General features: G+C 68.2%; 47 protein-coding genes and 1 pseudogene (1 of these 48 only partly in view). 15 read left to right on the top strand and 33 right to left on the bottom strand.

The window, feature by feature from the left end; all coding sequences use genetic code 11:
* A protein-coding gene (locus ABD767_RS11015) for a TIGR01841 family phasin (RefSeq protein ID WP_103045262.1) crosses the window boundary here: on the bottom strand, positions 1-241 show its 5' end (the start). 317 nt of this gene lie to the left of the window's left edge; 241 of the gene's 558 nt are visible here — the first part of the coding sequence; it begins with the start codon at positions 239-241; its stop codon lies beyond the left edge, outside the window.
* 195 nt (positions 242-436) lie between these two features.
* Here ABD767_RS11015 and ABD767_RS11010 point away from each other — a divergent pair, with 195 nt between their 5' ends.
* From ABD767_RS11010 to ABD767_RS10985, 6 genes and pseudogenes are all read left to right on the top strand, one after another.
* Complete coding sequence (locus tag ABD767_RS11010; protein ID WP_103045277.1) at positions 437-919, top strand: thioesterase family protein; 483 nt, start codon at positions 437-439, stop codon at positions 917-919.
* Between the two features lie 150 nt (positions 920-1,069).
* The gene (gene pncB, locus ABD767_RS11005) at positions 1,070-2,254 is read left to right on the top strand and encodes a nicotinate phosphoribosyltransferase (RefSeq protein ID WP_103045261.1); all 1,185 of its coding nucleotides are present in this window, start codon (positions 1,070-1,072) and stop codon (positions 2,252-2,254) included.
* Between the two features lie 35 nt (positions 2,255-2,289).
* Complete coding sequence (locus ABD767_RS11000) at positions 2,290-3,705, top strand: sodium:proton antiporter (protein WP_103045276.1); 1,416 nt, start codon at positions 2,290-2,292, stop codon at positions 3,703-3,705.
* Between the two features lies 1 nt (position 3,706).
* Entirely contained in the window at positions 3,707-4,690 is a 984-nt protein-coding gene (locus tag ABD767_RS10995; RefSeq protein WP_103045260.1) for an NAD(P)-dependent oxidoreductase, read from the top strand.
* Between the two features lies 1 nt (position 4,691).
* Positions 4,692-6,350, top strand: a complete 1,659-nt coding sequence (locus ABD767_RS10990) for a DNA recombination protein RmuC (protein WP_103045259.1) — start codon at positions 4,692-4,694, stop codon at positions 6,348-6,350.
* Between the two features lie 72 nt (positions 6,351-6,422).
* Positions 6,423-6,563, top strand: a pseudogene (locus ABD767_RS10985) (MFS transporter); the annotation flags it as partial.
* A 93-nt stretch (positions 6,564-6,656) separates the two neighbouring features.
* Here ABD767_RS10985 and ABD767_RS10980 read toward each other — a convergent pair.
* Complete coding sequence (locus ABD767_RS10980; protein ID WP_103045258.1) at positions 6,657-7,532, bottom strand: TIGR00730 family Rossman fold protein; 876 nt, start codon at positions 7,530-7,532, stop codon at positions 6,657-6,659.
* Between the two features lie 419 nt (positions 7,533-7,951).
* On the opposite strand from ABD767_RS10980, the gene ABD767_RS10975 reads away from it, so the two are divergent.
* The 4 genes from ABD767_RS10975 to ABD767_RS10960 all read left to right on the top strand — a co-directional run bounded on the left by ABD767_RS10975 (position 7,952) and on the right by ABD767_RS10960 (position 12,148).
* Positions 7,952-8,977, top strand: a complete 1,026-nt coding sequence (locus tag ABD767_RS10975; protein WP_103045275.1) for a transporter substrate-binding domain-containing protein — start codon at positions 7,952-7,954, stop codon at positions 8,975-8,977.
* A gap of 111 nt (positions 8,978-9,088) precedes the next feature.
* The gene (locus tag ABD767_RS10970) at positions 9,089-10,279 is read left to right on the top strand and encodes an ABC transporter permease subunit (protein WP_103045257.1); all 1,191 of its coding nucleotides are present in this window, start codon (positions 9,089-9,091) and stop codon (positions 10,277-10,279) included.
* A gap of 3 nt (positions 10,280-10,282) precedes the next feature.
* Complete coding sequence (locus ABD767_RS10965) at positions 10,283-11,380, top strand: ABC transporter permease subunit (protein WP_103045256.1); 1,098 nt, start codon at positions 10,283-10,285, stop codon at positions 11,378-11,380.
* A gap of 27 nt (positions 11,381-11,407) precedes the next feature.
* Positions 11,408-12,148: an ATP-binding cassette domain-containing protein gene (locus ABD767_RS10960; RefSeq protein ID WP_103045255.1), complete on the top strand. Its 741-nt coding sequence runs from the start codon at positions 11,408-11,410 to the stop codon at positions 12,146-12,148.
* Between the two features lie 131 nt (positions 12,149-12,279).
* Here the strand turns inward: ABD767_RS10960 and ABD767_RS10955 are convergent, their stop codons facing one another.
* Positions 12,280-14,112, bottom strand: coding sequence for a peptidase M14 (locus tag ABD767_RS10955; protein WP_344869675.1), 1,833 nt, complete (start codon positions 14,110-14,112; stop codon positions 12,280-12,282).
* A 238-nt stretch (positions 14,113-14,350) separates the two neighbouring features.
* On the opposite strand from ABD767_RS10955, the gene ABD767_RS10950 reads away from it, so the two are divergent.
* On the top strand, positions 14,351-18,001 hold the full coding sequence (locus ABD767_RS10950; RefSeq protein ID WP_103044521.1) for a hydantoinase B/oxoprolinase family protein: 3,651 nt from the start codon (positions 14,351-14,353) through the stop codon (positions 17,999-18,001).
* Positions 18,002-18,038: 37 nt separating this feature from the next.
* Here the strand turns inward: ABD767_RS10950 and ABD767_RS10945 are convergent, their stop codons facing one another.
* The 15 genes from ABD767_RS10945 to gyrA all read right to left on the bottom strand — a co-directional run bounded on the left by ABD767_RS10945 (position 18,039) and on the right by gyrA (position 36,016).
* Positions 18,039-18,407, bottom strand: a complete 369-nt coding sequence (locus ABD767_RS10945) for a monovalent cation/H(+) antiporter subunit G (protein WP_103044517.1) — start codon at positions 18,405-18,407, stop codon at positions 18,039-18,041.
* Positions 18,404-18,685: a K+/H+ antiporter subunit F gene (locus tag ABD767_RS10940; RefSeq protein WP_103044516.1), complete on the bottom strand. Its 282-nt coding sequence runs from the start codon at positions 18,683-18,685 to the stop codon at positions 18,404-18,406. Before ABD767_RS10940 ends, ABD767_RS10945 begins: the two co-directional genes overlap by 4 nt.
* Positions 18,682-19,170, bottom strand: a complete 489-nt coding sequence (locus tag ABD767_RS10935) for a Na+/H+ antiporter subunit E (protein ID WP_103044515.1) — start codon at positions 19,168-19,170, stop codon at positions 18,682-18,684. The genes ABD767_RS10940 and ABD767_RS10935 overlap by 4 nt, the downstream gene beginning before the upstream one ends.
* Entirely contained in the window at positions 19,167-20,882 is a 1,716-nt protein-coding gene (locus tag ABD767_RS10930) for a monovalent cation/H+ antiporter subunit D (protein WP_103044514.1), read from the bottom strand. The genes ABD767_RS10935 and ABD767_RS10930 overlap by 4 nt, the downstream gene beginning before the upstream one ends.
* Entirely contained in the window at positions 20,879-21,244 is a 366-nt protein-coding gene (locus ABD767_RS10925; RefSeq protein WP_103044513.1) for a Na+/H+ antiporter subunit C, read from the bottom strand. The genes ABD767_RS10930 and ABD767_RS10925 overlap by 4 nt, the downstream gene beginning before the upstream one ends.
* Entirely contained in the window at positions 21,244-24,213 is a 2,970-nt protein-coding gene (locus ABD767_RS10920; RefSeq protein ID WP_103044512.1) for a monovalent cation/H+ antiporter subunit A, read from the bottom strand. Before ABD767_RS10920 ends, ABD767_RS10925 begins: the two co-directional genes overlap by 1 nt.
* Before the next feature lie 89 nt (positions 24,214-24,302).
* On the bottom strand, positions 24,303-25,460 hold the full coding sequence (gene lapB / locus ABD767_RS10915; RefSeq protein ID WP_103044511.1) for a lipopolysaccharide assembly protein LapB: 1,158 nt from the start codon (positions 25,458-25,460) through the stop codon (positions 24,303-24,305).
* Positions 25,450-25,746 carry a lipopolysaccharide assembly protein LapA domain-containing protein gene (locus tag ABD767_RS10910; protein WP_103044510.1) on the bottom strand — a complete coding sequence of 99 codons (297 nt, stop codon included), beginning with the start codon at positions 25,744-25,746 and terminating at the stop codon, positions 25,450-25,452. The genes lapB and ABD767_RS10910 overlap by 11 nt, the downstream gene beginning before the upstream one ends.
* Positions 25,747-25,789: 43 nt before the next feature.
* Positions 25,790-26,083 carry an integration host factor subunit beta gene (locus ABD767_RS10905; protein ID WP_103044509.1) on the bottom strand — a complete coding sequence of 98 codons (294 nt, stop codon included), beginning with the start codon at positions 26,081-26,083 and terminating at the stop codon, positions 25,790-25,792.
* Positions 26,084-26,208: 125 nt separating this feature from the next.
* On the bottom strand, positions 26,209-27,894 hold the full coding sequence (gene rpsA, locus ABD767_RS10900) for a 30S ribosomal protein S1 (protein WP_103044508.1): 1,686 nt from the start codon (positions 27,892-27,894) through the stop codon (positions 26,209-26,211).
* Positions 27,895-28,064: 170 nt separating this feature from the next.
* Positions 28,065-30,083: a bifunctional 3-phosphoshikimate 1-carboxyvinyltransferase/cytidylate kinase gene (locus ABD767_RS10895; RefSeq protein ID WP_344869672.1), complete on the bottom strand. Its 2,019-nt coding sequence runs from the start codon at positions 30,081-30,083 to the stop codon at positions 28,065-28,067.
* Positions 30,084-30,091: 8 nt separating this feature from the next.
* On the bottom strand, positions 30,092-30,973 hold the full coding sequence (locus tag ABD767_RS10890; RefSeq protein WP_103044520.1) for a prephenate dehydrogenase/arogenate dehydrogenase family protein: 882 nt from the start codon (positions 30,971-30,973) through the stop codon (positions 30,092-30,094).
* A 14-nt stretch (positions 30,974-30,987) separates the two neighbouring features.
* Positions 30,988-32,085 (bottom strand): prephenate dehydratase, encoded by a 1,098-nt coding sequence (gene pheA, locus ABD767_RS10885; protein WP_103044506.1) that lies wholly within the window; start codon positions 32,083-32,085, stop codon positions 30,988-30,990.
* Between the two features lie 53 nt (positions 32,086-32,138).
* On the bottom strand, positions 32,139-33,248 hold the full coding sequence (gene serC / locus ABD767_RS10880) for a 3-phosphoserine/phosphohydroxythreonine transaminase (RefSeq protein WP_103044505.1): 1,110 nt from the start codon (positions 33,246-33,248) through the stop codon (positions 32,139-32,141).
* A 116-nt stretch (positions 33,249-33,364) separates the two neighbouring features.
* Positions 33,365-36,016 carry a DNA gyrase subunit A gene (gyrA, locus tag ABD767_RS10875; RefSeq protein WP_344869671.1) on the bottom strand — a complete coding sequence of 884 codons (2,652 nt, stop codon included), beginning with the start codon at positions 36,014-36,016 and terminating at the stop codon, positions 33,365-33,367.
* 231 nt (positions 36,017-36,247) lie between these two features.
* Here gyrA and ompA point away from each other — a divergent pair, with 231 nt between their 5' ends.
* The gene (gene ompA / locus ABD767_RS10870; protein WP_103044503.1) at positions 36,248-36,883 is read left to right on the top strand and encodes an outer membrane protein OmpA; all 636 of its coding nucleotides are present in this window, start codon (positions 36,248-36,250) and stop codon (positions 36,881-36,883) included.
* Between the two features lie 159 nt (positions 36,884-37,042).
* On the opposite strand, the gene ABD767_RS10865 is transcribed toward ompA, so the two are convergent.
* Positions 37,043-37,507, bottom strand: a complete 465-nt coding sequence (locus ABD767_RS10865; RefSeq protein WP_344869670.1) for a DUF192 domain-containing protein — start codon at positions 37,505-37,507, stop codon at positions 37,043-37,045.
* A gap of 110 nt (positions 37,508-37,617) precedes the next feature.
* Between ABD767_RS10865 and icd the strand changes: the two genes are divergently transcribed.
* Positions 37,618-38,892: an NADP-dependent isocitrate dehydrogenase gene (icd, locus tag ABD767_RS10860; RefSeq protein ID WP_103044501.1), complete on the top strand. Its 1,275-nt coding sequence runs from the start codon at positions 37,618-37,620 to the stop codon at positions 38,890-38,892.
* A 22-nt stretch (positions 38,893-38,914) separates the two neighbouring features.
* Here icd and ABD767_RS10855 read toward each other — a convergent pair whose 3' ends face one another.
* From ABD767_RS10855 to ABD767_RS10835, 5 genes are read right to left on the bottom strand one after another with little or no spacing between them, the layout of a single operon-like run.
* Positions 38,915-39,583, bottom strand: coding sequence for an FCD domain-containing protein (locus tag ABD767_RS10855; protein WP_103044500.1), 669 nt, complete (start codon positions 39,581-39,583; stop codon positions 38,915-38,917).
* A 14-nt stretch (positions 39,584-39,597) separates the two neighbouring features.
* Positions 39,598-40,626 (bottom strand): Ldh family oxidoreductase, encoded by a 1,029-nt coding sequence (locus ABD767_RS10850; RefSeq protein ID WP_103044499.1) that lies wholly within the window; start codon positions 40,624-40,626, stop codon positions 39,598-39,600.
* The gene (locus ABD767_RS10845) at positions 40,623-42,218 is read right to left on the bottom strand and encodes an FAD-dependent oxidoreductase (protein ID WP_344869669.1); all 1,596 of its coding nucleotides are present in this window, start codon (positions 42,216-42,218) and stop codon (positions 40,623-40,625) included. The genes ABD767_RS10850 and ABD767_RS10845 overlap by 4 nt, the downstream gene beginning before the upstream one ends.
* Entirely contained in the window at positions 42,215-43,327 is a 1,113-nt protein-coding gene (locus ABD767_RS10840; protein WP_344869668.1) for an NAD(P)/FAD-dependent oxidoreductase, read from the bottom strand. Before ABD767_RS10840 ends, ABD767_RS10845 begins: the two co-directional genes overlap by 4 nt.
* Positions 43,324-44,271 (bottom strand): 4-hydroxyproline epimerase, encoded by a 948-nt coding sequence (locus tag ABD767_RS10835; RefSeq protein WP_344869667.1) that lies wholly within the window; start codon positions 44,269-44,271, stop codon positions 43,324-43,326. Before ABD767_RS10835 ends, ABD767_RS10840 begins: the two co-directional genes overlap by 4 nt.
* Before the next feature lie 200 nt (positions 44,272-44,471).
* Between ABD767_RS10835 and ABD767_RS10830 the strand changes: the two genes are divergently transcribed.
* A complete protein-coding gene (locus tag ABD767_RS10830) occupies positions 44,472-44,819 on the top strand; it encodes a hypothetical protein (protein WP_344869666.1) in 348 nt (115 codons plus the stop codon).
* Positions 44,820-44,843: 24 nt separating this feature from the next.
* On the opposite strand, the gene ABD767_RS10825 is transcribed toward ABD767_RS10830, so the two are convergent.
* The 6 genes from ABD767_RS10825 to ABD767_RS10800 all read right to left on the bottom strand — a co-directional run bounded on the left by ABD767_RS10825 (position 44,844) and on the right by ABD767_RS10800 (position 51,364).
* Positions 44,844-46,466, bottom strand: a complete 1,623-nt coding sequence (locus ABD767_RS10825) for a DHA2 family efflux MFS transporter permease subunit (protein ID WP_103044495.1) — start codon at positions 46,464-46,466, stop codon at positions 44,844-44,846.
* Between the two features lie 3 nt (positions 46,467-46,469).
* A complete protein-coding gene (locus tag ABD767_RS10820; RefSeq protein WP_103044494.1) occupies positions 46,470-47,711 on the bottom strand; it encodes an HlyD family secretion protein in 1,242 nt (413 codons plus the stop codon).
* Between the two features lie 16 nt (positions 47,712-47,727).
* Positions 47,728-49,233, bottom strand: a complete 1,506-nt coding sequence (locus tag ABD767_RS10815) for an efflux transporter outer membrane subunit (RefSeq protein ID WP_103044493.1) — start codon at positions 49,231-49,233, stop codon at positions 47,728-47,730.
* 25 nt (positions 49,234-49,258) lie between these two features.
* Complete coding sequence (locus tag ABD767_RS10810; RefSeq protein ID WP_103044492.1) at positions 49,259-49,750, bottom strand: MarR family transcriptional regulator; 492 nt, start codon at positions 49,748-49,750, stop codon at positions 49,259-49,261.
* 105 nt (positions 49,751-49,855) lie between these two features.
* Positions 49,856-50,827 (bottom strand): diguanylate cyclase, encoded by a 972-nt coding sequence (locus ABD767_RS10805; protein WP_103044491.1) that lies wholly within the window; start codon positions 50,825-50,827, stop codon positions 49,856-49,858.
* Between the two features lie 75 nt (positions 50,828-50,902).
* Complete coding sequence (locus ABD767_RS10800) at positions 50,903-51,364, bottom strand: RNA-binding S4 domain-containing protein (protein WP_425549916.1); 462 nt, start codon at positions 51,362-51,364, stop codon at positions 50,903-50,905.
* A 140-nt stretch (positions 51,365-51,504) separates the two neighbouring features.
* On the opposite strand from ABD767_RS10800, the gene ABD767_RS10795 reads away from it, so the two are divergent.
* Positions 51,505-52,752 (top strand): PQQ-dependent sugar dehydrogenase, encoded by a 1,248-nt coding sequence (locus ABD767_RS10795; RefSeq protein ID WP_344869665.1) that lies wholly within the window; start codon positions 51,505-51,507, stop codon positions 52,750-52,752.
* A gap of 141 nt (positions 52,753-52,893) precedes the next feature.
* Here the strand turns inward: ABD767_RS10795 and ABD767_RS10790 are convergent, their stop codons facing one another.
* From ABD767_RS10790 to ABD767_RS10780, 3 genes are read right to left on the bottom strand one after another with little or no spacing between them, the layout of a single operon-like run.
* Positions 52,894-53,691, bottom strand: a complete 798-nt coding sequence (locus ABD767_RS10790) for an ABC transporter ATP-binding protein (protein WP_344869664.1) — start codon at positions 53,689-53,691, stop codon at positions 52,894-52,896.
* Positions 53,684-54,886: an ABC transporter permease gene (locus ABD767_RS10785; protein ID WP_344869663.1), complete on the bottom strand. Its 1,203-nt coding sequence runs from the start codon at positions 54,884-54,886 to the stop codon at positions 53,684-53,686. Before ABD767_RS10785 ends, ABD767_RS10790 begins: the two co-directional genes overlap by 8 nt.
* A gap of 10 nt (positions 54,887-54,896) precedes the next feature.
* Positions 54,897-56,045 carry an efflux RND transporter periplasmic adaptor subunit gene (locus tag ABD767_RS10780; protein WP_344869662.1) on the bottom strand — a complete coding sequence of 383 codons (1,149 nt, stop codon included), beginning with the start codon at positions 56,043-56,045 and terminating at the stop codon, positions 54,897-54,899.
* Between the last annotated feature and the right edge of the window lie 358 nt (positions 56,046-56,403).

Here is a 56,403-nt window from a genome sequence, read left to right as displayed (position 1 = left end):
CGACGGTCTTTTCAGCCAGCGGCTGGAACAGGCCGGCTTGCAGCGTCAGCAGTTCCTGGGCGTCCTTGGCCGACAGCATGGCCTGGGCGTGCGAGGAGGCTTCGGTCAACGAGGCGCGCGAGGCGGCAACATTGAGTTCGACGATTTTCTCGACGCCTTCAAAGGCCTTGTTGGTCAGGCTGAACAGGGTTTCGATGTTGGCCTTGTGAGCGGCCAGCAGTTGGTCAGGAGACAGAGACATGGCGATTTCCTTTCAGAAGCACCCCAAGGGGGTGGGTTGAGGGAGCTGCTCTGAACCCATGTATATGTTGCAGTGCAGCATGGATTCAATTGTAGGGGCAGATGGTGCGATTGCAAGCTTTTTTGTTGCACTGCAGCATTTTCATTGTTTCCGAGTGTTGCGGCGCCGCAGCAGCAAGCGGGCACAATCGGCGGCATGCACAGCCAATCTCCTGCTTCTTCGCCTTCACTGTCGCCGCAGCGCCCGACAGCACAAGTACGCAGCGCTTACAAGGCGTTTCGCACGCTGACCACGCGCTGGATGGACAACGACGTCTACGGGCATGTCAACAACGTTGTTTACTACAGCTGGTTCGATACCGCGGTGAATGCGTATTTGATCGAGCAGGGCGTGCTGGACATCCATCGGGGGGAGACGATCGGGCTGGTGGTTGAGACGCAATGCCATTATTTCGCGCCGCTGGCGTTTCCGCAGGTGATCGAGGCGGGGCTGCGGGTGGCGCGCCTGGGCAGCTCCAGCGTGCGCTACGAGGTGGGCCTGTTTGCGCAGGGCGAGGCCTTGAGCGCCGCGTGCGGGCATTTCGTCCATGTCTATGTCGGGCGCGAGGATCGCAGGCCGCGGCCACTGCCGCGGCCGCTGCGCGAGGTGTTGCAGGCGCTGTGCATGCCGGCGGCGTGACGCAGCGCCTGCCGCAGCGGCGGGCGCACGGCCCGTTGGGGTTTGGCGTCGCAGACGGCGCAACTGCTGCCAGAATGAAACACACGGCCCGGTCAAGGCGACCTGGGTGTTTTCTGCCTCTCGCGGGAGGTGTCTCGGGTTTTTCCATTCATGATCATCCACAGTCTGCTGGACACCGACCTGTACAAGTTCACGATGATGCAGGTGGTGCTGCACCATTTTCCGGGCGCGCAGGTCGAGTACCGCTTCAAATGCCGCAACCCGGGCTTTGCGCTGGCGCCGCTGGTCGATGAAATCCGCCAGGAGGTGCGTGCGCTGTGCAGCTTGCGCTTCAGCGACGAGGAATTGAACTACCTGTCGGCGCGGCGTTTCATCAAGAGCGATTTCGTCGACTTTCTGGCGCTGTTTCGCCTGAACGAGAAATACATCCGGATCACGCCGCTGGCCAATGGCGAGATCGACATCACGATCAAGGGCCCGTGGCTGCACACCATCCTGTTCGAGATTCCGGTGCTGGCCATCGTCAACGAGGTGTATTTCCGCAACGCCTACCCTCAGCCCGATGTCGCCGAGGGACGCAGGCGTCTGCTGGCCAAGGTCGACCAATTGCACGAGTGTGGGCTGGAGAGCCTGAAGATTGCCGACTACGGCACGCGCCGGCGATTTTCGCGCGTCTGGCACGATGAGGTGCTGCGCACGCTGTGCGATCGCCTGGGGGCGGATGCCGATGGGCAACTGGCCGGCACCAGCAACGTGCTGTACGCGATGAAGCTGGGACTGACGCCGCTGGGCACGATGGCGCATGAATACCTGCAGGCCTGTCAGTCGCTGGGGCCGCGCCTGCGCGACACCCAGGTGTTCGGCTTCGAGGTCTGGGCCAAGGAGTACCGCGGCGATCTGGGGATAGCGCTGTCGGACGTCTATGGCATGAACGCCTTTCTGCGCGACTTCGACCTGTATTTCTGCAAGCTCTTTGACGGTGCGCGCCACGACAGCGGCGACCCGTTCGCCTGGGGCGAGCGCATGCTGCAGCATTACCGCGACAACCGGGTCGACCCGCGCACCAAGACGCTGATCTTCAGCGACGCGCTCACGGTGCCGCGCATCATCGCGCTGCACCGCCAGTTCCACGGGCGCTGCCAGCTGGCGTTCGGTATCGGCACCAACCTGACCAACGACCTGGGTTACGAGCCGCTGCAGATCGTGATCAAGATGACGCGCTGCAACGGCCAGCCGGTGGCCAAGCTGTCGGACGCGCCGGGAAAGAACATGTGCGACGACGAGAAATACCTGGCCTATCTGCGCCAGGTGTTCGACATACCCAACCCTGCATGACGGAGGAGGAAACGGCAATGCAAGAAAAAATGACGATGAAACAGATGCGTGCGCCGGTTTTGGCGCTGCTGTGCCTGGCGCCCCTGTGGGCGGGCGCGGCAACCATCGATGGCGCCCAGCTGGCGGTGTGGTGGGGCGTGCCGTTTGCTGGTGTGCTGCTGTCCATTGCGGTGCTGCCGCTGCTGGCGCCGCTGCTGTGGCACCACCATTTCGGCAAGATCACCGCGGCCTGGTCGCTGGCGTTTCTGCTTCCGTTTGCCGTGGTGTTCGGCATGGATCAGGCGTGGGCCGGGCTGGTGCATGCGCTGGTCGACGAATACCTGCCCTTCGTCATCCTGCTGGCGGCGCTGTTCACGGTGGCTGGCGGCATCTACATCCGCGGCAACCTCAAGGGCAGTCCGGTACTCAATACCGCGCTGCTGGCCATCGGTGCGGTGCTGGCCAGTTTCATGGGGACGACCGGCGCATCCATGCTGCTGATCCGGCCCTTGATCCGCGCCAACGACAACCGCAAACACATGGTGCACGTGGTGGTGTTCTTCATCTTCATCGTCTCCAACGCCGGCGGCTCGCTCACGCCGCTGGGCGACCCGCCACTGTTCCTGGGCTTTCTGAAGGGTGTGGACTTCTTCTGGACCGTCAGCCATATCTTCCCCGAAACGCTGTTCCTGGTCGGCGTGCTGCTGGTGCTGTTCTTTGCCGTGGACAGCTGGTATTTCCGCCAGGCGGGCGAACTCCGGCACAGCGACCCGACGCCCGACTCTCCCGCCCCGGCGCTGGGCATCGACGGCAAGGTCAATCTGCTGCTGCTGCTGGCCGTCGTCGCGCTGGTGCTGATGAGCGGCATCTGGAAGACCGACGTGCAGTGGGACGTTTTCGGCACGGGCGTCGGCCTGCCCGGCCTGACTCGCGACCTGGGGCTGATCGTGGTCATGGCCGTCTCGCTGTGGCTCACGCCAGCGCAGGTGCACGAGGACAACCAGTTCTCCTGGGGCCCGATGCAGGAGGTGGCCAAGCTGTTTGCCGGTATCTTCCTGACCATCATCCCGGTGATCGCGATGCTCAAGGCCGGTGTGGATGGACCGTTCGGCCCCATCGTGCGAGCCGTGACCGGTTCGGACGGCGAGCCGATTCCGGCGATGTACTTCTGGGCTACCGGCATCCTGTCCTCGTTCCTGGACAACGCGCCGACCTACCTGGTGTTCTTCAACACCGCCGGCGGCGACGCGGCGACCCTGATGACCACGCATGCGGCGACGCTGGCGGCGATTTCCGCAGGGTCGGTGTTCATGGGCGCCAATACCTACATCGGCAACGCACCCAACCTGATGGTCAAGGCGATTGCCGAGGATCGCGGCGTCAAAATGCCCAGCTTCTTCGGTTACATGCTGTGGTCGTTCGGCATTCTGATGCCGCTGTTCTTCGTGATTACCTATCTGTGGATGCCCTGAAATGTCCCGTCCCCGTATCTTGATTGCCCGCCGCCTGTTCCCCGAGGTCGAGCAGCGCCTGGCCCGGCACTTCGACGTACAGACCAACCCCGACGACGTCGCCTGGAACCCTCAGGAGCTGGCACGGCAGCTGGCCGACAAGGACGGCGCGCTGACCACCGGAGGCCAGCGCATCGACGCCGCGCTGCTGGCCGCCTGCCCGCGGCTCAAGGTGGTGGCCAACATGGCCGTGGGCTACAACAACTTTGACGTGGACGCGATGAACGCCGCTGGTGTGCAGGGGACGAACACGCCCGACGTGCTGACCGAGACGACCGCCGACTTCGGCTTTGCGCTGATGATGGCCGCCGCGCGGCGCATGACCGAGAGCGAGCATTTCCTGCGCGCCGGGCGCTGGCAGCGCTGGAGCTACGACATGTTCGCCGGCGGCGAGGTGCACGGCAGCACGCTGGCCATTCTGGGCATGGGGCGCATCGGCCAGGGTATTGCCCGGCGCGGCGCCCACGGCTTCGGCATGCGCGTGATCTACCACAACCGCTCGCGCCTGGCGCCGCAGGCCGAGGCCGAGTGCAAGGCGCAGTACGTTGGCATGGACGAGCTGCTGGCGCAGGCCGACCACCTGGTGCTGGTGCTGCCCTACACGAGCGCGACGCACCACATCGTCGGAGCGGCGCAGCTGGCGCGCATGAAGCCTACCGCCACGCTCACCAACATCGGGCGCGGCGGCTTGGTCGACGAGGCGGCGCTGGCCGCCGCGCTGCAGACGGGCCGGCTGGCGGCGGCTGGCCTGGACGTGTTCGAGGGCGAACCCGTGGTCAACCCCGCGCTGCTGGCGTGCACCAACGTGGTGCTGACGCCGCACATCGCCAGCGCCACCGTGCCCACGCGCCTGGCCATGGCCAACCTGGCTGCCGACAACCTGATTGCCTTCTTCGACGGGCGCGGCCCGCTGACGCCGGTCAACCAGCCCGCGACCCGTGCCTGAAATGAGCGCCGGCTGGCAGGTTTACGCAGCCCTTGCGCTGCTGGTACTGGCGTTGGTGCTGCTGCTTGCGCTGCTGCTGCGCCGCCCGCGTGTGCAGTTGCCGCCCGAATGGCCGCAGCGCCTGCAATCGCTCGAAGCGCTGGTGCAGGGCACGCAGCTGGCCGTGGTGCGCAGCGACGGCGCGCTGCACGCGCTGGGTGAGCAGATCAACACCTTTGCCCAGGCCACGCAGCAGCGCATTGACGCGCGGCTGGCGCAGGCCGCGCAGGAGGCCCGCGAAAGCCGTGCCGAGTTGCAGGCCGCGTTTGCCGCGTTGCAGGCGCGGCTGGAACAGCACCTGGTGCAGGCGCGCAGCGACGCGGTGGCCGGGCGGCGCGAGCAGGGCGAGGCGCTGGCCGCGTTTCGCGCCGAGCTGGCGCAGGCGGCGCAGCAGTTGGCCGGCGACAGCCTGCGCACGCGCGACGCGGTCACCGAGGGCGCGCAGCAGCAGGGCCAGCGCATCCAGGAGCGCTTTGACGCGCTGTCGCTGGCCATGCGCGCGACGCTCGACTCGCTCAAGGGCGACCTGCACGGCCAGCTGGGCGCGATGTCGGGCGCGCTCAAGACCCAGCTTGAGACCGACACCCAGCAGCTCACCCAGCAGCTGGCGCAGCTCATCCACAGCCACCAGCAGGGCGGCGAGGCGCTGCGCAACGCGCTCAACGAGCGCCTGGCTGCGATCCAGAGCGACAACGCGGCCAAGCTCGAAGAGATGCGCCGCACGGTCGACGAGAAGCTGCACGCGACGCTGGAGCAGCGCCTGGGCGAGTCGTTCAAGCTGGTCAGCGACCGGCTGGAGCAGGTGCACAAGGGCCTGGGAGAGATGCAGACGCTGGCGGGCAGCGTGGGCGACTTGAAGCGCGTGATGACCAACGTGAAGTCGCGCGGCACCTGGGGCGAGATGCAGCTGGGCGCGATCATCGACAACGTGCTGACGAGCGAGCAGTACGCGAAGAACGTCAAGACCGTGCCCGGCAGCGACGAGCTGGTCGAGTTCGCCATCCGCCTGCCAGGGCGCGGTGACGATGAGCCGGTGTGGCTGCCGATCGACTCCAAATACCCGGTCGAGCATTACCAGCGCCTGCTGGACGCGCAGGACGCGGCCGACAAGGCGGCGATTGTGGCGGCGGGCAATGCATTCGAGAGCTCGATCCGGCTGGAGGCCAAGAAGATCTACGGCAAATACGTTGCGCCGCCGCACACCACCGACTTCGCCGTGCTCTACCTGCCGACCGAAGGGCTGTTTGCCGAGGTCATGCGCCGCCCGGGGCTGGTCGAGGCGGTACAGAATGACTGCCGCGTGATGCTGACCGGGCCGGCCAACTTCGCCGCCATGCTGTCGAGCCTGCAGATGGGCTTCAAGACGCTGGCGATCGAGAAGCGCTCATCCGAGGTCTGGAGCGTGCTTGGCCAGGTCAAGACCGAGTTCGGAAAGTTCGGCGACATCGTCGAGGCCACGCGCAAGTCCATCGACGCGGCCGCGCGCAGGTTCGAGCAGGTGGACGTGCGCACCCGTGCCATCCAGCGCCGGCTGCGCGGCGTGCAGGAGCTGCCCGCGCCCGAGGCGGCGCAGACGCCGCTGCAGCCCGCGCAGGATCTGCTGATCGGGGACGAGGAGTGAGGGGAACCGTGCCCTGTTGCGCCTGATCGCCGGCCAGACCTGCATTCACGCGGCGATGACCAGCATGCGCATGGCGGCGCCACCGGATCGGCGCAGATTGCGCTGCAACGCCACGCGGGGCGCAGCGCGCGCGATCCGGCTCACCTGCGCCAGTTGTCCAGCTGGCTGGCCATCGGGCCGGCCGTCTCCAACTTCATCGGGCCGTTTGCTTCATGGGCGCGGCCGTGGGTAGCCGGCACACGCGTGGCGCTGCGGCTGCAGCAGAGCGGCCCGGCTGCGCCGTGAGGCAGGCATGCCGTCCGCGCATCAGTTGCCGTTGCGCAGCCGGTAGAAGGCCTTGATGTAGGCCCAGGCGTCGGCCGCGTCGTCGCTGTAGTGAAACAGCTTGAGGTCATCGGCCGAGATCGTGCCTTGCTCGACCAGCGCATCGAAGTTGATCAGGCGCTGCCAGAAGTCCTTGCCGAACAGCACGATGGGCACCGGCCGGGCCTTGCCGGTCTGCACCAGCGTGAGCACCTCGAACAGCTCGTCGAGCGTGCCGAAGCCGCCAGGGAAGACGACGAGCGCCTTGGCGCGCATCATGAAATGCATTTTGCGCAGCGCGAAGTAGTGGAACTTGAACGACAGCTGCGGCGTGATGTAGGGGTTGCAGTGCTGCTCGTGCGGCAGCGTGATGTTCAGGCCGATGTTGGGCTCGCCCTCGTCGTGCGCGCCGCGGTTGGCCGCCTCCATGATGCCGGGGCCGCCGCCGGTGCAGATGTACAGGCGCTCGCAGGCGTCGCAGTGCTTGTTGCGCCGCGCGATCACGCGGGCGAACTCGCGCGCCAGCTGGTAGTAGCGGGCGTTGCGTACCGCGCGCTCGGCCAGCGCGGTGGCGCTGGCGTCGCAGCTGGCACGTGCCTGGTCGAGTTCCTGCTGTGCTTGCTCGGGATCGACGAAACGGGCGCTGCCATAGACGACGATGGTGTGCTCTATGCCTTGCTCGGCCAGCGACAGCTCGGGCTTGAGCAGCTCCAGCTGAAAGCGGATGCCGCGCGTCTCGGGGCGCTGCAGGAACTCGGGGTCGGTGAAGGCCAGGCGGTAGGCGTCGGGCGTCAGCGGCAGGCCGCTGGCATTGGCCTCGTACAGCTCCTGCCAGGAGTGGGCCAGCCGGGTGTCGCGCAGGTCGGTGTTCGATTCCATGGTGTGTTGTTCTTGTCAGATAGAGGCTTCGCCTGCCGCGTGCGGCAGGGCGCCTGGGCTGTTGATCCATACACCCGGCCGCCAGCGTGCCAGCGCACCCATGCTGGCACCCAGGCAGATTGCAAGCATTTGTTGGGGCATCGGTCGATTGTATGCAGGCCGCTGCCGCGGTTTTCCTCCGCTTGCCACCCATCTGGTCCAGTGGCCGCTGCATGCCCAAAAGATGCGGTGCGAACGGCTCCAGTGCCTGTTGCGTGCGGCCGCGCAGGCGCCCGGCGGGCGCCCTGCGAAGTCCGTCCGGGCATACCCGCATCACGATGACCAAAGTGCGTGACTATGATCGAAACCAGCCATGTACGGCCCTGCAGCCGATGCTGGAGCAGCCTGCCGCTGGCATTGAAACAATCAAAGGAGACACCATGCAAGTGCTGAAGATAACCGCGGTTGCGGCCGCCCTGACGCTGGGGGCTGCGGTGGCCACCACCGCGCACGCGGGCGATACCTATAACGCGGTCAAGAAGAAAGGTTTCGTGCAGTGCGGCATCAATCCGGGCCTGCCGGGCTTTTCGCTGGCCGACAGCAAGGGTGTGTGGAAGGGGCTGGACGTCGACATGTGCCGGGCCGTTGCCGCGGCCGTTTTTGGCGATGCATCCAAGTTCAAGGCCACGCCGCTGACGACGCAACAGCGCTTCACGGCGCTGCAGTCGGGCGAGGTGGACGTGCTCACGCGCAACTCGACGGCCACGCTGGCGCGCGATACGACGCTGGGCCTGATGAGCGCGGGCATCAACTACTACGACAGCCAGGGCATCATCGTGAAGAAGAGCCTGGGCGTGAAAAGCGCCAAGGAACTCGACGGCGCCTCGGTCTGCGTGCTGCAGGGCACGACCACCGAGCTGAACCTGGCCGACTGGTTCCGCGCCAACAAACTCAACTACAAGCCGGTGGTGATCGAGACCTCCGAAGGGGGATTCCGCACCTTCGAGGCGGGGCGCTGCGACGCCACGACCAGCGACAAGTCGCAGCTGGCCAGCCTGCGGGCGTCGTCCTCGTCGCCCGATGATTTCGTGATCCTGCCCGAGAACTTCTCCAAGGAGCCGCTGGGCCCGATGGTGCGCCAAGGTGACGACGAGTGGTTCATGGTCGTGCGCTGGGCGCTCAATGCCTGGCTGGAGGCAGAGGAATACGGCATCACGTCCAAGAACGTCGACGAGATGCTCAAGAGCAACAACCCCAACATCCAGCGCATTCTTGGCGTCAATGGCGACATGGGCAAGGGTCTGGCAGTCAACAACCGCTGGGCCTACAACATCGTCAAGCAAGTGGGCAACTACGGCGAGTCGTTCGACCGCAATGTGGGAGCAGGCTCGCCACTCAAGCTCGACCGTGGCCTGAACGCGCAGTGGACCAACGGCGGCGTGATGTACGCCTGGCCCATCCGCTGAGGCGTCTTTCCCACCATCGCGCCCAAGGCGCGCCATGGCGCAGGTCTCATCGGCCTGAACGCTGCGGCGCCGCCGCCGGGCGCCACCCCTGCCACCCCTGCAAGCTGACCCATGGCAACGACTGAACGTGAGACGCTCCCGGCGCCGCGTCCCCGGCGCTGGTCCTGGAACGACCCAGCCACCCGCGCGCTGATCTACCAGGTGAGCCTGGTCGCGCTGGTGGTCTTGTTGATCTGGTACCTGGCCAGCAACACGCTGCACAACCTGGCGGCGCGCAACATCACGACCGGCTTCGGCTTTCTGTCGCAGCAGGCTGGTTTTGCGATTGGCGAGTCCACGATTGCCTATGACGCGACCGACGCTTATGGGCGGGCGGTGATCGTCGGCCTGCTCAATACGCTGATGGTGTCGGTGATCGGCATCGTGGCGGCCACGTTGTGGGGAACGGTGCTGGGCATCGGGCGGCTGTCGCACAACTGGCTGGTGGCGCGGCTGTGCGGGCTGTACGTGGAGGTCATGCGCAACGTGCCGCTGCTGCTGCAGCTGTTTTTTTGGTACGCGGTAGTCACCGAAGTCATGCCCGGGCCGCGCCAGGCCTGGCAGCCGCTGCCCCATGTCTTCATCTCCAACCGGGGCTTGCGCCTGCCTTGGTTGCAGGACCATGCAATGGAGTGGCTGATCGGCGGGCTGGCGCTGGCCATCGTGCTGTGCCTGGTGCTGGCGCACTGGGCACGTAGGCGCCAGGAGGCGACCAGCCGCGCGTTCCCGCTGCTGCCGGCCTGCGCCGCGCTGCTGGTGGCGTTGCCGCTTGTGCTGTGGTGGCTGGGCGGCGCGTCCTGGCAGCTCGACCGGCCCGAGCTCAAGGGCTTCAACTTCCAGGGCGGCCTGGTGCTGACACCCGAGTTCTTCGCGCTGATCGCCGGCCTGGTGTCCTATACCGCGGCCTACATCGCCGAGGTGGTTCGCGCCGGCATCCAGGCGGTCGACAAGGGGCAGTGGGAGGCGGCCGCCTCGATCGGGCTCAAGCGCTCGCGCGTGCTGCGCCTGGTCATCCTGCCGCAGACGCTGCGCGTCGTGATCCCGCCGATGACCAGCCAGTACCTGAACCTGGTCAAGAACAGTTCGCTGGCGGTGGCCATTGGCTACCCCGACATCGTGGCCGTGGCCAACACCATCATGAACCAGACCGGGCAGGCGATCGAGGGCATCGCCATCATCATGCTGGCGTATCTCAGCGTGAGCCTGTCGATCTCGGCGTTCATGAACTGGTACAACCGGCGCGTGGCGCTGACGGAGCGTTGAACCATGAGCACCGCGCCCACGTTGATCGAATCACGGCCTCCGCCCCGGCGCAGCACGGGCGCTGTCGGCTGGCTGCGCCAGCACCTGTTTTCCTCGCCGCTCAATGCGTTGCTCACGGTGCTGGCGCTGTGGGTGCTGCTGCTGGCGCTGCCCGCACTGCTGGATTACTTCTGGCTCAAGCCCGACCTGGCCGCGACCACGGCCGCGGGCTGCCGCGAAAACGGTGGCTACTGCTGGGCGCTGGTGCGCGAGAAGCACCGATTGATCCTGTTTGGCCTGTACCCGTATGACGAGCAGTGGCGCCCGCTGCTTGCCGCGGCCATCCTGGTCGGCATCATCGCCGCCAGCTGCGTGCGCCGTTTCTGGCGCCCCTGGCTGGCGCTGGCCTGGCCACTGGCGCTCACGGCCGTGGGCGTGCTGATGTGGGGCGGCGTCGCTGGCCTGACCTATGTCGAGGACAGCAACTGGGGCGGCCTGCCGCTGACGCTGATCCTGGCGACCTTCGGCATCGGGCTGGCGTTTCCGTTCGGCGTGCTGCTGGCGCTGGGGCGGCGCTCCAACATGCCGGCGGTCAAGGCGGTGTGCGTGATCTACATCGAGCTGATCCGCGGCGTGCCGCTGATCAGTCTGTTGTTCATGTCCTCGGTCATGCTGCCGCTGTTTCTGCCCGAGGGGTTTTCGATCGACAAGCTGCTGCGCGCGCAGATCGCGCTGATCCTGTTCACCGCCGCCTACATTGCCGAGGTAGTGCGCGGCGGCCTGCAGGCGATACCGAAGGGGCAATACGAGGGCGCCGACTCTCTGGGCCTGACCTACTGGCAGCAGATGCGCATGGTCATCCTGCCGCAGGCGCTGAAGGTGTCGATACCGACGCTGGTGAGCACCTTCATTTCGCTGTTCAAGGATACGTCGCTGGTGGTCATCATCGGCATCTTCGACCTGATGCAGGCCGCGCGCGCGGCGGTGCTCGACTCGGCCTGGCAGGGCTTCAGCATCGACTCCTACATCTTCATCGCGGTCATTTACTTTGTTTTCTGTTTTTCCATGTCGCGCTACAGCCTGTCGCTGGAGCACCACCTCAACCAGGGGCAGCAGCGCTGACGCGTGCTGCCGCGCAGGTGTTTGAAGATGCCAGAACCGATCATCGATCTCAAGAACGTCAACAAGTGGTACGGCCAGTTCCACGTACTGCGCGACATCAATCTGAGCGTGGCGCAGGGCGAGCGCATCGTCATCTGCGGGCCGTCGGGCTCGGGCAAGTCGACGATGATTCGCTGCATCAACCGGCTGGAGGAGCATCAGCAGGGACAGATCGTCGTCAACGGCACCGAGCTGAGCAACGATCTCAAGCAGATCGAGGTAATCCGCCGCGAGGTGGGCATGGTGTTCCAGCATTTCAACCTGTTCCCGCACATGACGGTGCTGGAGAATCTGACGCTGGGGCCGATCTGGGTGCTGAAGAAGCCCAAGGCCGAGGCCGTTGCCACCGCGATGAAATACCTGGAGCGCGTGCGCATTCCCGATCAGGCGGGCAAGTATCCGGGCCAGCTGTCGGGCGGGCAGCAGCAGCGCGTGGCCATTGCCCGCTCGCTGTGCATGGCGCCCAAGATCATGCTGTTCGACGAGCCCACCTCGGCGCTGGACCCGGAGATGGTCAAGGAGGTGCTGCAGGTGATGATCGAGCTGGCCACCGAGAGCGGCATGACCATGCTGTGCGTGACGCACGAAATGGGCTTTGCCCGCCAGGTGGCCGACCGGGTGATCTTCATGGACCAGGGCCAGATCATCGAGCAGAACACGCCCGACGCCTTCTTCGACAACCCGCAAAGCGACCGCACCAAGCTGTTTCTGCAGCAGATCATTCACTGATTCCATTTCTATATCGATCGAGTACGCGAAGGTGAAGCGCAGACAGTGCTGTAGCACGACAAGCGAAGCCGACAAAGTAATCGGTTGGTATGGAAATGAAATGACGGGTGCGCCACTGCGCCCATGCGTCCTCAGGCCGACGATGGGTTGGCGGCCATGACCTTCTGCCACACCTGCACCGCCGCCAGCACGGTGTGCATCTGCACCGTGTGGGCGAACACGAAGTCCTCGCCATCGACGGTCTCGTCAGGAAACTCGCTGATCAGCGTCACCGGCGCGTCGTGGGCAGTCTGTACCTGCATACAGGCGATGCCGGCTATCACCTCGAACGGCAGCGGCCCGGCGTGGCGCTCGTACAGCGCGCGCTGGCGGGCGTTGAAGTCCTGCAGCGCGGGCAGCAGGGCATGCAGGCGCTCGCAGACCTGTAGCAGCAGCGAGCGGCCGCGCGCCTGCCAGCCGCCGTGGCAGCGCAGGATCAGAAAGAAGCCCTTGGGCAGCATCCAGGCCTCGAAGCCGCGCGGCACGTAGCCCGACAGCGGCCGCGTCCATTCGTGCGCCGGATAGCCGTGCAGGTTGACGTGCAACTGCGCGCCCGACAGCGCCAGCGCCTGCTGGCGCGCCAGGCGTTCAAGCAGCGGCGGCGTCTCGCGGTACTCGATGTCGTCGCCCAGTGCGCTGTAGCGCGCGGCGTGGTGCATGTGGTGCGGATGCTTGCGGCACAGCTGGTGGTGCAGGGCATAGCCGTCGGGGTTCTCCAGCGGCATCAGTGCAAAGTGCGCGCCGCTCGTGCTGCGCAGCGCTTGCGCTGCACGCAGCGCGCCGACCACGCCCGAGGTCTCGTTGGCGTGCTGCCCGCCGCTGATCAGCACTGGGTGGTCGCTGCCCGCGTGATACAGGCCCGCCACGCGCCGACCCTGGCGCGTCGGTGCGCCGAAGTGCATCCCACCCCAGGACTGCAGTAGCGCTGCGATGCGCTGCGGCGACGGGGGGCGATCCAGCGTGTCCAGCGGCTGGCCGTCGGTGGCAGCGTGCCAGCTGGAGTGGTTTTGCGCGTCCTGGGCAGGCGCGTCGAAGCGCACGGTCTGCACGCGCATATGCGGCTGCGCGGCGCCGCCGTGCACCTGCGGCACGATCTGGCCCGGTTGCAGCCGCCGATCACCAGGTGCGCGGCCGCTGCGCTTCTGGAAGTGTTCGAGCAGCGAGAAGTACAGCTCTTCGTGCATGGCCTCCAGCAGGCTGACGGTCTCGCCCGCCCAGGGCAGCGCCAGTTCGCCGGCGGGCAGGTGCAGGTCGATTTGCAATTGCTCGAAATAAGGCTCCTGCGCCGGCCAGGCGTGCGCTGCGATGCAGTGCACCGCGTGCTCGAAAGCCTGCTCGCAGTCGGTGGCCTCGCGCGCATCGACCAAGTCGGCCGCGCCCGCGCGCGTGCCGATGCGCAGCCAGCCGGTGGGCGACAGCGTGGGCGCACCGGTTGCATCGGAGTGGACGCGGTTGGGTGCAAAGATGCGCTCGCGGTGCGCTCGTCCGTCCTGCCATTGCAGTTGCAGCTCGTACCAGGGGTCGTTGTCTGCGCGCGTGGCCAGCGTCACCGCGCCTTCGGGCAGCAGGCGCGCCAGTGGGTAGGCCTCCAGCGCAAAACGCCGCGCCGGGCCATGCCGCGGCGTGGGGCAGGTGATGTGCATGTGCGCCAGGCCCTGTGTGTCGACCTGCTCGATCACGTGGTGCAGCAGCGGCTTGTACGCGCTGTGTAGCCGCGCGTGCACGCCAGCGCGCGCCAGCTGCCGTTCGGCGTTGCGGCGCGCGGGGGCGGACTCGAACAGCCAGCCCTCGACGAAGGTGCCGCGCCAGCGCGGGTCGCAAAAGCGTGCGACCCAGTCGTCCAGCGTGCGCGCGAAGCGGGCGTCGCACAGCACGGCGACTGGCACCGGATGGCCTGCAACGGTATGGGGTGGTGCCGTGTTCATGCCTGGCCTTCCTGTTCCTGAGCTGGTTCCTGGGTTAGATTGCAAATCTAGGAGTCTGTCGGACTTGGAAATCGTCGGCTGCAAATCGACCGCAGCGGCTCATTTTTTACCGTCTTTTTGCCCAATAGCTCGGCTATTGGGCTGCAAATCCGGCAAAAACTGTGCTCGCTGGGGCCGATTCTCGCTTTCGACGCTCCAAGTCCGACAGCCTCCTAGCAAAACGCAAATGGAGACGACGATGGCCGATCAGCGCTGGCAGTTCTGGGTGGATCGCGGGGGCACGTTCACCGACATCGTCGGGCGCCGGCCCGACGGTCGGCTGCTGGCGTACAAGCTGCTGTCGGACAACCCCGAGCAATACCGCGACGCGGCGGTGGCCGGCATCCGCCACCTGCTGGGGCTGGCTGCGGGCGCGCCGATCACGCCGGCGCAGGTGCAATGCGTGAAGATGGGGACGACGGTGGCCACCAACGCGCTGCTCGAACGAAAGGGCGAGCCCACGCTGCTGGTGACCACGCAGGGCTTTCGCGACGCGCTGCGCATTGCCTACCAGAACCGGCCGCGCATTTTCGACCGCCACATCGTGTTGCCCGAGATGCTGTACAGCCGCGTGGTCGAGGCGCGCGAGCGCGTTGGCGCGCACGGCGAGGTGGTGCAGCCGCTCGACGAGGTGCAACTGCGCGCGGCGCTGCAGGGCGCGTACGACGCCGGGCTGCGCAGCGTGGCGATCTGCTTCATGCATGGCTGGCGCTACACCGCGCACGAACAGGCGGCGGCGCGCCTGGCGCGCGAGGTGGGCTTTGCCCAGGTCAGCACATCGCACGCCACCAGTGCGTTGATGCGGTTCGTCAGCCGCGGCGACACCACGGTGGTGGACGCCTATCTCTCGCCCATCCTGCGCCGCTACGTCGATCAGGTGCAGCAGGAGATGCCGGGCGTGCCGCTGTACTTCATGCAGTCCTCGGGCGGGCTGACCGACGCCCACCTGTTCCAGGGCAAGGACGCCATTCTGTCGGGGCCGGCCGGCGGCATCGTCGGCATGGCGCGCACCGCGCAGCTGGCGGGGCGCGCGCGGGTGATCGGCTTCGACATGGGCGGCACCAGCACCGACGTGAGCCACTTTGCCGGCCAGTTCGAGCGCGAGTTCGAGACCCAGGTGGCCGGCGTGCGCATGCGCGCGCCGATGATGAGCATCCACACCGTCGCGGCCGGCGGCGGCTCCATCCTGAACTTCGACGGCGCGCGCTTTCGCGTCGGCCCCGAGAGCGCCGGCGCCAACCCCGGCCCGGCAAGCTACCGCCGCGGCGGCCCGCTGGCGGTGACCGACGCCAACGTGATGGTCGGCAAGTTGCAGCCGCGCTGGTTCCCCAGCGTGTTCGGCCACGGCGCCGACGCGCCGCTGGACGCGGACGTGGTGCGCCAGCGCTTTGCCGACTGGGCCGCGCAGACCGGCCGCGCGCCCGAGGCCGTCGCGCATGGCTGCATCCAGATTGCGGTGCAGCAGATGGCCGGGGCGATCAAGAAGATCTCGGTCGCGCGCGGCTATGACGTGACGCGCTACACGCTGCAGTGCTTTGGCGGCGCCGGCGGCCAGCACGCCTGCCTGGTGGCCGACGCGCTGGGCATGGGCCAGGTGCTGGTGCATCCGCTGGCGGGCGTGCTGTCGGCCTACGGCATGGGGCTGGCCGACCAGAACGCGATGCGCGAGCAGGCGCTGGAGCTGCCGCTGCAGCAGACGTCGATGGCGCGGATTGCCGAGGTGCTGCAGTCGCTGGCCGACGACGCGCTGGCCGAGCTGCACGATGCGCTGCAGTCCGCCCCCGCGCCCGCCACGGTGCACCGGCGCGTGCATCTGCGCTACGAGGGCACGGACTCGGTGCTGGTCGTGCCGTTTGGCAGTGTGGCGCAGATCACCGCGGCGTTCGAGCAGGCCTACCGCCAGCGCTTCGCCTTCGTGATGCAAGGCAAGGCGCTGGTCGTCGAGGCAGTCTCGGCCGAGGCCGTCATTGCCGGCGCGCCTGCCAATGAAGCCGTGCAGCCGCTGCACCCGCCGCGTGACGTGCCGCGGCGCGACACGGTGGGCGTCTTCACCACTGCCATCGACGGCATGCCCGCCTGGCACGACGCGGCGCTGGTGGTGCGCGAGGATCTGCGCCCGGGCGACCGGATCGAGGGGCCGGCCATCATCGCCGAGCAGAACGCCACCACGGTGGTCGAGCCCGGCTGGAGCGCGCGGCTCACGCAGCTGGATCACCTGCTGCTCACGCGCCACGCGCCGCGCGCCGTGGTGCACGCGGCGGGCACCACGGCCGACCCGGTGCTGCTGGAGGTGTTCAACCACCTGTTCATGAACATTGCCGAGCAGATGGGGCTGCAGCTGCAGAACACCGCCTACTCGGTCAACATCAAGGAGCGCGTCGATTTCAGCTGCGCGCTGTTCGATGCGGCCGGCCAGCTGATTGCCAACGCGCCGCACATGCCGGTGCACCTGGGCAGCATGGGCGAGAGCATCCAGACCGTGATCGCGCGCAACCGCGCCAGCATGCGCCGCGGGGACGTGTTCGTGCTCAACGACCCCTATCACGGCGGAACCCACCTGCCCGACATCACGGTCATCACGCCGGTCTACATCGGCGACGCTGCCGAGCCCACCTTCTACGTCGGCAGCCGCGGCCACCATGCCGACATCGGCGGCACCACGCCGGGGTCGATGCCGCCGTTCTCCACGCGCATCGAGGAAGAGGGCGTGCAAATCGACAACGTCAAGCTGGTCGACGCCGGCGTGCTGCAGGAGGCGAAAATCCTTGCGCTGCTGGCCAGCGGCAAATACCCCAGCCGCAACCCGCAGCAGAACCTGGCCGACCTGAAGGCGCAGATCGCCGCGAATGAGAAGGGCGTGCAGGAGCTGGTGCACATGGTGCAGCAGTTCAGCCTGCCCGTCGTGCAGGCCTATATGCAGCACGTGCAGGACAACGCCGAGGAGTCGGTGCGCAGTGCGATTACGCGCCTGGCCGCGCGCCTGGGCGAGGGCGGCAGCTATACGTTGGAGCTGGACAACGGCGCGCGCATCTGCGTCGCCGTGCGCATCGACGCGGCCACGCGCAGCACCGTCGTCGACTTCGCCGGTACATCAGAGCAGCTGACGAACAACTTCAACGCGCCGACGGCTGTCACCATGGCCGCCGTGCTCTACAGCTTTCGCCTGCTGGTGGACGACGACATTCCGCTCAATGCCGGCTGCCTCAAACCCATCGAGGTGCGCATCCCCGAGGGCTGCATGCTCAACCCGCGCCCGCCGGCGTCGGTCGTCGCCGGCAACGTCGAGACGTCGAGCTGCATCACCAACGCGCTGATCGGCGCGCTCGGCGTGTCGGCGGCCAGCCAGTGCACGATGAACAACTTCACCTTCGGCAACGCCCGCCACCAGTACTACGAGACGATCTCGGGCGGCAGCGGCGCCGGCGGCCTGTTCGACGACGCGGGCCAACTCGTCGGCGGCTTCGACGGCACGGCCGTGGTGCAGACGCACATGACCAACTCGCGCCTGACCGACCCCGAGGTGCTGGAGTGGCGCTTTCCGGTGCGCCTGGACAGCTATGCCATCCGGGCCGGATCGGGCGGCGCCGGGCGCTGGCATGGCGGCGACGGCGGCGTGCGCCGCGTGCGCTTCCTCGAACCGATGACCGCCAGCATTTTGTCCAACGGCCGCGTGCAAGGGTCGTTTGGCATGGCAGGCGGCAGTGCCGGCGCGCTTGGCATCAACCGCGTGCTGCGCGCGGACGGCCGCGTCGAGGAGCTTGGCCACATCGGCCAGGTGCAGATGCAGCCGGGCGACGTGTTCGAGATCCAGACGCCGGGCGGTGGCGGGTTTGGCGTGGCCGAAGGGTAGGGCGGCTGGCGGCGCGCGGGCGCAAGCCCTGCGCTACTCACATGCCGGTGCGCCCCGTGATCGAGCGGCTGATGCTGGCCGGAACGTTCTTGCCCATGCGCCGCGCGCGAAACAGCGCGGCGCGCATCAGAAAGATGCCGGTGACCGGCACGGTGATCGCGATGAACAGCGCGATCAGCAGCACGTGCAGCGCCAGCACGCCTTCCTGTACCGAGAAGTACACCAGCGAGGCATGCATTACGCACCAGCAGCCCATCGTCGCGATGATGGCCGGCGCGTGTACGCGCTCGAAATAGGTCTTCAGGCGCAGCAGCCCCCAGGAGCCCAGCAGCGCGATGACCGCGCCGGCCAGCACGAAGACCGACACCATGATGTCCAGCCACAGCGGCAGGGCCTGGGCGTTCATTCGATCACCTCGCCGCGCAGCAGAAACTTGGCCAGCGCCGTGGAGCTGACGAAGCCCAGCAGCGCGATCAGCATGGCAGCCTCGAAGTAGTGCGCGCTGCCTTCCTGGATGGCCAGCACCAGCATCAGCAGCATGCCGTTGAGGTACATGCAGTCGAGCGCCAGCACGCGGTCTTGCGCCGCCGGGCCGCGCAGCATGCGCACCAGGCACAGCACCATGGCCAGTGCCAGCAGCACCAGGGCGATCGGCAGAACCCAGGACAGAATGGGACTGTTCATTCAAAAATCTCCATCAACGGACGTTCGTAGCACGCCTTGACGTGGTCGATGATGGCCTGCGCGTCGGCCACTTCCAGCACGTGCAGCATCAGCACCGAGCGATCCAGCGACAGCTCGGCCCAGACCGTTCCGGGGGTGATGCAGACGATCATGGCCAGCACCGCCAGCGCGTTCGGGTCGCGCAGCTGCAGCGGTATCTTGACGAAGTCGGGCGGGCCGCGGCGGCTGGCCGGGGCGAGCAGCAGGCGCAGCACGCCGATGTTGGAGTTGGTGGTGTCCACCATCACGGTCCAGCACAGGCGCAGTACCGTGATCCAGTGGCGTACGCGCACCCGCTGCGGGCGCAGGCCGCGCAGCAGCACCGGCAGGCCCAGCGCCAGCAGCGCGCCCAGCAGCATGTGGCCGGCGCTGGCGCTGTGGTTGAGCACCAGCCACACCAGGAACAGGCCAATCGAGACCAGCGGGGCAGGAAAAAACCGCTTCATCGCGCGGCCTCCTGCGTCGCGTCGGTGCCGTGGGCCACGCCCGGGCGTGGCGTGGCCGACATGACGGCGTGCACATAAGTGGTGGGTGCGTGCAGCGCGTTGGCCGCGGCGCGGGTGAAGCCAATGGCCGGCTCGGCCAGCACCGTGAGCGCCATGCAGGCGAGCAGCAGCGTGGCAATGGGCAGACCCTCGAGCACGCGCAACTCAGGCGCCATGCGGTCGAAGCTGCCCCAGAAGTGGCGGATGCCGGCGCGCGTCAGCGCCATCAGCGCGGCAAAGCCGGTGATCAGCATCAGCGCCAGCAGCAGCCAGCCGGCAACGCCCGGGCGCATGCCGGCCGACGAGCCCAGGCCCAGCGGGTTGAGCATCGCGGTCAGCATGGTCAGCTTGCCGACGAAGCCCGACAGCGGCGGCAGGCCGGCAATGACCAGCGTGCTGACCAGAAAGGACAGGCCGATGAAGGCCGCCGCCGCCTGGATGACGCGCCCGACCAGCACCTCCTCGTCGTCGTCCAGGTTGACGCCACCGGCCGTCGGCAGCAGGTCGGCGGTGAGAAACGGCGTGTCGTCCCTCTCGTAGGGCGCGAGCGAGGCTCCGCCGTTGCGCCAGCGGTCGATCAGGTCGTCGATCAGGAACAGCGCGGCCACGGCTAGCGTGGAGCTGGGCAGGTAGTACAGCAGGCCGGCCGTCAGGTCGTTCTCGGCAAAGCCGGCCGCCGCCAGCAGCGTGCCCGAGGACAGCACCGCCGCGTGCCCTGCCAGGTGCGACAGACGCTGCGAGCCCATCATGCCGACGGCGCCAAATACCATGGTGACCATGCCCGCGCCGGTCAGCCACAGGTTGCCGAACAGCGCAGAGGCACCCGCTTCTGCTCCGAACATCAGCGTCCACAGGCGCAGGATGGCGTACACGCCCACCTTGGTCATGATGGCGAACAGCGCGCCCACCGGTGCGGTGGCGCTGCTGTAGGCCGGCACCAGCCAGAAGTTCAGCGGCCAGACCGCGGCCTTGATCAGGAAGGCGGTGGCCAGGATGGCCGCGCCGGCGTGCAGCAGGCCGCGGTCGCCGTCCGAGACCTGGGCCACGGCCAGCGCCAGGTCGGCCATGTTCAGCGTGCCGGTGATGCCGTAGAGCACGGCCGCGCCGATCAGAAACAGCGACGAGGCCGCCAGGTTGATCGCGATGTAGTGCAGCCCCGAGCCGACGCGCGCCGGCCCCGAGCCGTGCAGCAGCAGGCCGTAGGAGGCCGCGAGCATGATCTCGAAGAACACGAACAGGTTGAACAGGTCGGCCGTCAGGAAGGCGCCGGCCAGCCCCATGAGCTGGAACTGGAACAGGCTCTGGAAATGCACGCCCGCACGGTACCAGCGCGCGCCGGAGAAGACCACCGCGCACAGCGCGACGACGCTGGTGAGCACCAGCATCAGCGCGGTGAGGCGATCGAGCGCCAGTACGATGCCGAATGGCGCAGGCCAGTTGCCCGGCAGGTACACGCCCAGCGTGCTGGTGGCGCCGGCCTGGTGGCTCCAGGCCAGCAGCGCCACGGACGCGACCAGCCCCAGCAGCGTGGACAGCACGCTGAAGAACAGCTTCAGGTGCTGCTGCTCCTCGCGCAGCAGCAGCAACGCCGCGGCGGTGAACATAGGTAGCGCAATCGGCGCCAGCATCAGGTGGGGCATCAGGGGCGCTGCCAGTTGTGCCAGCGTGCTCATGGCATCTCCTGCGCGTCGTGGGCGTGGCGGCCGTCCACGTGGTCGGTGCCCGAGGTGCCGCGCGAGGCCAGCAGCACGACCAGGAACAGCGCCGTCATGGCAAAGCCGATGACGATGGCGGTGAGCACCAGCGCCTGCGGCAGCGGGTCGGTGTAGTGATGCAGATCCTGCGCCACGCCGTCGACCAGCACCGGCGCCTGGTTGATGACCAGGCCCAGCCGGCCCATGCTGAAGATGAACAGGTTGACCGCATACGACAGCAGCGACAGCCCCATGATGACCTGGAAGGTGCGCGGGCGCAGGATGAGCCAAACGCCCGAGCCGGTGAGCACGCCGATGGCGATGGCCAGCACGATTTCCATCAGGGCGCCCCCTTCATGCCTGCCGGCGCAGGGGGATCGGGCGGGTCGCCCACCAGCAGCGAGATCGCCTGCATCTCCTCTTCGACCAGGCGAGCGTGGTAGCGGTGGCTGCGCACCGACTGGTGGGCGATTGCCGTGAGGATGAGCAGCGTGGCGCCGACGACGAGGGCGAACACGCCCAGGTCGAAGAAGGTGGCGCTGGCAAAGTGCAGCTCGCCGACCAGCGGCAGCTGCAGCACCGCGGTGTGGCTGGTCAGGAAGGGGTAGCCCAGCGCGACTGCGCCCAGACCGGTGGCCAGCGCCAGCAGCAGGCCGGTGGCGATCCAGCGCCGGGGCACCAGCGGCAGATGGGCTTCGACCCAGGTGGTGCCCGAGACCATGTACTGCAGCACCAGCGCCACCGAGAACACCAGCCCGGCGACGAAGCCGCCGCCCGGCTGGTTGTGCCCGCGCAGGAACAGGTAGATGGCCACCAGCGCGATGAAGGGCAGCAGCAGGCGCGCCAGCACGGCCGGCACCATCAGGTAGCCAATGGCGGTGTCGCTGGCGTGACGCGGGTTGAGCAGGTCGGTCTGCAGGTCGGCGGGCACGGCGCGCTGCTGCTCGGGCAGGTCCATGCTCTCGCCGGCGGGGCGAAAGCGCCGCAGCAGTGCGTAGACGGTGACTGCAACGATGCCCAGCACGACGATCTCGCCGAAGGTGTCGAAGCCGCGGAAGTCGACCAGCATGACGTTGACCACGTTGGTGCCGCCGCCGCCGCTGAGTGCATGCTCCAGGAAGAAGGTCGAGGTGCTCTCGGGGAAGTCGCGGCTCATCATCGCAAAGGCCAGCCAGGCCATGCCGCCGCCGGTCAACAGCGCCAGCACCAGGTCGCGCAGTCGCCGGGCGCGTGCGCGCAGCGGATCGGCCTCGCGCAGCGCGGCGTCGCGCCGGGGCAGCCAGCGCAGGCCCAGCAGAATCAGGATGGTGGTGACCAGCTCCACCGCCAGCTGGGTCAGCGCCAGGTCGGGCGCGGAGAACCACAGAAAGGTGACGCAGGTAGCCAGGCCCGCGCCGCCCATCAGCACCAGCGCGGCCAGCCGGTGGTATTTGGCCTGCCAGGCGGTGGCAATGGCGCACAGGCCGCCGACGATCCACAGCAGCACGAAGGCGATGGACAGCGGCAGCGCCGGGCGCGCGCCCAGGTGCACGCCCTGCAGCCACAGCGGCAGCACGCCGGCCACCAGTGTTGCCAGCACCAGCCACAGCATCTGCCACTGCAGGCGCTGGGTGGACAGCAGGCGCCGGCCGCTGCGTCCCCAGCGGGTGAATTGGGTCAGGCCCGCCTCGAACATCCGGCGCCCGCTCAGGTGGTGCATCACGAGCGGCGCCTGGGCGCTGCCGCGTGCGCGCAGCCAGTGCAGAGTCAGGTGCAGCGCAATGCCGCCGGCCAGCGCGATCAGGCTCATCACCAGCGGGGCGTTGACGCCGTGCCACAGCACCAGGCTGTAGGCGGGAAGCTGGCCGCCAACCACCGGCAGCGCCGCGGTGGCCAGGAACTGGCCCACGGCCCAAGCCGGGAAGATGCCGACAACCAGGCAGGCCAGCACCAGCAGCTCGACCGGCACGCGCATCCAGTGCGGCGGCTCGTGCGGGGTGCGCGGCAGGTCGGTGGCCGGCGGGCCCCAGAACACGTCGGCGATGAAGCGCAGCGAGTAGGCCACGCTGAACATGCCGGCGATGGTGGCGGCAATCGGCAGCGCCGTGGCCACCAGCGGCGAGGCGTCGAGGAAGACGGTCTCGGCGAAGAACATCTCCTTGGACAGAAAGCCGTTGAGCAGCGGCACGCCGGCCATCGCTGCGCCGGCAACGGTGGCCAGCGTCGCGGTAATCGGCATCATGCGGCGCAGGCCCGACAGGCGGCGAATGTCGCGCGTGCCGCTTTCATGGTCGACGATGCCCGCCGCCATGAACAGTGAGGCCTTGAAGGTCGCGTGGTTCATGATGTGAAAGACCGCGGCGACGGCGGCCAGCGGGCTGTTCAGGCCCAGCAGCAACACGATCAGGCCCAGATGCGAGATGGTGGAGTAGGCCAGCAGGCTCTTGAGGTCGTTCTGGAATATTGCCGCGTAGCCGCCGACGAGCAGCGTCACCAGGCCGGTGGCGCCAACCAGCCAGAACCAGGGCTCGGTGCCGCTCATCACCGGCCACAGGCGCGCCAGCAAAAAGACGCCGGCCTTGACCATGGTGGCCGAGTGCAGGTAGCTTGAGACCGGCGTGGGCGCGGCCATGGCGTTGGGCAGCCAGAAGTGGAAGGGAAACTGCGCGCTCTTGGTGAACGCGCCCAGCAGCACCAGCACCAGCGTGACCAGGTACAGCGGGTGGTGGCGCACCAGCTCGGCGGACGCCAGCACATGATCCAGATCGTAGCTGCCGACGATGTGGCCCAGCAGCAGCATGCCCGCCAGCAGGCACAGGCCGCCGCCGGCGGTCACGGTGAGCGCCATGCGCGCGCCGCGGCGCGCGTCCTCGCGGTGGTGCCAGTAGCCGATCAGCAGGAAGGAGAACAGGCTGGTCAGCTCCCAGAAGAACACCAGCTGGATCAGGTGGCCCGACAGCACCACGCCGGCCATCGCGCCCATGAAGGCCAGGAAGAACGAGAAGAAGCGCGGCACCGGGTCGGCCGGCGACATGTAGTAGCGCGCGTACAGCACGACCAGTGCGCCGATGCAGTAGACCAGCATGGAGAACATCCAGGCAAAGCCGTCCATGCGGATGACCATGGGCATGCCCAGTGAGGGCAGCCAGGCGATCTCCTGGCGCAGCACGGTGCCGGCGGCTACCTCGGGGAAATGCAGCGCAACCGCGACGGCGCAAAATACCGCCACCAGCCCCGCCAGGGTCGATTCGAGGTTGCGCGCATTGGCTGGCATGAGTGCCGCCAGCAGGCTGGCGGCAAAAGGCAGGACGATGAGGGTCAGCAGAGGCATTGCCGCGGGATTTTACGGGTAGAGCGCAGACGCCCGCGCTATGGAATTTGCAGCCCCAGGCGATCCGGGGGATGTGATGCGCGCACGCGCTACAGCTCTTCGACGCGCCGCGCTGGGTAGCTGTCCCAGGTCTGGCAGCCCGGACATTGCCAGAAGTGCTGGCGCGCCTCGAATCCGCATGCCGCGCAGCGGTAGCGCGTCAGCGGCTTGGCCGCGTTGTCCAGTGCGCGCTGGATCTGCGGGTGGTATTCCTCGTGTGCCAGCCGCTCCTGTGCCAGCCAGCGCGTGGCGGCCACCAGCGAGGGCTCGTGCTGCAGGTGGCGCACATACCATTGCGGCGCCTGCGCGGCCTGCTCCGCGTCCTGTTTTTCCAGCGCGACGATGGCGTCCAGCAAGTCCAGCGACGGCGCGGCCTCGTACAGCGTGCGCAGCTGCGCCAGCACCTGGGGCTGCTGGCCAGTGGCGCTGGCGCAGTCGGCCAGCAGCGCCGCCGCCAGCGGCGCGGCCGCCGGCGCGCTGGCGACCAGCTGCTGCAGCTGCTGCAGCGCTGCCCGGGGCTGGCCCTGGCGCTGGTGCTGGCGCGCCAGCTCCAGCAGTGGACGCGGCGCCTGGGGCGCGCTGGCATGCGCCTGCTCGAACAGCGCGCGCGCGCCGCCGTGGTCGCCGCGCTGCACGAGCGCGAGTGCCTGCTCGCACAGGTAGTGCGCAATGCGGGTGCTGAAGTCGCCCTGCTGCGCCTGCTGCATGCGCTTGGCGACGGCCATGGCCTGCGGCCAGTCGTGGGCGCGTTCGTAGATGGACAGCAGCGCCAGGCGCGCCTGGGCCTCGAAGGGCGTGGCGTCCAGGCGGCGCAGCGCGTCCTCGGCGCGGTCGAGCAGGCCGGCCTTGAGAAAGTCCAGCGCCAGCGCGTGCTGGGCGCGGTCGCGGTCGGCGCGCGTGAGGTCGGCGCGCGAGAGCAGGTGCTCGTGCACGCGCACCGCGCGGTTGTATTCGCCGCGGCGGCGAAACAGGTTGCCCAGCGCAAAGTGCAGCTCGGTGGTGTCGGGATCGTTCTGCACCGCCTCGATGAAGGCGTCGATGGCCTGATCCTGCTGCTCGTTGAGCAGATAGTTCAGCCCCTTGAAATAGGCCTTGGGCGAGCGGCGGCTGTCGGCGCGCCATTGGCGCAGGTCCAGGCGCGATGCCAGCCAGCCCAGGCCAAAGGCCAGGGGCAGGCCCATCAGCAGCCAGCTGAGTTCAAATTCCATGGATGGAGGCGGGCAGGTCGACAGTGGGTGGCGGGGCGCTTGGCTCGGAAGCCGGCGCGGGGACGCTGCTGCGCTGTTTGCGGCGCTTGCGCCAGCCGTACTGCACCATGCCCAGCACGCCGACCGCGACGCCCAGCGTGAAGGCGGCCAGCACGATGAGTACCAGCGCGGCCGACCACTGGGTGCCGAAGAAGAAGTGCACCGTCACGTCCTGCTGGTTGTTCAGCGCAAACGCCAGCAGCGCGAAAAAAATGACTGCCCTGAGCAGCCACAGAAAGAATTTCATGTGAGCGTCCCGTGTTCCGGGCGATTCTAAGACGGGAGCTCTCTCAATCGGCCGTGGTGCCGCGGTCGACGCCCTCGCGCAGCGCCTTGCCCGGCTTGAAGTGCGGCACGCGCTTGGCCGGGATGTGCACCGCTTCGCCGCTGCGCGGGTTGCGGCCCAGGCGGGCAGGGCGGTGGGTGACGCTGAAGCTGCCAAAGCCGCGGATTTCGATGCGGTGGCCGCGCACCAGCGAATCCGTGACCGCGTCCAGAATGGTCTTGACCGCGTATTCGGCGTCGCGCTGCGTGAGCTGGGTGAAGCGGGCTGCGAGTTCTTCGACGAGATTGGATCGGATCATGGCGGGTTCTGGGTAGTGGGAACGTAGGCACGTTCTGAAAAATGAAAACGGGCGCTCGCGGGCGCCCGTTCATGCGAGGAGCCTGGTGCGCCAACCCGGGGTGTGACCGGGTTGGCGTGGCCAGATTACCGCTCGGAGTTGTCCAGCTTGGCGCGCAGCAGGGCGCCCAGGCTGGTCGTACCGGCGTTCTCCTTGGACGACTGGGCCGACAGGTGGGCCATGGCTTCCTGCTGGTCGACCTGATCCTTGGCCTTGATCGACAGCTGGATGTTGCGGCTCTTGCGGTCGATGTTGGTCACGACGGCGGACACCTCGTCGCCTTCCTTGAGCACGTTGCGCGCGTCTTCGACGCGGTCGCGCGAGATCTCGGAGGCGCGCAGGTAGCCCAGAATGTCCTCGCCCAGGTCGATTTCGGCGCCGCGGGCGTCGACGGTCTTGACCTTGCCGGAGACGATCGAGCCCTTGTCATTGATGGTGACGAAGGTGGTGAACGGGTCTCCGTCCAGCTGCTTGATGCCCAGCGAGATGCGCTCGCGCTCGACGTCGACGGCCAGCACGATGGCGTCGACTTCCTGGCCCTTCTTGTAGTTGCGCACTGCAGACTCGCCCGGCTCGTTCCACGACAGGTCGGACAGGTGCACCAGGCCGTCGATGCCGGCAGCCAGGCCGACGAACACGCCGAAGTCGGTGATCGACTTGATCGGGCCCTTGACGCGGTCGCCGCGCTTGGTGTTCTGCGCAAACTCTTGCCACGGGTTGGCCTTGCACTGCTTCATGCCCAGGCTGATGCGGCGCTTGTCCTCGTCGATGTCCAGCACCATGACCTCGACCTCGTCGCCCAGCGACACCAGCTTGGTGGGGGCCACGTTCTTGTTGGTCCAGTCCATCTCGGAGACGTGCACCAGGCCTTCGATGCCGGGCTCGAGCTCGACGAAGGCGCCGTAGTCGGCAATGTTGGTGACCTTGCCGAACAGGCGGGTGCCCGAGGGGTAGCGGCGCGAGACGCCCATCCACGGGTCGTCGCCCAGCTGCTTGAGGCCGAGCGAGACGCGTTGCTTCTCTTGGTCGAACTTGAGGATCTTGGCCGTGATTTCCTGGCCGGGTTGCACCACTTCGCTCGGGTGGCGCACGCGGCGCCAGGCCATGTCGGTGATGTGCAGCAGGCCGTCGATGCCACCCAGGTCGACGAAGGCGCCGTACTCGGTGATGTTCTTGACCACGCCGTTGACGATGGCGCCTTCCTTGAGCGTTGCCAGCAGCTTCTCGCGCTCTTCGCCCATCGAGGCTTCGACGACGGCGCGGCGGCTCAGCACCACGTTGTTGCGCTTGCGGTCGAGCTTGATGACCTTGAATTCCAGGGTCTTGTTCTCGTAGGGCGTCAGGTCCTTGACCGGGCGCGTGTCGATCAGCGAGCCGGGCAGGAAGGCGCGGATGCCGTTGACCATGACGGTGAGGCCGCCCTTGACCTTGCCGCTGGTCGTGCCGTTGACGAACTCGCCGGATTCGAGCGCTTGCTCCAGCGCCAGCCAGGAGGCCAGGCGCTTGGCGGTGTCGCGCGAGAGAATGGTGTCGCCGTAGCCGTTCTCGGGCGTCACGACGGCGACGGACACGAAGTCGCCCACCTGGACTTCGATCTCGCCCTGGTCGTTCTTGAATTCGTCGATCGGCACGTACGCTTCGGACTTCAGGCCAGCGTTCACGACGACGAAGTTGTGCTCGACGGCGACGACTTCGGCGGTGATGACCTCGCCGGGGCGCATTTCGGTGCGTTGCAGCGACTCTTCAAACAGGGCGGCAAAAGATTCGGACATGTGTTTCCTTGCGCGCACCACAGGTTTCCGGAGGCATGATTGCGACCGTTTTTATGACTGTGAGCGCAGGCTGGTGTGTGGGGTGAACCACGGGTTTGCAGTGAACAAACCACGCCGTCAATGCGCCTGGGTGCAGCGCGACAGGGACGGCGTGGGCCGGTTTCAGCCCTTCAGCCAACGGGGGCGAAGGGCTGGCGCTCCTGCCACCAGGCGAGAACCTGGGCGACGGTCTCTTCGATCGTCAGCGTGGAATTGTCCAGCAGCAGGGCGTCTTGCGCGGGCTTGAGCGGTGCGACGGCGCGACTCTGATCGCGTGCGTCGCGCGCCTCCAGATCTGCGCGAAGACTGTCGATTTTAGCGTCGATTCCCTTCGAAATCAACTGTTTGTGGCGCCGCTCGGCGCGGCAGGCGGCGCTGGCGGTCATGAAAACCTTCAGCGGCGCCGTTGGGAAGATCACCGTGCCCATGTCGCGCCCGTCGGCCACCAGGCCGGGCAGGCGGGCAAAGCCGTGCTGCAGATCGAGCAGCGCGGTGCGCACCGTGGCCATGGCCGAGATGCGCGAGGCGTCGGCGCCGGTCGCCTCCAGGCGCAGCGCCTCGCTCACGTCCTCGTCGGCCAGCCAGATGCGTTCGCCGTCAAAGCGTATCGGCAGCTGGCGGGCGATGACTGCAATCGCGGCCTCGTTGCCGGGTTCCATGACCAGGCCGGCCCTGGCTGCGGCCAAGGCTGTTGCGCGATACAGCGCGCCCGAGTCGAGAAAGGCGTAGCCCAGCCGTTGCGCCACGAGCGAGGCCACCGTGCCCTTGCCCGAGGCGGTGGGCCCGTCGATGCAGATCACCGGGACGGCGCCGGACTGGGCCTGCGCGACGCTGAACAACGCCTCGAAGTAGTCGGGGAAGGTCTTGGCGACGCAGCGCGGGTCTTCGATGCGCACCGGCAGCCGTGCCGGGTTGAACGCGGCCAGCGAGAAGCACATCGCGATGCGGTGGTCGTCGTAGGTGTGGATGCGCGCGGCGCGCCAGTCGGCCGCCGCGGGCAGCGGGTCGACGCGCAGAAAGTCGGCGCCTTCCTCGACGGTGGCGCCGAGCTTGCGCAGCTCGCAGGCCATCGCGGCCAGGCGGTCGGTTTCCTTGACGCGCCAGCTGGCGATGTTGGTGAGCAGGCTGGGGCCGTCGGCGTACAGCGCCATGACGGCCAGCGTCATTGCGGCGTCGGGAATGTGGTTGCAGTCCAGGGCGATGGCCTTGAGCGGCCAGCTGCCGCGGCGCACTTGCAGCCAGTTGTCGCCGCCGTCCACCTGCGCGCCCATGGCACGCGCGGCGTCGACGAAGCGGATGTCGCCCTGGATCGAGTCCAGGCCCACGCCCTCGATGCGCACGCCGTCGCCGCTGCCGGCAAGCGCCCCCAGTGCAATGAAATAGCTGGCCGAGGAGGCGTCCGCCTCGACATGGATGCTGCCGGGCGAGCGGTAGCGGCTGCCGGCGGCGATGGTGAAGCGCTGCCAGCCCTGGCGCTGCACCGCAATGCCAAAGCGCGCCAGCAGCGCCAGCGTGATCTCGATGTAGGGCTTGGAGATCAGCTCGCCGACCACCTCGATCACCACGTCCTGCTCACGGGCAGCCAGCGGCAGCGCCATCAGCAGTGCGGTGAGAAACTGGCTGGAGACGTCGCCGCGCACCTGAATGGGTGCGGCCAGCTGCAGCGGAGGAACGCCGCCGCCCTGGGCGATGGACAGCGGCGGGTAGCCGGGCTGGCCCAGATAGTCGATGGCGCAGCCGAGCTGGCGCAGTGCGTCGACCAGGTCGCCGATCGGGCGCTCGTGCATGCGCGGCACGCCCGAGAGCGTGAAGTCGCCCAGCATCAGCGCCAGCGCCGCGGTGAGCGGGCGCATGGCGGTGCCGGCGTTGCCCAGAAACAGCTTTGCGGGCGAGCGCGGCGCGCGCGCGCCCAGGCCGGTGATGCGCACCGTGCGCGCGTCCACATGTTCAACGGTGCAACCAATGGCGGCCAGCGCGTCCAGCATCACCGCGGTGTCGTCGCTGGCCAGCAGGTCGTGCACCTCGGTCGTGCCTTCGCTGAGCGCGGCCAGCAGCAGCACGCGGTTGGAAATGCTCTTGGAGCCGGGCAGGCGCACGCTGCCGCCGGCCAAGCGCAGCGCGGGCAGGTCAAGAAAGTCGGTGGTGTACATCGGCCTCGTCAATCCTCGTGGCTGTGCGACTGGCCCATGCGCCAGTGCGCACGGGTGGAGCTGGCCAGCGTCAGCAGGTCTTCCAGGTGCTGGGTGTCGTCCTCCTGCATCGCGGCCTGCAACTGCTGCAGAGCCTGCTCGAACAGGCGCGACTGCGCCAGCACTTCGGTGCGGTTGGCGCGCAGGATGTCGCGCCAGATTTTTGGGTCGCCCGCGGCAATGCGCGTGAAATCGCGAAAACCCGGGCCGGCCAGTTGCAGCAGCGTGTTGCTGCGCTCCTGGCCAATGATGCTGTTGAGCAGCGCGAACGCCAGCAGGTGGGGCAGGTGGCTGACCGCGGCGAATGCGGTGTCGTGGTGCTCCGGCGCCATGGTGCTGACCTGGCAGCCCAGCGCGCTCCACAACTGCTCGGCACGGCGCAGCTGGGCCGTGAGCGTGCGCTCGGTGGGCGTCAGGATGACCTGGCAGCCGCGGTACAGGTCAGCCTGGGCGTGCTCGACGCCGGCGACCTCGCGTCCGGTGATCGGGTGGGCGGGAACGAACGAGCCCACGCTGTTGCCCAGCGCGCTGCGCGCGGCCTGCACCACGTCCTGCTTGGTCGAGCCCACGTCCATCACCAGCGTCTGCGGCGTGACCAGGTGGCGAATCGCCTTGAGCGTAACCTCGGTGGCGGCCACGGGCACGGCCAGCAGCACGATGTCGGCGCCTGCGGCGGCCAGCAGTGCCGACGGCGCCTCGACGTCGATCACGCCCAGCTCGCGGGCGCGCTCGGTGGTCGACGGTGACTTGCTGTAGCCGACGACGCGCTTGACCAGGCCCGCTTGTTTCAGCGCCAGCGCGAACGAGCCGCCCATCAGGCCGCAGCCGATCAACCCCAATTGTTCGAACATCGTCTCTGGCTCCTTCACGCCGCGGTGGGGTAGGAGCCCAGCAGCTTGTAGAAGGCGCACATGTGCTGCAGCTCGTCGAGCGCCTGGGCCACGTGGGGCTGGCTGGGGTGGCCGGCGATGTCGATGTAGAAGTAGTACTCCCACTGGCCGGTGCGCGCCGGGCGCGACTCGAAGCGCGTCATGGATACGCCGTGCTTTTTGAGCGGCACCAGCAGGTCGTGCACCGCGCCGGGGCGGTTGGGCACCGAGATGATCAGGCTGGTGCAGTCGCGCCCGGTGGGCGCGGGCGTGGCCAGCGTATGCGGCAGGCAGATGATGGCAAAGCGCGTGCGGTTGTAGGCCTCGTCCTGGATGGCGTGCGCCACTACGTGCAGGCCGAACTGCTGGCCGGCGCGCTCGCTGGCAATGCCGGCCCAGGCCGGGTTGGTTGCGGCCATCCGCGCGCCTTCGGCATTGCTGTTGACCGGGCGGCGCTCGGCGTGCGGCAGGTGCTTGGACAGCCAGGCGTGGCACTGTGCCAGCGCCTGTGGGTGGGCCAGCACGGCTTCGATGTTCTCGGCGTCGCTGGTCAGGCGCAGCAGGTTGTGGCGCACCAGAAGGCTCACCTCGCCCACGACATGGCAGGGCGTGTGCAAGAACATGTCCAGCGAGCGTGTGACCACGCCCTCGTTGGAGTTTTCCACGCCGACGACGCCATATTGCGCGCTGCCCGCAGCCGTGGCGTGGAAGACCTCGTCAAAGCTGTTGCAGTACATGAGGTCGGCCGCGCCGCCGAAGTATTCGAGCGCAGCTTGTTCGCAGAACGTGCCCTCGGGGCCGAGTACCGCGACGCGCTGGGGCGACTCCAGCGCCAGGCAGGCAGACATGATCTCGCGCCAAATGGCCGAGACATGCACGTCCTTGAGCGGTCCGGGGTTGGCGCGGGTGATCTTCTCGATCACCTGGGCCACGCGGTCGGGGCGGAAAAACGGCGATCCTTCGCGTTTCTTGATCTCGCCGACCTGCTCGGCCACGTGGGCGCGCGCGTTCAGCAACTGCAGCAGTTGCTGGTCGATGGAGTCGATCTGCACGCGCAGCTGCGCCAGGTCGGGGGAGGCTTGGGGTTCGGACATGAGCAGATGGCTCCGGGCGGGGGAGGGAGGGCGCTGGCGGATCGGGGCGTCTCTCAGGCGTGCTGGCGCTCGAAGTCGTGCATGTAGTCGATCAGCGCCTGCACGCCGGCCAGCGGCATGGCGTTGTAGATGCTGGCGCGCATGCCGCCCACGCTCTTGTGGCCCTTGAGCTGCAGCAGGCCGCGCTCGCGCGCGCCGGCCAGGAACGCGTCGTTGCGCGCATCGTCCTGCAGCAGGAAGGGAATGTTCATGCGCGAGCGGCAGTGGTGGGCGACCTTGTTGACGTAGAACGACGACTGGTCGATGAAGTCGTACAGCAGTTGCGCCTTGGCGATGTTGCGCAGCTCCATCGCGGCCACGCCGGTGGCGTCGCCTTCGCGCTGGGCTTTCAACCACTGGAAGGTCAGCCCCGCCATGTAGATGCCCCAGGTGGGCGGCGTGTTGTAGGCCGAGTGGTTGTCGGCGACGATTTTGTAATCGAAGGCGCTGGGGCAGATCGGCAGCGCATGGCCCAGCAGGTCGCCCCGCACGATGACGATGGTCAGCCCAGCCGGGCCGATGTTCTTTTGCGCGCCGCCAAAGGCCAGGCCCACGCGGCTCCAGTCGACCGGGCGCGATGCGACGTGCGACGAAAAGTCGATGACCAGCGGCGCGTCGCTGCCCAGGGCCTTGAGGTCGGGCAGCTCCTGGAACTCGGTGCCGTGGATGGTCTCATTGCTGCAGATGTGCACATAGCTGGCGCCGCGCGACAGCTGCCAGCTCGCCGGGGTCGGAATGGTCGTGAAGCCGCCGTCCTCGCTGGAGGCTGCGGTGTGCACCTCGGCCGCGTATTTGTGCGCTTCCTTGCGCGACTTCTGGCTCCAGCTGCCGGTGACGACGAAGTCCACCGTGCCTGCGCGCGAGAGATTCAGCGGGACGATGGCGTTCTCGGCAATGCCGCCGCCCTGCATGAACAGGATCTTGAATTCGGGCGGCACCGCCAGCAGGTCGCGCAGGTCGGCCTCCGCCTGCTCGTAGATGGCGACGAATTCCTTGCCGCGGTGGCTCATCTCCATCACGCCCAGGCCGCTGCCGTGCCAGTCGAGCATTTCGGCCGCGGCGCGCTGGAGCACCTCTTCGGGGATGGCGGCCGGGCCGGCCGAGAAGTTGTAGGGACGCTGCATGGTCTGGGTTCCTGCAAGAGACGACGCCGCGCGGCGGCCGGCGTGTCGGGGATGCACAAAAGCCTGAGGTGTTGGGCGTGGTCCGCCGGCGCGCTGCCGGCGGGCCACGCGGGGGGTCAGTCCTGGTCGGCGGCGGGCGGCGTGGGCGTATCGCCTGCGTCGTCGCTGTCCTGGGGTTGTTCGTTGGCGTCGTTCTCGACGATGCGCTGCAGGCCCGAGAGCTTGGCGCCCTCGTCGAGCGAAATCAGCGTGACGCCCTGGGTGGCGCGGCCAAGCTCGCGGATCTCGGCGACGCGGGTGCGCACAAGCACGCCGGTGTCGGTGATCAGCATGATCTCGTCGTCGGCGCGCACCAGCGTGGCGGCGACGACGCGGCCGTTGCGCTCGCTCTGCTGGATCGCGATCATGCCCTTGGTGCCCCGGCCGTGGCGCGTGTATTCGGTGATGCTGGTGCGCTTGCCGTAGCCGTTTTCGGTGGCCGTGAGCACGGACTGTGCTTCGTCCTCTGCCACCAGCATGGCGATCACGCTCTGGCCCTCGTCGAGCGACATGCCGCGCACGCCGCGGGCGTTGCGGCCCATCGGGCGCACGTCGTTCTCGTCGAAGCGCACCGCCTTGCCACCGTCGGAGAACAGCATCACGTCGTGCGCACCGTCGGTCAGCGCCGCGCCGATCAGGAAGTCGCCCTCGTCCAGGCCGACGGCGATGATGCCGACCTTGCGCGGGTTGGAGAACTCGGACAGCGCGGTCTTCTTCACGGTGCCCATGCTGGTCGCCATGAAGACGTAGTGATCCTCGGGGAAGTGGCGCATCTCGCCGGTGAGCGGCAGCACGACGTTGATCTTCTCGCCGTCCTGCAGCGGGAACATGTTGACGATGGGCCGCCCGCGCGAGCCGCGCGAGCCGGCGGGCACCTCCCAGACCTTGAGCCAATACAGCCGCCCGCGGTTGGAGAAGCACAGAATCCAGTCGTGCGTGTTGGCGATGAACAGCTGGTCGATCCAGTCGTCGTCCTTGGTGGCTGTGGCCTGCTTGCCGCGCCCGCCGCGCCGCTGGGAGCGGTATTCGCTCAAGGGCTGGCTCTTGATGTAGCCGGTGTGCGAGAGCGTCACCACCATGTCGGTGGGCGTGATCAGGTCTTCCGTCGACAGGTCCTGCGCGCTGTGCTCGATCTCGCTGCGGCGTGCGCCGAGCTTGGTCTGGCCGAATTCGGTCTTCACCGCGGTCAGTTCGTCGCTGATGATGACCGACACCCGCTCGGGCCTGGCGAGGATGTCCAGCAGATCCTCGATGTGCGCCATGATGTCCTTGTATTCGGCGACGATCTTGTCCTGCTCCAGGCCCGTGAGACGCTGCAGGCGCATCTGCAGAATCTCCTGCGCCTGCGTGTCCGACAGGCGGTACAGGCCGCCGGCCTGCATGCCGTATTCGCGCTCCAGCCCCTCGGGGCGGTAGTCGTCGGCATTCACCACGGCGCCGTCCTCGCGGGTGCGGGTCAGCATTTCGCGCACCAACTGGCTGTCCCAGCTGCGCGCCATCAGCTCGGCCTTGGCCACGGGGGGCGTGGGCGATTCGCGGATGATGCGGATGAATTCGTCGATGTTCGCCAGCGCCACGGCCAGGCCTTCGAGCACATGGCCTCGGTCGCGCGCCTTGCGCAGCTCGAACACAGTGCGGCGCGTGACGACCTCGCGGCGGTGGCCGATGAAGACCTCGATCAGATCCTTGAGGTTGCACAATTTCGGTTGGCCGTCGATTAGCGCGACCATGTTCATGCCGAAGGTGTCCTGCAACTGCGTCTGCTTGTACAGGTTGTTGAGCACCACCTCGGGCACTTCGCCACGCTTGAGCTCGATCACCAGGCGCATGCCGGACTTGTCCGACTCGTCCTGGATGTGGCTGATGCCTTCGAGCTTCTTCTCGTGCACCAGCTCGGCCATGCGCTCCTGCAGCGTCTTTTTGTTGACCTGGTAGGGCAGCTCGTCGACGATGATCGCCTGGCGCTGGCCGCGGTCGATGTCCTCGAAATGCACTTTGGCGCGCATCACCACCTTGCCGCGCCCGGTGCGGTAGCCTTCCTTGACTCCGGTGATGCCGTAGATGATGCCGGCCGTCGGAAAGTCGGGCGCGGGAATGATCTCCATCAGCTCGTCGATGCCGGCCTCAGGGTGCTGCAGCAAGTGCAGGCAGGCGTCGACCACCTCGTTCAGGTTATGCGGCGGAATGTTGGTCGCCATGCCCACCGCAATGCCGGCGCTGCCGTTGACCAGCAGGTTGGGCAGGCGGCTGGGCAGCACCAGCGGCTCGCTTTCGCTGCCGTCGTAGTTGGGGCCGAAATCCACCGTCTCCCTGTCGATGTCGGCCAGCATCTCGTGGGCGATCTTCGACAGGCGGATTTCGGTGTAGCGCATCGCGGCGGCGCTGTCGCCGTCCACGCTGCCGAAGTTGCCCTGGCCATCGACCAGCATGTGGCGCAGCGAGAAGTCCTGCGCCATGCGCACGATAGTGTCGTACACCGCGCTGTCGCCGTGCGGGTGGTATTTACCGATCACGTCGCCGACGATACGCGCCGACTTCTTGTACGGGCGGTTCCAGTCGTTGTTAAGCTCGTGCATCGCGTAGAGCACACGGCGATGGACCGGCTTCAAGCCATCGCGTGCATCGGGCAGGGCACGGCCCACGATCACGCTCATTGCGTAATCAAGGTAACTGCGCCGCATCTCCTCTTCCAGGCTGATGGGCAGGGTTTCTTTGGCAAACTCGGTCATGAAGGGCTCAGGCAAAGCGTCGGGTCAATCGGGCATTTTAGGGGCAAGGGGTTGTTGCCGGTGAACAACAGTTTCTCCCGAGGACACATTTGTCGCCCTTTCGCGACCGGTCGAGCGCTGTTGGTAATAGCCCGCTATGGCACAATCTTTACAACGTTTTTGGTGGTGGTCACTGACAACGTATTTGATACGCAGCGCGGCTGCGGCTTTTTTCTCGTTAAAAGGAGAACCATGAACAAACTCAATAAAGTGGCGATGCTGATTGCCTCGGCTGCGCTTGCTACTGCTGCCGGTGCCCAGACCGTGGACAACTGGAAGAACGGCTCGGGCGACCTGGTCTGGAAGAACGGTACGAACGAACTGTGCTGGCGCGACGCCAACTGGACGCCTGCCACGGCCGCCGAAGGCTGCGACGGCGCGCTGGTCAAGGCTGCCGCTGCTGCTCCGGCCCCCGCGCCGGCTCCTGTGGCCGCTGCTCCGGCTCCGGCTCCCAAGCCCGCTCCGGCTGCTGCCAGCAAGGTTTCCTACTCGGCCGACGCTTTCTTCGACTTCGACAAGGCTGTACTCAAGCCCGAAGGCAAGGCCAAGCTGGACGACCTGGTCTCCAAGGTCAAAGACATCAACCTGGAAGTCATCATCGCCGTGGGTCACACCGACTCCACTGGCCCTGATGCCTACAACCAGAAGCTGTCGGTGCGCCGCGCAGAAGCCGTCAAGGCCTACCTGGTGACCAAGGGCATCGAAAAAAACCGCGTGTACACCGAAGGCAAGGGCGAAGCCCAGCCCATCGCGTCCAACGCCACCCGCGAAGGCCGTGCGAAGAACCGCCGCGTGGAAATCGAAGTGGTCGGCACCCGCGCCAACTGATCGGTTTTCCGGTATTCGGCAGAAAAGCCCCGCAAGGGGCTTTTTTGTTGCCTGAAATTCTCGGTACTGGACTGACGGGTCGTTGAAATCAAGCGGCGGCGACACCTGGGAAATATCGTCTGGCCGCCATTCGGCCGCCATTCGGTTGTCGCAGGGTAATCAGCGCGGCGCGCCAAAGGGCGCGCCCGCCAGTTTGCTGCCTGCTTTCAGTCCGCGCTTGGCAAACCAGCCCTGGTTCATTTCCAGCACGTAGCGCACCGGCTCGCTGGAGCAGTGCGATTCTTCGCTGTGCGGCTGCATGTTGGCCAGATTGACGATGCGGCCGTCGTCGGCGACGAAGGCCGCGGTGAGCGCCAGCGGCGTGTTCTTCATCCAGAAGCACTGCACGCCCAGCTCCGGGAAGGCGAACAGCATGCCTTCGTGTGCCGGCATTTCGCGGCGGTACATCAGGCCGATCTCGCGCTGGCGCGCCGTAGCGGCCACCTGGGCGTCGATGCGGTGCATGCCGGCCGTGATCTCGGTGCGCGGCAAATCCAGCTGGGGCGCCTGCTGCGCAACTGCCGGCGCGGTGGGCAGCAGCAGCGACAGTGCGAGACCGCCTTGCAGCAGGGCAAAACGAAGCATGGAAGGCGTGGGATGCATGGTTTATTGACAATAGAATCGTTGCAGATATTTCACCACAGGCCCAGCGGCTGCGCCCAGGCACGCAGGCCACGAGCGGAGGCTTTCCACCCATGACCCAGTACCAGCACATCCAGGTTCCCGAAGCGGGCCAGAAGATCACCGTGGGCGCCGACGGCGCGCTGAACGTGCCGTCTCAGCCCATCATTGCCTTCATCGAGGGCGATGGTACGGGCGTGGACGTGACGCCGGTGATGCGCCGCGTGGTCGATGCCGTAGTCGCCCAGGTCTACCGCGGCGAACGCCAGATCCACTGGATGGAGGTATACGCCGGCGAGAAGGCCACGCGCGTCTATGGCCCCGACGTGTGGCTGCCCGACGAGACGCTGGATGCGGTGCGCGAGTACGCGGTGTCGATCAAGGGGCCGCTGACCACGCCGGTGGGCGGTGGCATCCGCTCGCTGAACGTGGCGTTGCGCCAGCAGCTCGACCTGTACGTCTGCTTGCGGCCGGTGCGCTACTTCAAGGGCGTGCCGTCGCCGGTGCGCGAGCCGAGCAAGACCGACATGGTGATCTTTCGCGAGAACTCTGAGGACATCTACGCCGGCATCGAGTTCGAGGCCGGATCAAGCCAGGCGCGGCGCCTGATGCAGTTTCTGCACGAGGAGTTCGGCATCCACAAGATCCGTTTTCCCGAGACCTCGGCTATCGGCATCAAGCCCGTGTCGCGCGAGGGCACCGAGCGTCTGGTGCGCCAGGCCATCCAGTACGCGATCGACCATGACAAGCCCAGCGTGACCCTGGTGCACAAGGGCAACATCATGAAGTTCACCGAGGGGGCGTTCCGCGACTGGGGCTATGCACTGGCGGCGCGCGAGTTCGGCGCGACGCTGATCGACGGCGGCCCTTGGATGCGCCTGAAAAACCCGAAGACGGGCCGCGAAATCACGATCAAGGACAGCATTGCCGACGCCTTTTTGCAGCAGATCCTGCTGCGTCCGGTCGAGTACAGCGTGATTGCCACGCTCAACCTCAACGGCGACTACATCTCCGACGCGCTGGCCGCGCAGGTGGGCGGCATCGGCATCGCGCCGGGTGCCAATCTGTCGGGCAGCGTCGCGGTGTTCGAGGCCACGCACGGCACGGCGCCCAAGTACGCGGGCAAGGACTACGTCAACCCCGGCTCGATCATCCTGTCGGCCGAGATGATGCTGCGCCACATGGGTTGGATCGAGGCGGCCGACGCCATCATCCGCATCATGGAAAAAGCCATCCGGAGCAAGCACGTGACCTATGACTTCGCCCGCCTGATGGAGGGCGCGACCCAGGTCAGCTGCTCGGGCTTTGGCCAGGTGCTGATCGACCAGCTGCACGCCGAGGAAGCCTGAACGCCGGGGCGGGCGGGGGACATCAGCGCTCGATCACCCGCCGCGCGTACTGCTGCAGATAGTCCATCAGCTGGTGGGCGCCGGCGACGGCGCGCGCCTCGTCGCCCGAGGCAATGCCCTGCGCCAGCGCCATGTGGGCGTCGGCGGCCCGGACGATGTCGCCTTCGCTCTGGTAGGCATACCAGAAACGTCGGCATTGCACGATGAGCGGAATCACGCACTTGACCGCCGGTGCATTGGCGCAGGCCTGGTGGTTGACCACGTCCAGCGCGTGGTCGGCGCGCATATAGGCGTCCAGGTCGCCGCTTTCGGCGGTATTCACCATGTCCTGGGCGCGTTGCACCAGGGCGTCGCGCTGCGCGGGCGTGGCGCGGCGCGCGCTGCAGGCGGCGATCAGCGCTTCGAGCGCGCGGCGCGTGGCGATCACATCCAGGTATTCGGCCAGGTCGATGTGAGACACCAGCAGGCCGCGGCGCGGCTGCTGCACGACCAGGCCGATCGAGACCATGCGCAGCAGTGCCTCGCGCACGGGGGTGCGGCCCAGGCCGGTGAGCGCGACGAGGTCGGCCTCGACCACCGCGCTGCCCGGCTGTAGCTGCAGCGTCGAGATCAGCGCCTCTAGCGCGTCGTAGGCCAGGTCGGCGGCGCGCCTGGTCGGTGGCGTGCGGGTGGTCGGTGTGGCAAGCGGCATGGGTTGCGGAGGGGTCAGTGGGCTAGCGCCAGAATTTCTTCGTACAGCGTGCGCGGCACGGCGGCGCCCTCGCGCAGGCTGCGCTCGCGTGCGGCGTGGCGGCGCTGCGATGGCAGGCGCGCGCCCTGGTCGGTGATCGATGACAGCAGCACCTCGGCGCGCTGCTGGGCCTGGGCCAGGTCGCCGCCCGACAGCTGGATCGGGTCGAACGCCAGGATCAGCTCGCCGTGGCAGGGCGCGGCGCCGGCGCCATCGTCGAACGCCAGCGACTCCTGACTGATCCAGTCGCCGATCAGCGCGCCGGCCATCAACTCGACCATGGCGGCCAGCGCCGAGCCCTTGTGGCCGCCAAAAGTGCGCATTGCACCCTGGGCCACCGCGATGGGGTCAGTGCTCTCGCGCCCCTGGGCGTCCACGCCGCAGCCCGGCGGCAGCGGCGTGCCGGCGCGCCGGTGCAGCTCCAGGTCGCCGCGGGCGATGGCGCTGGTCGCCAGGTCGAACACGAAGGGTGTGGGGCCGGGGCGAGGCCAGCCAAAGGCGATTGGGTTGGTGCCGAATACCGGCTTGTGTCCGCCCGCAGGCGCAACCCAGGAGTGGCTGGGCGTCAACGCCAGCGCTGCCAGGCCGTGGGCGGTGATGTCCTCGACCTCGGGCCACAGCGCCGAGAAGTGAAAGCATTGCTGAATGACGAGCGCGCCCAGGCCATACGTGCGCGCCGCCTCGACCAGCGCCGGCAGGCCGCGCTCGAAGGCCAGCGGCGAGAACGCGCGCCGCGCGTCCACGCGCACGACGGCGCCGCGCGTCGGGTGGACGACGGGCTCGGCCTGCAGGTCGACCTTGCCGCTGGCCGCCGTCTGGCTGCAGGTGATCAGGCGGTACAGGCCATGCGATGCGCAGTCGTCGCGCTGGCCGGCGACGATGGTGCGCGCCATGGCCTGGGCGTGCGCGGGCGACAGGCCTTGGCGCGCCAGCACGCGGCAGGCCAGATCGTGCAGCTGAGCCAGCGGCAGGCGCACGGTGGTGGAAGAGTCGGCAGAGGTCATGGCACAGGGGCGTCGCAGGAGCTGGCCATGCCCGCAAGCGTTGCAAGGCGGGCCGGGGCCAGCAGATGGTGGGCGGGGGCGGGCGTCCAACCATACAGGAACTGCGCGGCCGCGCCGCACACACGGCCCTGGCATGCGCCCATGCCGCAGCGCGTGTGCAGCTTGGCGTCTATCCAGTCGCTGCGCGGCGCAAGCTGGCCGTGCGCCACGTCCTCGCAGCGGCACACCAGCGTGTCGGCCTGCGGCAGCTGGCGCAGTGCGGGATCGAGCGCAAAACTGCGCCGCAGCGCGTCGGCAAAACCCTGCCAGCGCAGGCGCCGTCCGGTCAGCGCCTGCGCGACGTGCAGTTCGCCGACGGCGGCGTGGCCGGCAATCGCGCCTTCGGCCAGCGCTTTTTCGCTGCCGCCAAAGCCGGTGCACTCGCCTGCGGCCCACACTTGGGCCACGCCGGTGGCCTGCAGCGTGTCGACCTGCAGGCCTTGGTGCGCGTTCAGCGCGCAGCCCAGCAGCTGGCCCAGCTGTGTGTTGGGCACCAGGCCAAAGCCGCAGGCCAGGCGGTCGCAGGCGATGGCCTCCTGTGCCGCGCCGTTGGTCAGCGTGACGCTGGCCAGCCGATCGTCGCCATGGGCTTGCGCCACGTGCCAGCCCACACGCAGCGCCGGGCTGGCCAGGCTTGCAGCCTGCGCCGCCTTGGCCGGCCAGCGCGGCAGCTGCGCGGCAAAGCCCAGCAGTGCCGGCCAGCGGGTCTGCTCGGCAATGCGCAGCACCTGGGCGCCAGCCTGCCGGGCGGTGTGCGCGGCGGCCAGCAGCAGCGGGCCGCTGCCGGCGACGACGATGCGCTCGCCGCGCACCGCAAGCCCTGCCTTGATCAGCGCCTGCAGGCCGCCGGCGCCGGTCACGCCTGGCAGCGTCCAGCCGGCAAAGGGCAGCAGCAGCTCGCGCGCGCCGGTGCACAGAATCAGGCGCCCGCTGGTCTGCAGCCAGCCTTGTTCGGCGTTTTCCAGCAGCAGGGCAGGCGCCTGGCCGGGCGTGCCGGCCGGCCCCAGGCCGACGACGCGGGTGCCGCCCAGCCAGCGAATGTTGGCGTGGCGCTGCAGCTGCTCGCGCAGCGCGTGCGCCTGCGCTGGCAGCTGGGCCTGCGGGCCGGCCCGCCAGATCTGGCCGCCGGGCGCGGGGTTGTCGTCGACCAGCACGATGGCGGCGCCGCTGGGCGCTGCTGCCAGTGCAGCGGCCAGCCCGGCCGGGCCGGCGCCGATGATCAGCAGGTCGCAGTGGCGCGGGCCACTCGCCAATGCGCCGGGCGGGGCGTGTGGCACGTCGTCCGGCAGCGCAGGGTCGGCCGCGCCGGTGATGACCTGCATGCCTGGCGCGCACGGCGTCTGGCAGGCCAGGCGGCGCTGGCCATCGACCTCGACGCGGCATTCATGGCACACGCCCATGCCGCACAGCGGCGCGCGCAGCGCACCGCCGACCGCGCGGCGCGTGGTGCCCGGAGGGCGCAGCGCCAGCGCAGCGGCCAGGCTGATGCCGGCGGTCACCTGCAGCAGCGCGCCGTCGACCGTGATCGTGAGCGGGGCGGCGGCGGTGTTCATGCGGCCCACTCCAGGCGGGTCGGCGCGTAGGGCGCGGGGTCGATGCAGGGCACGCTGCCGGTGATCTGCGCGGCGATCAGCTTGCCGGTGGCCGGCGCAGCGGTCACGCCCAGGCCTTCATGGCCGACGGCCAGCCACAGGCGCTCCAGCCGCGGGTGCGCGCCAATCAGCGGCAAGCCGTCGGGCGTGGCCGCGCGAAAACCTGCCCAGGTGCGGATGATGTTGCATTGCGCCAGCGCAGGTGCGTAGCGCAGAGCGCGGCGCAACATGCGCGCCAGCAGCGCGTTGTCGATCTGCCGGTCCTGTGTGTCGAACGCGCGCGAGGAGCCGATCAGGAGCTGGCCCGTGGGGCGCGGCTGCAGGTTGAACGCCACCGACGTGCCCTCGCTGTGGTGGGCACTGTGGATGTAGCCCAGCTCGACGACCTGGTGGCGCAGCCAGCCGGGGTAGCGGTCGGTGATCGCCAGCTGCCCCTTCTTGGCGCGCAGCGGCAGGCCGGGGCACAGTGCGGCAGCATGCAGGCCCGCGGCCAGCACGGTGGCGCCGGCACTCAAACGGCTGCCGTCGGCCAGGTGCACGCCGTCGGCGTCGATGCGCACTGCGCGCGCCTGCGTGACCTGGATGCGCGCGCCGTGGCGGCGCAGCAGCCAGGCGGCGGCGTTGGGCGCGTAGACGATGGCGTCGCCCGGCACGCGCAGCGCGCCGCACAGCTGGGGCGCCAGCAGCGGCTCGGTGCGGCTCAGCTGGGCGGCATCCAGCAGATCGCAGACCACGCCCAGCGCCTGCAGGCGCGCGTGCTTGCGCTCGGCCTCGTGCATTTCGGCGTCGTTGGCGGCCACCCACAGCGTGCCGCTGGCGGTGTAGGCCGCATCGGGCGCCTCGCGCTGCAGCGCCGGGCGCAGCGCCTGCCACTGGGCCAGAGACGCCTGGCTGAGCGCAAGCTCGGCCGGGTTGTCGTCCATCAGCACCAGGTGGCCCATGCCGGCGGCGGTTGCGCCGCCGATGCGCGCGTCGATCACCCGCACCGACAGGCCTGAGCGGGCCAGCGCGTCGGCGCAGGCCGCGCCCACGATGCCGGCGCCGATGATGACGACGTCGCTGGTGCTCATGCGCCGGCGCCCGGCGCGATGCCCCAGCCGAATGGGTCGCCGGGTTCGATCAGCAGCGTGGCGTCGGCGCTGATGTGCGCGCGCCCACGCAGCGTGGGCAGGATGCGCCCGTCGCCCGCGCTCTGGTAGCTGGCCTCGAAGTGGCTGCCGATGATGCTGGCCTGGCGCCAGACCTGGCCCGGCGCCAGCCTGCCGTCGGCGGCAAGACACGCCAGCTTGGCGCTGGTGCCGGTGCCGCAGGGCGAGCGGTCGTAGGCGCGGCCCGGGCAGAGCACGAAGTTGCGGCTGTCGAACTGCGCGTCGTCGGCAAACAGCTCGATGTGGTCGATCACGCCGCCGTCGTTGCCGCGCACGCCCGCTGCCTGCAACGCCTGGCGCAGCGCCCAGGCGTAGTCGGTGAGCTGCGCGATGTTGTCGCTGGCGACGCGCTGGCCGTGGTCGCTGACCAGGAAGAACCAGTTGCCGCCCCAGGCCACGTCGCCCACGACGCGCCCGTGGCCCGGCACGTCGACCGACAGGCCCTGGTGCAGGCGATAGGCGGGCACGTTGCGCACGCTGACGCTGCCATCGTCGTGCAGCGTGGTCGTGACAAGGCCGACCGGCGTCTCGATGCGGTGCTCGCCCGGCGCGATGCGCTCCAGGTAGGCCAGCGACGCGACGAGGCCGATCGTGCCGTGGCCGCACATGCCCAGGTATCCGGTGTTGTTGAAGAAGATGACGCCCGCGGTGTTTGCCGCGTCCTGCGGTGCGCACAGCAGCGCGCCGACGACGACGTCGCTGCCGCGAGGCTCCAGCACCGTCGCCCGGCGCCAGGCGTCGTGGTGCTCGGCCAACAGCGTGCGGCGCTCGGCCATGGTGCCGCTGCCCAGGTCGGGAAAGCCTTTCATCACCAGGCGCGTGGGCTCGCCGCCGGTGTGCGAATCAATGACGTGAATGCGTTGCATGGAATTGAATCGTGGCATGTCTTGTAAATATATTAAATAGATATTTATTGCTCTGCAATGGTAAGGCAACCCTGGTGCCGACCGAGCGTGACCCTGGTGCCGGCCCATGTATGGACGGCGCACCACAATGGCGCCGTGTCCCGTCCATCATGCGGCCCGGCCACCGGGGCTGGCGCAGCGGGGCGTGAGGAGTGCGCAACATGCAAGGGCATCATCCATCGGCTTCGGGGGCGGCGGCTCCGGGCGGCGGCGCACCGGCCGGCGATGCTCTGGCACATATGCACGCCGCGCTGGGCCAGGCGCTGGCGGTGGCGCCGTCGTTTTTGCGCGGGGAGGTGGATGCCGGCCACATGGCAAACACCATGGTCGCGGCGGCGCGCCAGGGTCTGCAGGCCGGCGCGTCGCTCGAACCGCCAGCGCAGGCGCGCGCACTGGGCGCGGCGCTGCACGAGCTGCAGGTCTGCGGCTCGGGCTATCTGGCCGGGCGCTGCGACGGCGCCTGTGTCGCGCGCACCATGACGGCGATGCTGCGCGAGTTTGGACGCTGACTTCTTGCGCGGCGGCGTTTCGTATCAATGCGCCGCCGAAGCCCCGGGCGAGCCGTCGCCCACCGTGGGGCCGGGGCGGCTGGTCAGCCAGATCAGCATGATCAGGCCCAGGAAGACATAGGCCGAGCCCAGGAAGATGTCGTCGGCCGCGCGGGTGTAGGCCTGCTGGTCGATCATGCGGTTGATCTGCACCAGCGCCTGCTCGTGGCTCAGGCCGGCGGCGGTCATCTTCTCCAGCGTCTGCGCAAATACGCCCTGGCCGGCGACCAGCGCCTCGGTCAGGTGGGCGTGGTGCAGCGACGCGCGGCTGTCCCACCAGGTCGTGGCGATCGAGGTGCCCATGGCGCCGGCGGTGATGCGCACGAAGTTGGACAGGCCGGCGGCGGCCGGAATGCGGTGGTGGGGCAGGTTGGACAGCGTGATGGTGGTCAGCGGGATGAAGAAGAACGACATGGCAGCGCCCTGGATCACCGTCGGAATGATGATCTGGATCAGGCTGGTTTCGGTCGTGAACTGTGCGCGCATCCACAGCACCAGGCTGAAGACGATGAACGCGACCGTCGCCATGGTGCGCGGATCCCAGTGGCTCACCTTGCGCCCGGCCAGCGGCGTCAACGCAATGGCCAGCACGCCGACGGGCGCCAGCGCCATGCCGGCGGCCGTTGCGGTGTAGCCCATGTATTGCTGCAGCCACAGCGGCAGCAGCACCACGTTGCCAAAAAACAATCCATACGCCACCGACAGTGCGACCACGCCGAACGCGAAGTTGCGCTGGCCGAACAGCCGCAGGTCGACCACCGGGTGCTCGTCGGTCAGCTCCCACACCAGAAACACAGCCAGGCCGACGACGGCGACGACGGCCATCGTGATGATCTCGCCCGAGGCGAACCAGTCCAGCTCCTTGCCCTTGTCCAGCATCAGTTGCAGCGCGCCCACCCACAGCACCAGCAGCGACAGGCCGATGGTGTCGATGGGCAGCTTGCGCGTGGGCGTCTCGCGGTGGCGGTACAGGCTCCAGGTCAGCGCCGCGGCGACGATGCCCACGGGCACGTTGATGTAGAAGATCCAGGGCCAGGCGATGTTGTCGGTGATCCAGCCGCCCAGAAGCGGCCCGACGACGGGCGCGACCAGCGTCGTCATGCCCCACATGGCCAGCGCCATGCCGGCGCGCGCAACCGGGTAGCTGGCCAGCAGCAGGGTTTGCGACAGCGGGATCATCGGCCCGGCGACGGCGCCCTGCAGCACGCGGAAGAACACCAGTGTCTCCAGCGACCAGGCAAAGCCGCACAACCACGAGGTGAGCACGAACAGCAGCACGCTGGCGGTGAACAGGCGCACCGCGCCAAAGCGCTGTGTGAGCCAGCCGGTCAGCGGCACCGAGATGGCGTTGGCCACGCCGAAACTGGTGATGACCCAGGTGCCCTGCTGGGGGCTGACGCCCAGGTCGCCGGCAATGGCGGGCAGCGAGACGTTGGCGATCGACGAGTCGAGCACGTTCATGAACGTGGCCAGCGACAGCGACAGCGTGCCCAGCACCAGCGCCATGCCCTGGAGCGGCGGGTGGGGCGCGGCGGCGCTGGCGGGCGCGTCGTTCTCGCGCTCGGGCGGCGGGGCGTCGCCCGCGGAGAGGGTGGCGGCGTCGCTCATGCTTTACCGCGCCGCTGACTGCGCGCGCGCCTGGCCTGCGGCCGCGTGGCGGCCCAGGTTGTCGGCAATGATGCGTGCGACCAGCGCGTCGGCCGAGCTCAGCTGCTCGTCGAACACGCTGGTGGCGGCCACCGGGTCCTGGCGCTCGGCGCTTGGCAGCACCGCGCCGCTCTGGTCGCGGATGTCGACCGACACGTCCATCGACAGGCCCACGCGCAGCGGGTGTTCGGCCAGATCCTTGGGGTCGAGCGTGATGCGCACCGGCACGCGCTGCACCACCTTGATCCAGTTGCCGGTGGCGTTCTGCGCCGGCAGCAGCGCAAACGCCGCGCCGGTGCCCGCGCCCAGGCCGACGACGCGGCCGTGGTAGCTGACCTTGTCGCCGTACAGGTCGGCCACCAGCGTGGCGGCCTGGCCAATGCGGATGTCCCTGAGCTGGCTTTCCTTGAAGTTGGCGTCGACCCACAGCTGGGTGAGCGGCACGACGGTCATCACCGGCGCGCCAGCGGCAATGCGCTGGCCGATCTGCACGCCGCGCTTGGCCACCTGGCCGTCAAGCGGCGCCAACAGGTGGGTGCGCTGCTCGGCCAGCCAGGCCTGGCGCAGCTGCGCTGCGGCAGCCAGCACGCCCGGGTGCCGGGCCACGTCCACGCCCTCGGTCTGCGCGGCGCTGGCGGCCAACTGCTCCTGCGCCGCAGCAATGGCCGACTGCGCGGCGGCCACGGCCGACTGCGCCGCGCTCAGCTGCGCGCTGGCGTGCTGGTATTCCTCCTTGCCGACGGCGCCGCTGGCCGTCAGCGGTGCACGCCGGCGCACGTCGTCACGCAGGCGCTGCTCTTCGGCCTGGGCGCGCGCAAGCTCTGCGCGGCGCAGCTGCACCTGGGCCTGCAGCGCGGTGGTGTTGGCGTAGAGCTGGCGCACCTCGCGCACCGTGCTGGCCAGCTTGGCCTGGGCCTGGGCCAGTGCCACCTTGGTGTCGGCGTTGTCGAGCTCGACCAGCGGCTGGCCGGCGCGCACGAAGTCGGTGTCGTCGGCGTGGATGGCAATGACGGTGCCGCCGATCTGGGGCGTGATCTGCACCACGTTGCCGGCCACGTAGGCGTTGTCGGTGGTCTCGAAGTTGCGGCTGTGCAGCCAGTGCCAGCCGCCCCAGGCCACGCCGGCGACGGTGCAGGCCAGGGCTATCAGGGTGAGGCCGCGGCGGCGCTTGGCGCGGGCGGACTGGGGAGAGGTGGTGGTGCTCATGGAAAGTGCTTTGTTGTTATCGGTTGTTCGAAAGCGGCGCTGCGGTCGTCGTGGCCGTTGCTGCCGTGGCGGGCAGCGGCGCGCCGTCGCCCGGCCAGCCGCCACCCAGCGCCTGCATCAGCGCGATGCGCGCGCTCAGCTGGCGCGCCAGCAAGTCCACTCCTTGCTGGCGCTGGGCCAGCACCTGGGTCTCGCTGGCCAGCACGACCAGGTAGCCGCCCAGGCCCGCGCGGTAGCGCTGCTGGGCAAAGTCGTAGGCCCTTTCGGCCGCGGCGCCGGCCTGGGCCTGCTGCGTCTGCTGGCGCGCCAGCGACTGCAGCGAGGCAATCGCGTCGCCCGCCTGCTGCGCGGCCTGCAGCACCAGCGCGTTGTACTGGGCGATGGCCGCGTCCTGCTCGGCGCGCTGGCTGCCCAGCTGGGCGCGCAGCAGGCCGCCGTCGAACAGCGGCAGGCGCAGCGCCGGCGCCACGCCAATCTGGCGCGAGCTGCCGCGCAGCAGCTGATCCAGCCCCAGCGCGTTGAGGCCGACGAAGGCGCCCAGGTTGATGTCGGGGTAGAAGGCCTTGCGCGCTGCATCGACGCCGTGCCCGGCCGCCTCGACGCGCCAGCGCGCGGCAACCACGTCGGGGCGGCGGCCCAGCAGGTCGGCGCCCAGTTGCGTGGGCATCTCGCCCGCGTGCAGCGCGGACAGCTGCGGCGCGAGGGTGGCCTGCGCATCGGGCGCCTGGCCGCACAGCACGGCCAGCTGGCGCCGCGTCAGCGTGATCTGCTCGTCCAGCGCCTCGATCTGGGTGCGGGCGTCGGGCACGGCGGCCTGGGTCTGCGCCAGCGTCACCTGGTTGTCCAGGCCTGCGTGCACGCGCTCTTCGGTCAGTGCCAGCTGCTCGCTGCGCTGCTCCAGCAGCCGCTGCATGACCCGCTGCTGCGCGTGCAGGCGCGCCAGCGCCACGTAGGCGTTGGCAACCTGCGCGGCCAGCACATTGGCGGCTTGGGCGGCGTCGGCCTGCGCGGCGCGCGCCTGGCCGAGCGCCGCTTGCAGCTCGGCCGCGTGGCGGCCAAAGAAGTCCAGCGACCACGACAGCGACGCCTGCAGGTTGGCGCTGTTGTAGGTATGGCCGGCCACGGGCGGCGGGATCATGCCGTTGGCGGTGTAGTGCTGGCGCGTCAGGTCGGCGCCCAGCTGCGCCTGCGGGCCGTTGGCCGCCTCGCGCACCTGGCTGAGCGCGATGGCCTGCTCCAGCCGCGCGCGAGCGATCGCCATGCTGGGGCTGTCCTGCAGCGCCTGCTGCACCAGGGCATCGAGCCGTGCATCGCCCAGCGCCTGCCACCACTGCGGCGGGGCCAGTGCGGCGGCGTCCGCGGATGCGTCCAGGCCGGCGGCCGCGGGTGTGCTCATGGCCAGCGGCGCACGATCCGGGCCGGGGTTGGCGCAGGCGCTCAGCAGCAGCGCGCAGGCCAGTGCCAGCGCGGCCGGTGGCCACCGGAGTGCGCCAGCAGCGCGTGGGGTGCCAGAAAAAATCATGGGGTGGTGTGGTTGTGAAAGGGGTTCAGCGCTGGCGCAGTGCCTCGCCGTTGGCGAGCATGCGCTGCAGCATGCGCAGCAGCAGCTGCCATTCGTCGTGGGTGAAGTCGCTCAGATGGCCGTTGAGCACGTCGGCCAGCACTGGCGGCACCAATGCGGCCGTGGTCTGGCCCGCTTCGGTCAGTGACAGGTGCACGACGCGGCGGTCGGCCGTCGAGCGCTCGCGCACGATCAGCCCCTTGGCCTGCAGGCGGTCGAGCACGCGGGTCATTGCTGCCGGGTCGGATTCGAGCTCGCGCGCCAGCGTGGCCAGCGTCGTGCCCTGCGGGCACATGGCCATGCGAAACAGCGGCCACCATTGGGTATAGGTCAGATCGTGCGCCGACAGGCGGGCGTCGATCTGGTTGCGCATCGAGGACATGACCCGGCGCATCAGGTAGCCAATGCTCTCGCCCGGCTCCAGGTGGGCCGGGTCGTAGAAGCGGGCGGCTGGCGGGGAGGGCGGTGCAGCGGACATGGTAGCGTATTTTATTGACGAGACAATGTTTGTCTAGACAAGTAATTGGTTTTTTTACGTGCCGCAACAGGCGCTTGCGCCCCGGATGCGCTCAGGCGTATTTGCTCAGAGCGTGTTTACGATCTCAGTGGGGACGGATGGAGCGACGACGGTTGTACCGCGCCCGGCCGTTTTCGCGGTGTACAGCGCCTGGTCGGCACGCTGCAGCAGCTGGCCCAGTGTTTCGCCGCTGCTTGCTTGTGCAATGCCGGCCGACAGCGTGATGGCGGGCAGTGCGGCGTCGCGGTTGGCCCGCATGCGGTGCAGTCGTGCAATGATGGTTTGTGCGGCCGCAGCGTCGGCGCCGGGCAGCAGAACCAGAAACTCTTCGCCGCCATAGCGCCCCAGCGTGTCGACCGAGCGCAGATGCTGCTGCGCCTGCTGGCAAAAATGCTGCAGTACTGCGTCGCCAATCGGGTGGCCGTAGCGGTCGTTGATGCGCTTGAAATGATCCAGGTCGATCAGCGCGATCGACAGGCAGGGGCCGCCGCAGGCCGGGCGGGCGGCCAGCGCCTGCTCGGCTGCTTCCAGGATGTGGCGGCGGTTGGCCACGCCGGTCAGCGCATCGGTGCGGGCTTCGTGCAGGGCGCAGGAGTGCGCCTGGCGGATGTCCAGCTCCTGGCGCTTGAGCGCGGTGATGTCGGAGCCGATCGTCAGCAGCCAGTCGCCGGGCAGCAGCATTTCTGTGAACTGCAGCCAGCGGCCGTCGCGCAGGTCGGTCGTGAGTTGGCGCAGCGGCGCACTGCGCCGGCGCGGCAGGATGTCGGCCAGAAAATCCTCGATGTCGCCGCAGTCGATGAACGAGCCCAGGCCCTGGCGCCAGCTGTGGCGCAGCACGTCGGCAAACGACAGCGGCAGCGGATGGCCGCCCAGGTAGATCGCGTCGAACGCAGTATTGGCGTAGCGCAGCATGTCCTGCGCGTCGTACAGCGCCACGGGCATGGCGCAGCCGGCCAGCGCCGGCGCAATGACTTGCTGCACCAGCGGCGGCAAGTCGGACAGGGGCAGGGCGGTGGTGGCGTCGAGCGTCGGATGCATTGCCGTGGTGGCGTCGGAGGCGAGGGCGTCAGGGGCAAAAGAAACAGTATGTTACTTGTTGTGCGGTGACCTTGTTCAGGGCCGGGTTGGATCGTCGTCCACCGACGCGCTCCAGCGCGCTCCCCAGCCGCGCTGCACCTGGTCGATGTTGCGCCGGTCGCGCTTGGTCGGGCGGCCGTCGCGCAGCGCGCTGGCCGGCTCGGGCGCCAGGCGGCGCGCCTGGGCGGCCTGCTCGCGCGCGGCAATACTCTCGGGCGTTTCCTCGTACAGCTGCTGCGCCACCGGCGCCGACCCGCGCATGGGGCTGAGCACGCGCACCACGACGGTGCGCTCCACCCACCCCTGGCGCAGCGCCACGGTGTCGCCCACACGAAGCTCGCGCGCTGGCTTGGCGTTCTGGCCGTTGACCTGCACGCGGCCCTTGTCGATCTCGTGGACGGCCAGCGCGCGCGTCTTGTAGAAGCGCGCGCACCACAGCCATTTGTCCAGGCGCATCGCGTTGGCATCGTGGGGGGAATGGGCTGGAGTAGTGCGCATCGGGGAGGTGAGTCCTTGTAGGAGGGGGTGTCGCCGCGATCCTAATGCCTCCTGTGGCCGCCTCGCGATTGGGAGCTGCGCGGATGGACGCGGTGCATGATGTGCGCAGCTTCGCTCACCCACCCGACGAGGAGGACACCATGCCGCGCACCTTGCCATTCATGATGCAGCGCCCTGTAGCGACGTCGAATCCATCCCGCACGCGCCGGGCGGCCTTGGGCGCCGCGCTGCTGCTCTGGGCCGTGGCAGGAGTTGCGCAGGACTTCAACGCCCGCGCGCCCAACGCGGCGCGGCAGCGGCCGGCGTTTGCCGGCCAGACCCGGGCGCCGGTGATCGATGCGGGCGTGCAGTTGCGCACCCAGGTATTGGCCCGCGGCCTGGTTCACCCCTGGGGCATGGCCGAGCTGCCGGGCGGCAGCTGGCTGGTGACCGAGCGTCCGGGGCGGCTGCGGCGCATCGCAGCGGACGGCGCGGTGTCGCCGCCTATCAGCGGACTGCCGGCGGTCGACGCCCGCGGGCAGGGTGGGCTGCTGGACGTGGCGGTGCATGCCGACTTTGCCCAGACGCGCCAGCTGTGGTGGAGTTACGCCGAGCCGCGTGGCGGCGGGAAAAATGCCACCGCAGTGGCCACCGGCGTGCTGTCCGAAGACGGCAGCGCGCTGGAGCAGGTGCGCGTGATCTTTCGGCAAAACCCCGCCTGGGATTCAACCTACCACTTCGGCTCGCGCCTGGTGTTCGACCGCGAGGGCATGCTGTTCGTGACCACTGGCGAGCGCTCCGACCGCCGCGCCCGCCCGCTGGCGCAGGACGTGACCTCCCACCTGGGCAAGGTGCTGCGCATCGACCCGCAAAGCGGCGCCGCCGCCCCTGGCAACCCGGGCATCCACGGCGGTGTGCCGGAAATCTGGTCCTACGGCCACCGCAATGTGCAGTCGGCGGCGCTGGACGCGCAGGGCAGGCTGTGGATCGTCGAGCACGGCGCGCGCGGCGGCGACGAGCTGAACCAGCCCAGGGCCGGGCGCAATTACGGCTGGCCGGTCATCAGCTATGGCGAGGAGTACAGCGGCCTGGCCATCGGCCAGGGGCTGACCGCGAGGGACGGCATGGAGCAGCCGGTGTACTACTGGGATCCGGTGATCGCGCCCAGCGGCATGGCCTTCTATCAGGGAGCGCTGTTCCCGGGCTGGCAGGGCGACGTGCTGATCGGCGGGCTTGCGGGCCAGGCGCTGGTGCGGCTGACGCTGGCCGACGGCCGCGTGAGCGGCGAGGCCCGCTACTTGCAGGGCCAGGGCCGGGTGCGCGACGTGGCCGTCGCCTTTGATGGTGCCGTCATGCTGCTGACCGACGCCGAGGATGGTGCGCTGATCCGCGTGACGCCTATGGATTGACCCGCGGCGCCGCACGATGGCCGAAGCATCCTGGAACTGGCCGCGCCTTCAACAATTTAATTTATGCAGTGAATTTCCAATTCAGGACACTACGAGTCTGTCGGACTTGGAAATCGTCGGCTGCAAATCGACCGCAGCGGCTCATTTTTTACCGTCTTTTTGCCCAATAGCTCGGCTATTGGGCTGCAAATCCGGCAAAAACTGTGCTCGCTGGGGCCGATCCTCGCTTTCGACGCTCCAAGTCCGACAGCCTCCTAGGCGCCCATCCACCAGGTGAATGGTGCGCTCGCACTGCCGGGCGATGCGCTCGTCGTGCGTCACCATCAGCACGGCGCAGCCCAGTTCCTGCTGAAAGCGGCGAAACAGGGCAAATACTTCGGCTGCGGAATGGCTGTCCAGGTTGCCTGTGGGTTCGTCCGCCAGCACCAGGGCCGGCTGCGTGACCAGGGCGCGGGCCACGGCCACGCGCTGCTGCTGGCCGCCGGAAAGCTGGTCGGGCCGGTGCCCGGCAAACCGCTCCAGCCCCACTTGGGCCAGCAGGTGCCGGGCAAATTCGGTTTGCGTGTGCGTGGGTTTGCGGCCGGCCAGCATCAGTGGCATCAACACGTTTTCCAGCGCGGTAAATGCCGTGATCAAGTGATGGAACTGGAACACGAAGCCAATGCTGCGCCCGCGCAATGCGGTGCGCTGGGCATCGTCCATACGATGGGTGGGCTGGCCCAGCACAAACAGCGCCCCGGCGGTGGGCGTATCCAGCAGCCCGATCAAATTCAGCAGCGTGCTTTTGCCGGAGCCGGAACTGCCCACCAGCGCGGCAAAGTCCTGGCGCTGCAGGCGCAGATGCAGGTCATGCAGCACCTGCACTTCGGTAGGCTTGCCCCGGTTGTAGTGCTTGCACAGGCCTTCCAGACGCAAGACTTCCTGGCCGTGCTCAGACATAGCGAATCGCCTCCACCGGGTTGAGCGCAGCGGCGCGGCGGGCGGGGATGGCGGCGGAGAGCACCCCGGTCAAGGTGGCCAGAAGCGTAGCCATCAAGGGCAGCCACAAGTCCACGGGAATGGAGAACAAATTGGCCGCAAAGGCGTTGAAAATGGCCACCAGCCCGTAGCTGCTCAGGCTTCCCAGCACCGCGCCCAGCAGGCCCAGGATGGCCCCTTGCAACAAAAATACGCGCCGTATTTGCTGCCTGCTGGCCCCCATGGCCCGCAGGATGCCGATTTCGCGCGTGCGCTGCACCACGCTGACGGCCAGCACGCTGGCAATGCCCAGCGATACGCTCAAGGCCACGAACAAGCCCACCATGCGGGTGGACAGGCGCTGCGATTGCAGGGCGTTCATCAGCTGGGTATTGGTTTCCATCCAGCTTTGCACTTTCAGGCCCGTCAGGCGCTGCAGGCGGGTGGCAATGGTCTGTGCTTCAAACAGGTCGTGCAGCTTGATGTCCAGGCTGCTGGCTGCGCCCGGCAGTTGCAGCAGCGACTGCACTTGCTGCATGTTCAGGTACACGTAGCGGGCATCCAGTTCGCGCACGCCCAGCTGAAAAATACCGGCGATGTTGACCACCCGCTCGCTGCCCTGGCCCGCATCCAGGCGCAGCTTGTCGCCCATGCGCAGGCCCAGGTCGGCGGCCAGTTGGCTACCGATCAGGGCATCTTCCGCGTGCAGGCGAAACTGGCCCTGCACGATGGCGCCCTCCAGATCCACGATGCGCCGGTAGCGCGGCGGGTCGATGCCCAGCAGCGTGACCGACACCGACGCCTGCCCCCGACGGGCAAAGGCCGGCCCGGCAATCAGGGGGGAGACGGCGGCCAGCGCGGGCATGACCTCCAGCAGGTCGCGCACCTGCTGCCAGTTGTTGATCGAGCGCAGGCGCTGGGCGCGTTGGCTCTCCAGCAGCAGTTGCACGCTGCCTGCGGGTGGCGGCGCGATGAGGTTGCGCTCCTGCGGCGGCTCGATGCGGATATGTGCCTGCGTGCCCAGGGTGCGGTGGATGATGTTGATCTGCAGGCCGTTGACCAGCGCCGTTAAAAACACCAGCACCGCCACGCCCACGGAAATGCCGACCAGAATCAGTACGCTCTGCGTTTTGCCATCGCGCAAGAACCGGGTGGCAATCTGCCATTCAGTCCACATGGCGGCCCCGCTATGGTGCCCAGGGCAGTTTTTGCGCCCGTACCCGCACGCGCTGGCCGGGGGCGAGCTCCGCCTGCCCATCGGCCAGCACCCAGTCGCCCGGCTGCACGCCTTGCATCACCTGGGTTTGCGCCAGCCCGCGCAGACCCAGGTGCAGCGTGCGGCGCTGGGCGCGGCCTTCCTCCACCACCCAGACCTGGGGCTGGCCTTGCTCCAGCCCGGCCACGGCATCGTTGGGAATGACGATGGCCCGGTCTTGCTGTCCGGTCTGGATGTTGACGGAAATCGTCATGTCCTGACGCAGAAAGTCGGGCACGGGCGCAACCGTCAGGCGCACGTCCACCGTGCCGCGCTGGGGGTCGATGCGTGGTGCAACAAAGCTGACCTGCGCGGCAAAGGGCTGGTAGGGGTAGGCATCGGCAATACAGGTGGCGCTCTGCCCCAGGGCCAGGGTTCCCAGGTTTTTCTCGTCCAGGGCGACCAGCACCTCGGTGTCTTCTGCACGGGCCATGTCGAACAGCACCTGGCCGGCTTGCACCACGTCGCCCGGTTCTGCATTGCGGGTCAGGATGGTGCCGGCCATTTCCGCGCGGATGGTGGTTTTGTCCAGCGCCGCCCGGGCGCTGGCAACGCGGGCCAGGGCCAGGGCTTCCTGGGGCTGGCCGGTCTGCAGGCTGCGGGCCTGCAGCTGTGCCTGCTCCATCGCCATACGGGCCTGGTGTTCTGCCTGGGCGGCTTGCTCCAACTCCTCATGGGCAATGGCTTGCTGGGCTGCCAAAGCGGTGCGGCGCTGCAGTTCACGCTGTGCCTGCCGCCATTGGGTCTGGGCATGTTGCCAGGCTTTGTGCGCCTGGGGGCGGGTGGAGTGCCGCAGCTCGGCCAGGGTCGCGCGGGCCTGGCGCAGCTCGGCCTCCTGTACGTCGGACTGCAGCACGGCCAGCACGTCGCCAGGCCGCACCTGGTCGCCTTCGCTCACGCGCCGCTCGCGCACGATGCCGGTGATGGCACTGCCCACCTGAGCCCGCGATACGGCCGTGACCCGGCCCGTGGCCACCACGGTTTGCACCAGAGGCTGTACGGTCACTTCATAGGCGGGCAACACCGGCCCGCGCATTTTTTGCACCATGCTGGCAGACAGCAGCAAGACGGCTGCGCCCACGGCCAGCGTTGTCACAACAGTGCGGCGGCGCATTACAGGGCGCCCCGAAGAGAAAAGCACATGGCCAGGAGGGAGGTAGGAGAGGAAAAGCCAGGTGTCGAGTGCCGGTCTCAACAACCAGGTGCTGGAGGACGCTCCCAAAAGTGAAGCGCAACACCACTTGTCGATATTCGCTGAATGGTTAGCGCTACTTTTTTCTCCGATGACCGCCATGAATTTCAGAAACGTCTAGGGCCTGTTAAGGACATTCTGAACAACTCGGCTGCGCAAGTGCTACATGGCTGATGTTTTTCAGATGACGCAATCGCACCGTTTTGCCCGCGTCCTTGCACCATTCTTGGTGCCTTTTCGGGCCATT

Origin of the sequence: Comamonas faecalis (assembly GCF_039538025.1) — a bacterium.
GTDB lineage: Bacteria > Pseudomonadota > Gammaproteobacteria > Burkholderiales > Burkholderiaceae_C > Comamonas_C > Comamonas_C faecalis.
The sequence above is the reverse complement of the archived record's forward strand: the minus strand, read 5'-3'. Positions and strand labels throughout refer to the sequence as shown.

Excerpts from the sequence above, each read along its gene's own strand:
- rpsA (WP_103044508.1), bottom strand. The coding sequence starts at position 27,894 with ATGTCCGAATCTTTTGCCGCCCTGTTTGAAGAGTCGCTGCAACGCACC.
- ABD767_RS10840 (WP_344869668.1), bottom strand. The coding sequence starts at position 43,327 with ATGAGCACCAGCGACGTCGTCATCATCGGCGCCGGCATCGTGGGCGCG.
- ABD767_RS10990 (WP_103045259.1), top strand. The coding sequence starts at position 4,692 with ATGAGCGCCGGCTGGCAGGTTTACGCAGCCCTTGCGCTGCTGGTACTG.
- ABD767_RS11010 (WP_103045277.1), top strand. The coding sequence starts at position 437 with ATGCACAGCCAATCTCCTGCTTCTTCGCCTTCACTGTCGCCGCAGCGC.
- ABD767_RS10945 (WP_103044517.1), bottom strand. The coding sequence starts at position 18,407 with ATGAACGCCCAGGCCCTGCCGCTGTGGCTGGACATCATGGTGTCGGTC.
- ABD767_RS10835 (WP_344869667.1), bottom strand. The coding sequence starts at position 44,271 with ATGCAACGCATTCACGTCATTGATTCGCACACCGGCGGCGAGCCCACG.
- ABD767_RS10950 (WP_103044521.1), top strand. The coding sequence starts at position 14,351 with ATGGCCGATCAGCGCTGGCAGTTCTGGGTGGATCGCGGGGGCACGTTC.
- ABD767_RS10845 (WP_344869669.1), bottom strand. The coding sequence starts at position 42,218 with ATGAACACCGCCGCCGCCCCGCTCACGATCACGGTCGACGGCGCGCTG.
- ABD767_RS10905 (WP_103044509.1), bottom strand. The coding sequence starts at position 26,083 with ATGATCCGATCCAATCTCGTCGAAGAACTCGCAGCCCGCTTCACCCAG.
- ABD767_RS10970 (WP_103045257.1), top strand. The coding sequence starts at position 9,089 with ATGGCAACGACTGAACGTGAGACGCTCCCGGCGCCGCGTCCCCGGCGC.
- ABD767_RS10940 (WP_103044516.1), bottom strand. The coding sequence starts at position 18,685 with ATGAACAGTCCCATTCTGTCCTGGGTTCTGCCGATCGCCCTGGTGCTG.
- ABD767_RS10785 (WP_344869663.1), bottom strand. The coding sequence starts at position 54,886 with ATGTGGACTGAATGGCAGATTGCCACCCGGTTCTTGCGCGATGGCAAA.
- ABD767_RS10895 (WP_344869672.1), bottom strand. The coding sequence starts at position 30,083 with ATGTACACCACCGACTTTCTTGACCTGCCCGCGCTGCGCTTGGCCGGC.
- ABD767_RS10800 (WP_425549916.1), bottom strand. The coding sequence starts at position 51,364 with ATGCGCACTACTCCAGCCCATTCCCCCCACGATGCCAACGCGATGCGC.
- ABD767_RS10825 (WP_103044495.1), bottom strand. The coding sequence starts at position 46,466 with ATGAGCGACGCCGCCACCCTCTCCGCGGGCGACGCCCCGCCGCCCGAG.
- ABD767_RS10810 (WP_103044492.1), bottom strand. The coding sequence starts at position 49,750 with ATGTCCGCTGCACCGCCCTCCCCGCCAGCCGCCCGCTTCTACGACCCG.
- ABD767_RS10790 (WP_344869664.1), bottom strand. The coding sequence starts at position 53,691 with ATGTCTGAGCACGGCCAGGAAGTCTTGCGTCTGGAAGGCCTGTGCAAG.
- ABD767_RS10930 (WP_103044514.1), bottom strand. The coding sequence starts at position 20,882 with ATGAGCACGCTGGCACAACTGGCAGCGCCCCTGATGCCCCACCTGATG.
- ABD767_RS10805 (WP_103044491.1), bottom strand. The coding sequence starts at position 50,827 with ATGCATCCGACGCTCGACGCCACCACCGCCCTGCCCCTGTCCGACTTG.
- pncB (WP_103045261.1), top strand. The coding sequence starts at position 1,070 with ATGATCATCCACAGTCTGCTGGACACCGACCTGTACAAGTTCACGATG.
- ABD767_RS11000 (WP_103045276.1), top strand. The coding sequence starts at position 2,290 with ATGAAACAGATGCGTGCGCCGGTTTTGGCGCTGCTGTGCCTGGCGCCC.
- ABD767_RS10855 (WP_103044500.1), bottom strand. The coding sequence starts at position 39,583 with ATGCCGCTTGCCACACCGACCACCCGCACGCCACCGACCAGGCGCGCC.
- ABD767_RS10975 (WP_103045275.1), top strand. The coding sequence starts at position 7,952 with ATGCAAGTGCTGAAGATAACCGCGGTTGCGGCCGCCCTGACGCTGGGG.
- ABD767_RS10820 (WP_103044494.1), bottom strand. The coding sequence starts at position 47,711 with ATGAGCACCACCACCTCTCCCCAGTCCGCCCGCGCCAAGCGCCGCCGC.
- ABD767_RS10980 (WP_103045258.1), bottom strand. The coding sequence starts at position 7,532 with ATGGAATCGAACACCGACCTGCGCGACACCCGGCTGGCCCACTCCTGG.
- ABD767_RS10935 (WP_103044515.1), bottom strand. The coding sequence starts at position 19,170 with ATGAAGCGGTTTTTTCCTGCCCCGCTGGTCTCGATTGGCCTGTTCCTG.
- ABD767_RS10960 (WP_103045255.1), top strand. The coding sequence starts at position 11,408 with ATGCCAGAACCGATCATCGATCTCAAGAACGTCAACAAGTGGTACGGC.
- ABD767_RS10965 (WP_103045256.1), top strand. The coding sequence starts at position 10,283 with ATGAGCACCGCGCCCACGTTGATCGAATCACGGCCTCCGCCCCGGCGC.
- ABD767_RS10865 (WP_344869670.1), bottom strand. The coding sequence starts at position 37,507 with ATGCTTCGTTTTGCCCTGCTGCAAGGCGGTCTCGCACTGTCGCTGCTG.
- ABD767_RS10995 (WP_103045260.1), top strand. The coding sequence starts at position 3,707 with ATGTCCCGTCCCCGTATCTTGATTGCCCGCCGCCTGTTCCCCGAGGTC.
- serC (WP_103044505.1), bottom strand. The coding sequence starts at position 33,248 with ATGCAGCGTCCCTACAACTTCTCGGCCGGCCCGGCCGCCATCCCCGAA.
- ABD767_RS10890 (WP_103044520.1), bottom strand. The coding sequence starts at position 30,973 with ATGTTCGAACAATTGGGGTTGATCGGCTGCGGCCTGATGGGCGGCTCG.
- ABD767_RS10830 (WP_344869666.1), top strand. The coding sequence starts at position 44,472 with ATGCAAGGGCATCATCCATCGGCTTCGGGGGCGGCGGCTCCGGGCGGC.
- ABD767_RS10925 (WP_103044513.1), bottom strand. The coding sequence starts at position 21,244 with ATGGAAATCGTGCTGGCCATCGCCATCGGCGTGCTCACCGGCTCGGGC.
- ABD767_RS10815 (WP_103044493.1), bottom strand. The coding sequence starts at position 49,233 with ATGATTTTTTCTGGCACCCCACGCGCTGCTGGCGCACTCCGGTGGCCA.
- icd (WP_103044501.1), top strand. The coding sequence starts at position 37,618 with ATGACCCAGTACCAGCACATCCAGGTTCCCGAAGCGGGCCAGAAGATC.
- ABD767_RS10910 (WP_103044510.1), bottom strand. The coding sequence starts at position 25,746 with ATGAAATTCTTTCTGTGGCTGCTCAGGGCAGTCATTTTTTTCGCGCTG.
- ompA (WP_103044503.1), top strand. The coding sequence starts at position 36,248 with ATGAACAAACTCAATAAAGTGGCGATGCTGATTGCCTCGGCTGCGCTT.
- ABD767_RS10920 (WP_103044512.1), bottom strand. The coding sequence starts at position 24,213 with ATGCCTCTGCTGACCCTCATCGTCCTGCCTTTTGCCGCCAGCCTGCTG.
- ABD767_RS10955 (WP_344869675.1), bottom strand. The coding sequence starts at position 14,112 with ATGAACACGGCACCACCCCATACCGTTGCAGGCCATCCGGTGCCAGTC.
- ABD767_RS10795 (WP_344869665.1), top strand. The coding sequence starts at position 51,505 with ATGCCGCGCACCTTGCCATTCATGATGCAGCGCCCTGTAGCGACGTCG.
- pheA (WP_103044506.1), bottom strand. The coding sequence starts at position 32,085 with ATGTCCGAACCCCAAGCCTCCCCCGACCTGGCGCAGCTGCGCGTGCAG.
- gyrA (WP_344869671.1), bottom strand. The coding sequence starts at position 36,016 with ATGACCGAGTTTGCCAAAGAAACCCTGCCCATCAGCCTGGAAGAGGAG.
- ABD767_RS10850 (WP_103044499.1), bottom strand. The coding sequence starts at position 40,626 with ATGACCTCTGCCGACTCTTCCACCACCGTGCGCCTGCCGCTGGCTCAG.
- lapB (WP_103044511.1), bottom strand. The coding sequence starts at position 25,460 with ATGGAATTTGAACTCAGCTGGCTGCTGATGGGCCTGCCCCTGGCCTTT.